Genomic DNA, 57,671 nt, shown 5'->3' on the forward strand with positions numbered 1-57,671 from the left:
GCTGCCGACGGTGCACGCCTCGACCCCGATCCCGAACAGCTTTGATTCCACCGCGTCGCGCATATCTGACAGAGGCTCGGCCAGCATCTGATCCAGCGACGCCTCCAGCCGCGCCCGCGCGGCCATCCGATCAACGGGAATATCCTTGTATCCGTCAGGCACCCAGATGTTGTTGATACATTGCGAACCTAGGGCGGCGCCAATCTGCGCCGCAATCTCACGCGTGCGGCGCCCATGTTCGATCCAGAAGTCGCGAATGCCCTGATCGGGGTGAGACAGGGTGAGATTATCGTCCGCCTTCTCATGCGCAAAAAAGGTCGGGTTGAAGTCTAGCCCGATCCCATGCTCCTTCGCCCAATCGACCCAAGGTGCGAAATGGCGGTATTCAATCTGATCCCGGTCCGGCGCCTCATCCGTGTCCATATACATGGCATGCAGGTTCAACCGGTGTTTGCCCGGGATCATCGCATAGGCAAATTCCAGATCGGCCCGCAACTCATCCGGCGTGCGGGCTCGACCGGGGTAGTTGCCCGTAGCCTGAATGCCGCCGCCAGATGTACCCGTCTTGGGCTCAAAACCGACCACATCATCGCCCTGCCAGCAATGCATCGAAATCGGGATGGTGGTGAGCTGGCTGATCGCCGCTTCGGTATCAACACCCCACTCAGCAAAGGCCTCCTTGGCGCTGTTGTAACCCATCTGCCCCTCCTATCGCGTGAACGCCTGCACGTTTCCGGCATCCACATTCAGAATGTTCCCCGTGGATTTCGACGATGTATCGCTAGCGAAGAAGTAACACGCCTCGGCAATGTCCTCGGGCAGAACCGAGCGTTTGAGCATCGAGCGTTGCCTATACATTTCCTCCAGCCCCTCCTTGTCGGTGCCATATGTATCCGCCCGTTGCTCCAACCACTCGCCTTCCCAAATCTTGGACCCGCGCAACACCGCATCTGGATTGACCACATTGACCCGAATGCCTGCCTCCGCCCCTTCCAGCGCAAGGCAGCGCGCCAGATGGATTTCCGCCGCCTTGGCCGTGCAATAAGCCGAGGCGTTGGGCGACGCAGCCAAACCATTCTTGGATGCGACAAAGACGATCGAGCCCCCCATGTCCTGCACGCGCATCAACTTGAACGCTTCCCGGCTGACCAAAAAGTAACCGGTGCTCAGGATATCCATGTTCCTGTTCCACAGTGCGAGTGCCGTCTCCTCCACCGGGGCCGATGATGCGATACCAGCGTTGGACACCAGAATATCGATGCCGCCGAATTCCACGGCAGCGTCGGCCATGGCGCGGATCACGGCCGCTTCGTCCGTGACATCCATGATCGTTGCTCGGACCACATCCGCACCGTGAGATTGCACCAACCGGTCTTTGACCGCCTCCACCCCGTCGGCATTGATATCGGCCAGCATCACGCACGCGCCCTCGCGCAGATACCGCTCGGCCGTGGCTGCCCCAATGCCACCTGCGCCGCCAGTGACCAGCGCCACACGACCCGCCAGCGATTTTGGCTTTGGCATACGTTGCAATTTGGCCTCTTCTAAAAGCCAGTATTCGATATCGAACGCTTCCTGTTCGAGCAGGCCTTGATAGGTGCTGACCGCCGACGCGCACCGCATCACGTTGATCGCGTTGACATAAAACTCGCCGGAAATGCGAGCCGTCGCTTTGTTGTTGGCAAAGGTGATCATGCCAACCCCCGGGATCAGATACACAACCGCATTGGGGTCGCGCATGGAAGGGCTGTCAGGACGTTTGCACCGCTCGTAATAGGCGGCATAGTCGTCGCGATAGGCCGCGACTTGCGTAGGCAAGCCCGCCAACACCTCGTCGACGTTGCCCTTTGCAGGATCGAAATCGACCACCAAAGGGCGGATCTTCGTTCGCAGAAAATGATCGGGACAGGACGTGCCAAGCGCTGCAAGAGATGGCATGTCACACGCGTTGACGAATTCCAGCACGGCATCGCTGTCGTCGAAATGCCCCACCATATGCTGGTTGCCGCTGACGAAGCCGCGGATCGCAGGCATCAATTGCGCAGCAATAGCACGACGTTCCAACGCGGGCAGACTGTCATGCCCCGCGCCACCAAAGGCTTGCACGCCTTGTGTCTTTTCGTTCAGCCAGGCTGTTGCGACGTTGATAACATCGATGGTCGTGTCATAGCACGCGCGTGCCGTATAGCCCCAAGTGAACAGCCCATGACTTTCCAGCACAACACCGTCTGCATCCGGGTTGTCCTTGCAAAACGCCTCCAACCACAGACCAAGCTCATAACCGGGCCGCTTCCACGGCAGCCAACCGATCCGGTCGCCAAAAATCTCCTGCGTCAGCGCCTTCGAATTCTCGGACGCCGCAATCGCAATGATCGCATCCGCATGTACGTGATCGACATGCGTGCGCGGCACATAGGCATGCAGGGGTGTGTCGATCGACGCGGCGCGCGGGTTCAGTCGAAACGTGCAATGGGGTAAGTAGCCCACCATTTCGTCCTCGTACGCGACACCGCGATATAGCGACTTCAGGGCATGCAGTTTGTCCATGTAGAGGGTCGCGAAACCATCCAGCTTCATGGACTCAATGTCACCCCCAGATCCCTTGACCCAAAGAACCTCAACTTCCTGCCCGGTTAAGGGATCCGTTTCGATGACCTTGGCCGAGGTGTTTCCGCCGCCGTAATTTGTCACGCGCTTGTCCGCGCCAAGGATATTCGACCGATACAGCAACAGCTCGGATTCGCTTAAGCCTTCGGCTGCTGCGTTGTCCCAACGGTTTTCAAGTAGCTGATCTTCGAAGGTTTTCAGCACGACATCCTCCCGGTTCGGCGGCCTGCGGGCAGATCACCACCCACATCGTGTGTGATCAGGTTGCGTCGTTATGTCAATCATTTTCAGTCAATATAAGTCTTTTAATCACCGTTTATGATCATTGGTGATCGTTTATGATTGACAGAACAATCGAATCTGCGCAGGCTTCATCAATCGGGAGGCATCATGCACGAAAAAGAACGGCATAGGATCATTCTGTCCGCAGTGCAGGACAGACCCGTCGCAACGGTTGTCGAACTGTGCAACCTAACCGGCGCGTCCGAGGCGACCATCCGCCGGGACATCGCCACACTTCACATGCAACAAAAGTTGCGGCGCGTGCGCGGCGGCGCCGAGGCGATCAATCCGCCCCCGTTTGTCGGGCTGGCCGGGCGCACCTTTGCCGTCAACGAAACCATGCGGACGTCTGAAAAGCAGGCCATTGCCCGAGCAGCGGTCGACCTGTGCGAAGATGGCGATTCCATCATTATCAATGGCGGCACCACGACCTTTCAGATGGTGCACCCGCTTGCGACACGCCGCTGCCAGATTTTCACCAACTCGTTTCCCATTGCAGAACATCTGCTGAAGCATTCGAAGAACACGATCATGCTGTCCGGTGGAACGATCTACCGCGAGCAAAACATTATTCTGTCTCCCTTCGACAACGACGTGACGCGTAATTTCTATGCCAAACGGATGTTCATGGGGGCGCAGGGGCTTGGCCCGCTTGGTTTGATGGAAGCAGACCCGCTGCTGATCCAAGCGGAACAGAAACTGATTGGGCAAGCGGACGAATTGGTCGTGCTTGCCGACAGCTCGAAATTTGAACGGCGGTCAAGCCTCGTGCTTTGCCCGCTCAATCGCATCACCACGGTCATTACGGATGAAGGCATCTCGGACAAGGCGGCAGCCATGCTCGACGCTGCGGACGTGACGTTGGTCGTTGCCCAACCGGGCAGCGGTCAGGAGGAGGTCTCTTAACCGGCCTCGTGCAAAAGACAATTTGGGAGGATTGAAATGAAACGTAGGACATTTACGTCGCTGGTGGCAGGCCTGAGCCTGGGCGCAAGCCTGTTGGGTACAAGCGCCATGGCACAAGACAACATGCGTATTGCATTGGTGGTCAAGGCACTGGGCATCGGTTTCTTCGAAGCCGCGGCAGAAGGTGCGGAAGAGGCCGCAACTGAACTTGGCAACGTCGAAATCATCTATACCGGCCCCACCGATACGACGGCCGAAGGCCAGATCGAGGTGATCAATTCCCTGATCGCTCAAGGCGTCGATGCCATCGCGATCTCAGCCAACGATCCCGATGCGCTAGTCCCAGCCCTGAAGCGCGCCATGCAGCGCGGGATCACCGTGATCTCTTGGGATTCAGGTGTGGCCGAGGACGGGCGGCAGATGCACCTCAACCCGTCATCGAACGCACTGATCGGCAACATGATCATCAAGCTGGCTGCCGATCACCTGCCCGACGGCGGTGAAGTGGCCGTGCTATCGGCCTCCGCCACCGCTACGAACCAGAACATATGGATCGAAGAGATGAACAAGGTGATGGGCAACTATCCCGGCATCAACGTGGTGAGCACGGTCTATGGCGACGACCTGGCCGACAAATCCTATCGTGAGGCACAAGGCCTGATGCAGTCGCACCCCGATCTGGATGCGATCATTGCGCCCACAAGCGTTGGCATCGTGGCCGCTGCACAGGCCGTGGCGGACGCAGGCAAGGCGGGCGAGATCAACGTGACAGGTCTTGGCCTGCCCTCCGAGATGGCCGGCGCCATCGAGTCGGGCGCCTCCAAGTCGTTCGCAATCTGGAACCCGATCGATCTGGGCTATTCCGCCACGATGATCGCCCACGCGCTTGCCACCGAAGCAGCCACCGCCGAACCGGGTTCAGAAATCCCGATGGGCCGCATGGGATCCGTGACGCTGGACGACACGAATGCCTCCGCCATGGCGGACCCGTTTGTCTACGACGCCTCGAACATCGACCAATTCAAGTCGATCTTCTGATACTCCCCCTGGCCCCGGCACGGTGCGGCACTCATCGCTCCGGGGCATTTTCCGGCGGAACCAAGACCCGATGCTGATGCAATCAGAAACCGATCTTTCCGGTCCGTCTGACGACACCGCCGTTCCGGTCATCGCGCTCAACGGCGTGACCAAGCTGTTTCCGGGAGTCAAAGCGCTGTCCGAGGTATCGCTGCACCTCTACCCGGGTCAGGTGACAGCCCTCGTCGGCGAAAACGGCGCGGGCAAGTCCACAGTGGTCAAGATCCTGACGGGCATCTACCAGCCGGACGGGGGCACGATCACCCTCGATGGTACACCCTTCGCTTTTCCGACGCCGCAAGCCGCCGGGGTCGCAGGCGTCACCGCCATTCACCAAGAAACCGTGCTGTTTGACGAGTTGTCGGTGGCCGAAAACATCTTTCTCGGCCACGCGCCCCGCAGTCGGTTAGGCCTGATCGACACCGCCGCTATGGTGGACCAGGCGGCTGGCATCCTACGCGACATCGGCGCGGCGATTGATCCGGCGCACAAGCTCAAGGACCTCGGCATCGCCAACAAGCACCTTGTGGCCATCGCGCGCGCTTTGTCCATCGACGCACGCGTTGTGATCATGGATGAACCCACCGCTGCCCTCAGTCAGAACGAAATCGAAGAGCTTTACACGCTTGTCGAAACGCTCAAGGCGCAGGGCAAGGCCATCCTCTTCATCAGCCACAAATTTGATGAGATTTTCCGCATCGCAGATCGCTACTCGGTCTTCCGAGATGGCGAGTTGGTTGGGGACGGAGAGATCAGCGCCGTCACCGAAGCCGAACTGGTCAAGATGATGGTGGGTCGGGACGTCAGCCAGATTTTCCCGACACGCACGCCACAAATAGGTGACGAGGTTCTCGCGGTCAAAGGCTACACGCACCCGACCGAATTCGCCGACATCACCTTTGATCTACACCGTGGTGAAATCCTTGGGTTCTATGGCCTTGTGGGGGCCGGACGGTCTGAATTCATGCAGGCGCTGTTCGGGATCACCCGCCGCTCTGGCGGAACGGCCACCATCAATGGGGCATCCGTAAGCATCCGCTCTCCCGCCGATGCGGTTGCCAACGGCATTGTCTATGTTCCCGAGGATCGCGGCAGACAGGGGGCCATCGGCGCGCTGCCCATTTTCCAAAACGTCACCCTGCCCTCTCTGGGACGCACATCCCGCTCAGGATTTTTGCGCCTTGCCGAAGAGTTCAAGCTCGCCCGCGAATACACCGAGCGGCTCGACCTGCGCGCAGCCTCCCTCGACACGCCTGTGGGCAACCTGTCCGGCGGCAACCAGCAAAAGGTCGTGATCGCCAAATGGCTCGCCACGCAGCCCAAGGTCATCATTCTGGACGAACCCACCAAGGGGGTCGACATCGGATCGAAGGCGGCTGTGCATGCCTTCATGGCTGAGCTGGCCGCTCAAGGGCTTGCTGTCATCATGGTCAGTTCCGAAATACCCGAAGTCCTCGGCATGTCGGATCGCGTGATCGTCATGCGCGAGGGACGGATGGCGGCGGAGCTTGGCGCCGATGAGATGACCCCAGAAACGCTGGTGCGCCATGCCGCGGGGATCACGGGGACGCCGCCATGCTGAAACGTCTACTTACCTCGCGCGAGGCCCTGTTGGCGGCGGCGATCATTCTGTTGCTGGCCGTCATCTCCACGCGGTTCCCCGCCTTTGTGTCACCGCAGAACCTTGGCAATGTGTTCAACGACACGTCCCCACTGATACTTTTGGCAATCGGGCAAATGATCGTCATCCTGACCAAGTGCATCGACCTGAGCGTCGCCGCCAACCTCGCCCTAACGGGAATGGTCCTGGCCATGCTCAACGTCGCCATGCCCGGCCTGCCCGTTCCGATCATCATCGCAATCGCCATTTCGCTGGGGGCGGTGCTGGGTATGGTGAACGGCATCCTTGTCTGGAAACTCGCCATACCGCCCATCGTCGTGACACTTGGTACGATGACGATTTTCCGCGGCCTGATCTTCGTGATCTCCGATGGGAAATGGGTGAACAGTCACGAGATTGGCGAAGGATTCAAGGCCTTCACCCGCGCCGCGTTCCTCGGCCTGCCGACCATGAGTTGGATCGCAATCCTCGCCGTCCTTTTGTTTTCCATCGTCATGGCACGCACGACGCTGGGCCGGTCCTTCTATGCCGCAGGCGGCAATCCCCATGCCGCGACCTATGCAGGCATCGATGTCGGCCGCACGCAGTTCTGGGCCTTCACCATCTCCGGCGCACTTGCGGGGCTGACCGGGTATCTTTGGGTGTCACGCTACGCGGTGGCCTATGTCGATCTTGCGGGCGGGTTCGAATTGGATGTTGTCGCCGCCTGCGTGATCGGCGGCGTTGCGATCATGGGCGGGATCGGAACAGTGATGGGGGCCATGCTGGGCGCGCTGTTCCTCGGAGTCATCAAGAACGCGCTGCCAGTCGTAGATATCTCGCCCTTCTGGCAACTCGCCATCTCGGGCGGTGCAATCATCATCGCAGTGGCGCTCAATTCGCAGGCCAACCGGGAAAAGGGGCGGATCATCCTGAAACGCGCCGAGCATGCCACATGACTGACAGAACGCGCGTCATACCGGACCGGCTGCAATCGCCTCTCGAACGGCACCTGAAAAGTTGGGAAAGCTTGCTGATCCTTGTGGCCGTTGCCGTGTTCGTCGCCAACAGCTTTGCGTCCCCCTATTTCCTCAACGCCTGGAACCTCAGCGACGCGACCTTCAACTTCACCGAAAAGGCGATGATCGCCTTTGCCATGGCGCTGCTGATCATCTCTGGCGAGATTGATCTGAGCGTTGCGTCGATCATCGCGCTGGCGTCAACCGCCATGGGGGCCGCCGTTCAGTTCGGAGTCGATACACCGGGGCTTGTTCTGATCGGGCTTGGCGTCGGACTGATCTGCGGGGCCTTCAACGGTTTTCTCGTGACGGTGATGGGCCTCCCCTCGATCGTTGTAACCATCGGCACGATGAGCCTGTTTCGCGGCATCAGCTACATCGTGTTGGGCGATCAAGCCTATCGTGGCTATCCATCCGACTTCGCCTTTTTTGGGCAAGGCTACGTGTTCTGGGTGATCTCGTTTGAATTTGTGCTGTTTGCCATTCTAGCCCTGATCCACGCCATCCTGCTGCACAAGACGAATTTCGGGCGGGCCGTCTACGCAATCGGGAACAACCCGACCGGCGCGCTGTTTTCTGGCATTCGCGTCGCCCGTGTGAAATTTATCCTGTTCCTGCTGACCGGCCTGATGTCCGGCATCGCAGCGATCTGCCTGACCTCCCGCCTCGGCTCGACACGACCCTCCATCGCCTTTGGGTGGGAGCTTGAGATTGTCACCATGGTCGTGCTGGGCGGCGTCAGCATCCTTGGCGGGTCGGGTTCCATTGTCGGCGTGGTGATCGCGGCCTTTGTCATGGGGCTGGTGACCTTTGGACTGGGCCTGCTGAACGTGCCGGGGATCGTGATGTCCATCGTGATTGGTGCACTGCTGATCTCTGTCATCGCGCTGCCACGGCTCTGGCAGAAATGGAGGGGGTGAATGGAAAAGTACGCCTTCAGAATGCATCTGAACCCCGGTTGCCGGGATGAGTACATCAAACGGCACGACGCGATCTGGCCGGAACTGGTCGCCCTGCTGAAAGAGGCAGGTGTCTCGGACTATTCGATCCATCTGGATGAAGAGACGCACTGCCTCTTCGGCGTTCTCTGGCGCACGGAGGATCACGGAATGGATGCCCTGCCCGCCCATGAGATCATGCAGCGATGGTGGGCGCATATGGCGGACATCATGGACACACATGCCGACAGCGCACCGGTCGCAGTGCCTCTGACACCCGTGTTTCATATGCCATGAGCCACGTTGCCGTTATCGACATCGGCAAGACCAACGCCAAGCTGGCCCTTGTCGACCTCGACACCCTGACAGAACGCGCCGTGATGACGCGCCCGAACACCGTGATCCCCAGGCCGCCCTGGCCGCATTTCGACGTGGATGGGCACTGGAGCTTTCTGCTCAATGGCCTTGCAAGGTTCCACGCGACGCACCGCGTTGACGCGATCTCGATAACGACCCACGGCGCAGCTATTGCCCTGATTGGACACGACGGCCTACTCGCCGCGCCCATCCTTGACTACGAACACACCGGACCGGAATTATTGGATGAGGCCTATACAGCAATCCGTCCCTTTTTTGCTGAAACAGGTACCCCCCGATTGGCCGGAGGACTAAACATCGGCGCGCAACTGTTCTGGCAGTTCGAGACTGATCGGGGGCTAAAGGCACGCACGCATCACATCGTGACCTATCCACAGTATTGGGGCTATCGGCTGACGGGCGTTGCGGCGACTGATGTCACGTCTTTGGGGTGCCACACCGATCTTTGGAATCCGTTCAAAGGACAGCCATCATCCTTGGTCGCGCGGCTTGGGATCGAAGGGCAACTCGCCTCCACCCGCAATCCGGACGCGGTGCTTGGATCGCTCGCGCCCGACATCGCGCAACAAACCGGCCTGCCCTTGGACACACCCGTCTATTGCGGCATCCACGATTCAAATGCCTCACTTCTGGCCCATCTGGTGGCACGCAGCCCACCGTTCAGCGTTGTCTCAACCGGCACCTGGGTGATCTGCATGGCCATCGGCGGGCGCGCGATCACACTCGACCCCACCAAGGATACGCTAGTCAACGTGAACGCCTTTGGCGATCCGGTGCCATCGGCTCGCTTTATGGGCGGGCGTGAACACGACCTTCTGGTGCAGGGCCATAGCGTCGAGCCAAACGACACCGATGTCGCAACAGCGTTAAACGATGGCCCGATGCTACAGCCTGCCGCTGTATCCGATACGGGCCCGTTCCAGGGCATGTCAGCCCGCTGGATCGGCACAGAGCCTCCGCCCGGCACAGGCCTCCGCACCGCCTGCGTCAGCTTCTACCTCGCGCTGGTCACTTCACGATGCCTCACACTGATCGGTCACATGGGACCAGTGTTTGTCGAAGGTCCGTTTGCAAGAAACGCCAGCTACCTCAAAATGCTGGCCTCAGCGACCGGCACAACCGTGCACGCCATGACAAGCGCAACAGGCACCAGCGAAGGGGCCGCCCTATTGGCCCGTATGGCCACTGGCCGAACCGGGACCCCACAGACAGAACCCGTCGTATCCTCCTCCGATGATCACGCCGCTTACGCCGGCAGATGGTCAGACCTTGTCGACCAACAGTAAGTCGGTAACTCAAGGCCCCTATCGCAAAGGTCCCGCATCAACTTTTGCTGAGACAACTCTGCTTGCATGTAGCGTTCCTGATCAGGCGGCAGTACGCTGGCCGCAAAACACCGAACGGTTGATGGCACCGCCCACACACCGTTCCACTTGAAGGAACAGACATGCGCCGAAAGGCCACGATTGCGCTTCACTGGCTCACCTTGGTGCTGCTGATCCTGCTGGTCGCAGGCGGGCCAATCCCCGTCATTGCATGGGCCTTTGCCCTGTCCGGCCTCACCATGTGCCTGCTGGCCCTGGCCCAAGGGTTGATGAACGGTCCCGGCCCGAAACTCGAAGGGGCGATGCGCAGCGCACATCCATGGCTCAGCCGCGCCATGTACGCAGCGCTCGGCATCGTGACCGCACTGACCGCGTGGTCGCAGCTGGGCGGCACATGGTCAGGTCCCTCCCTGCCCGACCTCTATTTCTACCTCATGTCAGCCTCTTCCCTGCACGCGATCTTTCACCTCTGGCGACACACGGCGCTTGGCGATGGGGCGTTGCACCGAATGACACCAACATCCACGCACAAACTGCTATGACCGATCTTCACGACCTGAGTGGCCCCGCCGGCCTCGCCGACCACCGCTTTCCTTGTGACAATTGCGGCGCGGACTTCCGCTTTGATCCGGGTGCCGGACAACTTGTCTGCGACCATTGCGGCAACACGGCACAGATGGACAGCGACGCCCCCCGGACAATCGCACCGATCGCCGAACTGGACTACCGTGCCGCTCTCAATGCCGACCTGCCGGCGGCAGAGATCGAGGAAACCCGCGTCTCAACCTGCCCCAACTGCGCGGCACAGGTCGAATTCAACGCCGATATCCACGCCACCGAATGCCCGTTCTGCGCCACGCCCGTTGTAACCGACACCGGCGCGCACCAGCATATCAAACCACGCGGCGTGCTGCCTTTTGCGATGACCGAGGCACAGGCGCGCAAGGCCATGACCGACTGGCTGGGCGGGCTGTGGTTTGCCCCAAACGGGCTGCAGGAATACGCCCGCAAAGGCCGCGCGATGCAAGGCATCTACGTGCCCTACTGGACCTTCGACGCCGACACGCGCAGCGCCTATACCGGCGAACGCGGCACCGTCTATCACGAAACCAAAACCATTATGCGTGATGGCAAGCGCCAACAGGTGCGCGTGGCCAAAGTGCGCTGGCGGCGCACACGGGGCAAGGTTGCACGCTTCTTCGATGACGTGCTCGTGCTGGCCTCCAAATCCCTGCCCAAACGCTTCACGGATGCGCTTGAACCATGGGACCTCAGCGCGCTTGAACCCTATGCACCCGAGTTCCTGGCCGGGTTCCGCGCCGAAGGCTACGCCATCGAGTTGGAAGAAGGGTTTGAAGAGGCGCGCGCGCGCATGGACCGTATCATCGCGCGGGATGTGAAGTTTGACATCGGCGGTGACCGACAGCGCATCCACTCCATCGACACGAAACTGGGCGCAGTCACCTTCAAGCATATCCTTCTGCCGGTCTGGCTGGCCGCCTACAAGTATCGCGGTGAAACCTACCGCTTCGTCGTCAACGGCCGCACGGGTCGGGTGCAGGGCGAACGGCCATGGTCCGCGGGCAAGATCGCTCTTGCCGTGCTTGTGGGTCTGATCGTGGCGGCAGCTGTCGGCGCAGTGGTGGCCCTCCAGCAATGACCCAATACGATACCCTGACCGACATTCTGTCGGCCCGCTTTTCCTGCCGCGCCTTTCTGGCAGACCCGGTGCCGCAAGACACAGTTGCCCGGATCGTCTCTGCCGCGCAGAAGGTGCCAAGCTGGTGCAACGCGCAGCCGTGGCAGTTGATCGTCACGTCGGCGCAAGAAACAGACCGGTTCCGCGATGCGCTCTACGCCGCGGCCAGCACAACCGCCCCGGCCCCCGACATGACCTGGCCCGAAGGATACCCGGATGTCTATGGCGACCGCCGCCGCGCCTGTGGCTTCCAGCTTTATGATGCGGTCGGGATCGAAAAGGGGGACCGCGCCGCCTCTGCCCGTCAGATGATGGAAAACTACCGCCTGTTCGGCGCACCGCACGTCGCCATCGTGACCAGCCCCAACGTGCTGGGCCCGTACGGCGCCATGGACACAGGCGGCTTTGTCACGGCCTTCTGCCTTGCCGCACAGGCCTTGGGCGTGGCTACGATCCCGCAGGCCGCCATCGCCGCCCAGGCCCCCTTTGTGCGCAACCATTTCGACATTCCCGAAGACCGCCAAATCCTCTGCGCCGTCTCCTTCGGCTATGCAGACCCGGACCACCCGGCCAACAGCTTCCGCACCGACCGCGCGGACGTGTCCGATGTCATGAAGTGGAAGGTATGAGGGCGCTTCTTCAGCGCGTGACCGAAGCCTCGGTCACTGTGGAAGGGGAAACGGTTGGCCAATGCGGCCCGGGCCTCCTGATCCTCGTCTGCGCCATGCCCGGCGACACCTATGACACGGCCAAGGCGCTTGCGACCAAAGTGTCTAAACTCCGGCTGTTCAAAGACGACGCGGGCAAAATGAACCTGTCGATCCTGCAAACGGGCGGCAGCGCCCTGGTAGTCAGCCAGTTCACGCTGGCGGCAGACACGTCACGCGGCAACCGCCCCGGATTTTCAGGTGCGGCCAAACCGGAGGAAGCCGAAACGCTCTACCTGCAATTTGCACACGCGCTGCGCGATCTTGGGGTGACGGCGGAGACCGGGCAATTCGGTGCAGAGATGTCTGTGGCACTGACGAACGATGGGCCGTTAACAATTTGGCTGGATACGGAAGCAGGTTAGATTGCAAACGGCTCCGGTGGGGACGGAACGGATACGGATCGCTTGAACCATTACCACTTTCTTGTGGTGTGTCACGGGCATGTTTTTTAGCTGAAGGGGTTTGTCGGATGAAGGTGTTTGGTGATTTCGAACTAAGCAAGTTTTGGTCTGGTGGCGACTATGAACGTGACAATTACATCGGCGCGCCGTTGCAAACCGAGTTACTCGCGTCTGTCGAACGCGAACTAGGGTATCAACTCCCCAAGAGCTATATTGAGCTGATGAGTGTTCAAAATGGTGGAATACCCAACAACACATGCCACAAAACCGCTACAGAAACATCTTGGGCAGACGATCATATCGCAATAACGGGAATTTCCGCGATAGATCGGACACCAGTTTATTCACTGTGTGGAGAATTGGGCAGCCGGTTCATGATAGAGGAATGGGGTTACCCACCGATAGGTGTTTACTTTGCCGACTGCCCTTCGGCTGGTCATGACATGCTTTGCCTCGACTATAGGAATGCTGACGACCGTAAGGAGCCGAATGTTGTTCATGTTGATCAAGACAGCGACTTTAAGATCACCTTCATAGCCCCCAACTTTGAACTTTTTGTAAGAGGCCTAAGTCATAAAGATACGTTTCCGTTCGAGGATTGAAGCGCTCGTCAAGGATGGTGCGATTGGGCTTCAAACGCTCTCAACCCTAAGGCTCCCGAAACGCCTCACGCGACTTGTAAAGCGGCTTCATTAAATACTGCAGCACCGTCTTCGACCCGGTGTGCAACTCCACCTCTGCCTGCATGCCCGGCCGGATAGATACCGATTTTTGCCGCTCCGTGAGCGCCGACATATCAACACGCACCGTCACCTTGTAGTGAGGATCACCATCCGGTTTGCGTTCGTCCTTGAACGTGTCGGCCGAGATCAGTTTCACCTCGCCCTTCAACGCCCCATAGATCGTGTAGTCATAGGCGCTCAGCTTCACACTCGCCTCCTGCCCCGGACGCACGCCCGCGATGTCCTTGGGCGACACCCGCGCCTCGACAAACAGTTCTTCGTCCAACGGAATGATCTGCAGGATTTCCTCTCCCGGACGCACGACGCCACCAATGGTGGTGACGCTCAAGTTGTTCACAATCCCCCGCATCGGGCTGACCAGCACGGTCCGGTTCAACTGGTCCTGCGCCGACTTGTAGGTCTGGCGCAGCGTTCCCAGCTCTTTCAACGTGTCGGAATAGGCCTGCGCCCGTTCCAGCTCGGTCTGGGTGATGATCTCGTCCAGCTTGATCCGGGCATCCGCATGGGCCTTGCGCGCCCGCGTCACCTCGATCAGCGCCACGATCTTGCGCTCCAGCAGGTCTTCCAACAGCGCGCGTTCTTTCGCCGCCTGATCCAGCACCCTCTGCGCGCCGTCACGACGGCTCAGGAAATCGGTCTGACGGGCGTTCAACAGCGACCGTTCCGAGGCGACAAGCCCCGGCATCTGCCGTTCCAGCCCGCCGGGCACGGCAAAGTCAAACTGCCCCGCCAACTCGGCCTCAAGCCGCAACTGGCGTACAGCCAGCGCTGTGATCTGGTCCTGCAAATCGTCGGCCTGTGATTGGAACTGCGTGCCCTGCAAGCGCGCCAACACATCGCCACGCTCGACAATATCGCCCTCGGCCACGGCCAGCTCCGCCAGAATACCGCCTTCAAGGTTTTGAATGATCTGCGGGCGCGAGGATGAAATCATCTCGCCCGAGCCGCGCACGATCTCGTCAACCCACGCAAAAGCCGCCCATAAAACGAACACAAGAACGGCACCTGCGCTCAGCCACACCACCAGCGATGGGCCGCGCATATCGGCCTCAAGCTCTCCGCTCAGGTTGGTCTGCGCGATGCTCATGCGATCTTGCCCTTTAGCGGTACGGTCTTGCCGATATGGCTTAGTACCTCATCCCGCGGGCCATCCACGGCCATACGTCCGTTCTGCAGGATCAGCGTGCGGTTGGTCAGCGACAGGATCGGCACCCGGTGGGTCGCGATGATAGCCGTACGGCCCTGCATCCAGGTCTCCAAGCGGCTGACCAGCGTGCTTTCCAACGTCTGATCCAGCGCCGCCGTCGGTTCATCCAGCAGACAAATGGCCGGGTCCTGCAACCATAGCCGCGCCCAACCGATCGACTGGCGTTGCCCGATGCTCAGGCCCTGCCCGCCATCCAGAATTTCCAGATCCAGCCCCCTGTGATGCCCTTTTACAAACGGCCCCAGTCCGGCAAAATCCAATGCGGCATAAAGGCGGTCATCGTCCCGCTCCAACAGCGTCAGGTTCAGATTGTCCCGCAACGTGCCCGAGAACAGGCGCACATCCTGCCCAAGATAGCCAATCAACCGGCGCAGGTCGCGCGGCTCAATCTGGGCCATATCCGTGCCGTCGATCAGCACCCGCCCCTTGCTGGGCGCATAGACACCCGAGAGCAGCTTCAAGAGCGATGACTTGCCCGCCCCGTTCGCGCCCATGATCGCAACACGCTGGCCGGGCATGATCTGCGCCCCCGGAATGTCCAACGTCGGCGCGCCATCTTCTTCGTATTGAAACTGTACCTCGCGCAGCTCGAAATGCCCTTTCAGGCTGTCGCGGCGCAGATAGGTGCGGCTTTCATCGACATCCTGCGGCGCCTCAGCAATAGCATCCAGACCATCCAAAGCCGCCTTCACATTGCCCCACCGCGCCATGGTCCCCGCCAGTTGCGTCAGCGGCGCCAAGGTGCGCGAGGTCAGAATACCCACGGCGATGATCGACCCAACGGTGAACTGCCCGGCAAAGACCAGATAGGTGCCCGCAATCACCGCAGCGACATAGGTCATCTGCTGCATGCCTTGTGACCAGAACGTCAGCACAGATGCCAACCGCCGCTGCTCGGAGGACTTCATGGCGCTCAGTGTCGTCAGCTCCTGCCACAACCGCATGACTCGATCCTCGGCGCGCTGCGTCTTGACCGTATCGCGTTCAAAGATCGCCTCGTGCAGCAGGCGCGAGGACTTGGCAGACGCGCCCTGTGTCTCTTGCGTGAGCCGCAGCATCCGCTTTTGCAGGAAGAACCCGGGCACCACCATCAAGATACCGCCAAAGATCAACACCCACACAACAGGCCCCGCAATAGAGGCCACCAAAAGCAGGAAGACGAAGATGAACGGAATGTCCGCGATGGTCCCAATCGTGGACGCGGTAAAAAACTCACGCACCGAGCCGAACTCGCGCATCGCCGAAAAGGTCATCGACGGCGACTGGCCACGCAGATCAGAACGCATACCCATCACGCGCCGCATCAACAGGGTCAGCACCGACAATTCGATCTGCCGCCCGGCTCCATCCATCAAACGCGCCCGTGCAATCTTGATGAACGCTTCAAGCAGAAGCGCCAGACAGGCCCCTGCCGCCAGCACCCACAACGTCGCTTCGGACTGGTGCGGGATCACCCGGTCATAAACCTGCAAGGAAAATAGGGCCACTGCGACAGCCAGCAGGTTGGCCACGAAAGACCCAAGCGCCACCTCTGCCAACGCCTTGCGAAAGCGCGGGAACTGGCCCCAGAACCAGTGGTTCGTCACCCTGAATGTCTTGTGCATCTCGGCCACATGTTCAAGCGGCGCCTCGGCCTTGACCAGCAAACCGGCAAAAAAGGGCGAGAACTCTGCCAACGGCACATGGGCGCGATTGTCGGGACATGTCTTGTCAAAGATGACCAGATCATCCCGGTCCTGCCCGACTACCAAAACCACCTGACCGCTTGTCATATAGGCCAGTGCGGGCCAGTGATCAGGCGTCAGCGCGCCGACAGACTGCACCTGCGCCCGCAAGCCCGCCCCCTGCAAACAGGTTGCAATGGCGCTGGCCTCAACCTTGTCGCTGGCCCCCTCCCGTGCCTGCAACATAAGCGTTTCAAACACGTCAGACCGGGCCGAGGACACGCCCAGCAAACCGGCATAGGCAACCGCCATATCCGCCCGCGCGTTTAGCCGATCCGTCAACCGGTTGGTGTTGTCCGCACGCGGGACCTTCTTGACCGGGGCCGCCTTGATCTGGGCGCGGTTTCCATTGGTGATGGTCAGGGTAAAGGGCCGCTTGTCGGTCAAATCTGCTCTCCATCGGCAAGCACACCCTGCACGCGGGCCAATTCGACCTGCAGCCTGATGGCTTCGTATTTCAGCAGCACTTCCGACACCTGGCGTGCGGCAAAGCTTTCATAGACGCCCACCACGTCCATGACCTGCCGCTGCCCGGCCTGATGTTGGTCCTGGAACAGATCCAGGTTCGTCTTGGCCTGCGCGGTCAATCCGCGCGCCTCACTGGCTTGACGGGCGGTCGCAGCAACCTCTCCCTCAAGCCGTCGCAATGTGCGGTTGGCATCTTCATTCGCCTGCGCGACCTGACGGCCAGCAGCTTCTCTGGCGGCCTCAATCGCCCGCAGGCGCGCACCGGTGCCAAGGCCAAGCGACATGCCCCCTGCCGTGATACCCGTCCCACTGTTTTCTCCAACGGTGGCCTGCGCGCTGATGCCCGGCAATTGGCTGGCCCGATCAATCTGGGCCTGCGCGATGCTGCGCTCTTTTTCAGCCTCGGCCCGCGTGACGGCCAAGGGCTGCGCGGCAGTCCCCCCAACGGTCAAAGGCGCCAGCCCCCGCACATCATCCAGTGGCTGGATCGACATGGCGTTCAGTTCGGCAATGGCCGTGGCCGCGGCTTCATCGCTGGCGGCAATGGCGGCCCGGATTTCTGCCAGTTTCTGGTGGATCACGTTCAGGTCGGACATATCCGACACACCACCCCGAACACGCTCGGACATGATGTATTCAAAATGCTCCATCTCGCGCAGGGTCGCGCGGTGGACAGCAGCGCTTTCACGCGCCTCAACAGCGTTCAGATACAGGCCAAGACCCGTCGCGACACGCGCGTTGGTGTCTTCGGCCAGCGCCACAGCAGCCACTTCGACATCGGCCTTGGCAAAGGCGCGTTCACCCTTCTTGCGGCCATTGTCGAAAATCACCTGATCCACAACGATTTGCGTGATGACATCGCCCAGTGAATTCAAAGACACACGCGGTCCGACAGTCGGCAACCAGTTCTTGGATGCGGCAGAGGCGCGCAAACGTGCAGCACGCAATTCGGTTTCAGCGGCGCGCGCGTTGGCGGCCAGTACAGATGTCGCAACGGTGTCATAAGCGCTGCCGTCGGGCAGCACGGACTGGCGGACCAGCAGGCCCTGGATCACGGGGCTTTCCGTGTTCAGCGTCTCATCATGTTTGGTTGGCGTCGCGCGCAACGCCGCGTGCGACACAGGGGCCGCGTTGTCCCCCGCACCCGTGTTCAACCGGGACACAAAGGGCACCTCGCCCAAATCCCTCGTACACCCCGCAGTCAGCGAGACGGCGGCGAAAAGCGCCGCAAACTTGATACCACCTTGCCCCATAGTCCTGTCCCGTTTCGGGTTTTTATCGTTGGGTTGTGTGGGCGCGGTTACGGAACCCGGTCCGCGCCTCATATCATTCTGGAGTGTGCTCGATTGTTTTTGTAGTTGCTCTTGCCCAGTGAAAATCTCGTTTTGTCAGTGCCCTAGACGACGCCCGTGTTGACCGCGATGTCGTCGTCCAGAATGATCGTGCCCTCGGTGCCGAGGCTATAAACATCGTAAGCCTGCCCATCGACGGTGGTCGATCCGGTGCGTGTGGCCCCTGCGATGGTCACGGTATCGTCGCTGCCGCCATGAATGGTCAGCGTATTGGTGCTGTCCGACAGGCCCAGAAGTTGGGCCTCGGTAATGGTCAGGTTGGCCTCTTCCGCGAATTGCAGCTCGACCGCTTCGATCTGGTAGTTGCCCAAAGCCGGGTTCCCCAAATCCACGGAGGAATTGGCGCTTTCATCGTCCAGAACCACGTAGGTGCCAACCGTGTTGCCCGCCGCATCCGCGCTGCTCACCACAAGGTGCGAGCCATCGGGTACATCGGTCTGGAACTGGAAGTTGGTTTCGCCCAGAACATCAATGTCCACCTGCGTTGCCGCAACATCCGTGACCGACCCGTCGGCATTGACTTGTGCGACGGCCAGATCACCATCGCTCTGCTCGGTCGAGATACCACGGATACCATCCGCATCCCGCGTAAAGCTGGCGATGACAGGGCCGTCGGGCGCCTCGGTGTCGATGCGTACCGTGTTGCTCAGGGTTTCGGTGTTGCCCACCGCGTCCGTCGCCATGACGGTGATGGCCGCGTCATATTCGCCGCTGGGAATGGCCGAGGGCGGAATATCCAGCGACCAGTTGCCTGCCGCATCCACGGTTGCGGCCAGAACGGTGCCGTTGAAATCAACCATCACGGTTGATCCCGGCTCGACCTGACCACCGAGGTTGATACCCTCGCGTGCCTCGGCCCCACTGACGACGTTGTCCGCCGTGACATTGTCCTGCATGTCCAGCTGGTTGACCAGCGTGTCGACCCGCAAAGTGTCTGAAACGGTCGCCACGTTGCCCGCGCGGTCCGTCGCGGTGACCGAAACGCTGGTTGTGTATTCACCCTCAGGGATCTGCGTGGCCGCAAATGGTGCCTGCCAGTTTCCGTTTGTATCCACGATGGCCTGCACTGTCTGGCTACCCAGGGTGACCATCACGGTCGATCCGGGTTCAGTCGTGCCGGTGACAACAACACCGTCGGCGCGCTCAGCGCCCGAGATCACGTTGTCGCCCTCAATCAGATCTGCCGCAACCGACAGGTTGTCGACACGCGTATCCACATGCACCGTGTCCGTCACCGTCGCCGTGTTTCCAGCGGCATCTGTTGTGGTTGCGGTGATCTGCGCATCATAGGTGCCCTGCTGCACCTCAGTCGCGCTGAAGAAGGCCTGCCAGACACCGTTTGTACCCGCCACGGCCTGATGTGTCACACCATGCAGGGTGACATTGACCAAAGCGCCGGGATCGGCTGTGCCGGACAGAACGACGCCATCGCTAGCCTCTGCCCCATTGATGATGTCATCGCCTTCAACCGGACCGTTGAGGGTCAGAACGCTGGCCTGCGTATCCACGTTGACCAACTGGGTCACACTGCTCGTGTTGCCCGCCGCATCTGTGGCGGTTGCCACCATGTCGGTGGTGTATGTCCCGCTTGGCACCTGCCCCGGCGCAAAGCTCGCGGTCCATGTGCCGTCAGCAGTCACCACAGCGTTTGTAGAAACACCACCCAAAACCACAACAACAGACGATCCGGGTTCAACAACGCCCGTGACCACTAGGCCCGACGCTGCCTCAACCGCGTTGATTGTGCCATCGCCACCTGCGGTCGACGTATAACCGAGCGCATTGACCAGCGTATCGACAGTGACGGACCCGGTGGCCGTCGCACTGTTGCCGGCTGCATCCGTCGCAACGGCAGTGACAGCAACCTCCGGCTCGCCCGCAGGGACATCGGCGGCGACAAAAACCGCAGACCAATTGCCAGCGGCATCCACCGTGGCACTGCGCGTCACGCTGCCAAAGGTAACCTCAACCGTCGATCCGGGCTGCGCTGTGCCCGTCAGGGTCACTCCATCAGATGCCTCAGCGGCGTTTATCACGCCATCCGTCTCGACTGTAGCAGTCTCCATGGTCACCGAAGCAACGGTGTCGACAACCAACGTATCGCTGACAGTCGTGCTGTTGCCAAAGGCGTCTGTCGCCACAATTGTGACCTCGGTCGAATACTCACCGTCGGCAAGTGTACCGGGCTGCCATGTGGCGGCCCAAGTGCCATCATCGGCGACAGTGACGGTCCGCATCACGCCGGCAATTGTGACGGCAACCGTGGCACCCGCTTCGCCCGTGCCTTCAAGAGTCACACCACCCGACATTTCTGAGCCATTGACGATATGACCAACGGAATCAACGCCTTCGGTCACGTCCACTTCAGGCGGGGTTGTGTCGATGACAAAAACCGGACCGGCAATTGTCGTGGTTCCACCACCCACGTGGGTGAAAAGAGCCGAAGTCTCTACCGTTCCATCCGTTGGGAAGGTGTCCCCAACAAACTCAACCGACCAAGTGCCATCACCCGCAATTGTGACGGTCTGCACCTGTCCCCCTGCTGTGACCTGCACAGTATCCCCTGGCTCTCCGGTCCCGGAGACGGTGAAACGATGGGTCGCAGTATCATCACCGCCGACATTGGTTGATGTGCCTACATTATCCACGGTTGGGTCTGCTGGTGTAACGACCGGGGTGTCACCACCTCCGCCATCGCCGCCGCCTCCACCGCCGATGATGGCCGCGCCACCAACCACAGCAGCAGCCGCTGCAGCACCACCGCCCAGAAGACCACCGCCAAGGAGGGTGGCGCCCAGCATGGACACACTTTCCTCCTCTGCGGCAGCAGCGTGTGCCACTTCCGTGCGACCCAAGTAGATCAGATCGTCCGATGGGCTCCATTTGCCCCACTGCTCAGTTGGCCCGAATTGGGCGAACAGTTCACCATCAGTGGTTTCGACAAACGCAACTTCGTTCAGATACCCATCGGCCGAAATAAACAACCGATTGGCAGCGCCAACCTCGTTGAAATAGTTCTCAAGTGTGATCTGACGCCCGTCCACAAGAGTGATGATCAGGTCATCTCCGCTGCGCTGCTGTCCTGCCAGATCCACTTGTCGCAGGTTAAAGGAAATTTCCTGCCCACTGCTCAGGGAAACTGTCGTCCCGCCATCAACGGGCACGACTCCACGCTGCAATGCGCCCGCACCATCGCGGACGACGAAATCAATCGCCTTCATCTTAGTACCACCACTCTCGCCCCAGACCGCTTTAGTACGGTTCCTTCAGGTAACGCGCCGCCGACTTTTTCTGCCGTGCTGACCACTTGTTCTGATCGCAGTGATAAGCGAATCATGATTCTAGGGCTAGAGTCTTTTTATCAACCGGTCACAATTTCCTGCGTTTCCAGATACATATTGTGTTGATTCGGACTCACTCACTGTCGAAACGAGGTCGCCAATGCCCACATCACCCGATCTTCTCAACCTCTGGTACACGGGTGTGAATGCCGTTGGCGGAGACTCCGCAGTAAGCCGAGCGATTGCCGCTGGGTACGTGGAACGCCCTGACAAGATCATTGCGGTTGGCAAGGCTGCGGTGGCCATGGCCAAAGCGGCCGTCCGGCAATGGCCAGATACACCCTGCCTGATCGTTACGAAATATGATCATGCCAAGACCGCACCGGCCGGAGCCCAAGTGATCGAGGCCGCCCATCCCGTGCCAGATGCTGCGTCCGTTGCAGCGGGGCAGACCCTGTTGGACGCTGTTCGAAACTGCGGGTCGGATAGCACCCTGCTCATGCTTGTCTCGGGAGGAGCCTCTTCCCTTGTCGAAGTGCCCGAAGACGGGATGACACTCGACGATCTTAAGGCTGAAACACAGTCGCTTCTGGCATCCGGCACGCCGATCGGGGAAATGAATGCCCACCGAACATCCCGATCACAGATTAAGGGTGGGAAATTGCTGGCTCACTTTAAAGGAGCACGGGTCACGACCCTGGCGCTTTCGGACGTGGAGGGTGACAGCCTGGCCACCATCGGCTCGGGCATTGGGGACGCCCGAAACGATGCCAGCTTCATCTTTGCGCCGCATATAATCGCCAGCAACGCCATCGCACGCGATGCGGTGGCAACTGCCAGCTCAATCCCGGTGCTGACAAACAGCGAGACCCTCTATGCCGATGTCACCGACCTTGCCCCACACCTTGGTAATGTGCTGCGGGATGCAGAGCCGGGCTTGCATATCTTTGGCGGCGAACCAGTCGTGCAATTGCCCAACAATCCCGGGATGGGTGGCCGCAACATGGCGCTAGGGCTTGCTCTGGCTCGCGAAATCGCCGGAACCCAAGGGCTGCACATCCTGGTCGCAGGTACGGATGGAACGGATGGTCCGACGGATGCTGCCGGTGCGCTAGTCGATGGAAGCACTTGGGAAGACAGCGGCGCGGACGCGTTGGCTGCAGCTGACGCATATCCCTGGCTCAAAGAGCGCGATGCGCTTGTTATCACCGGGCCTACGGGTACGAATGTCATGGACCTGCTCATCGCGTACAAGGCGTGATCCAAGGGCCGCTGCGTGACGACATTTTTAAGGGGGCTCTGCCCCCGGCCTGCGGCCTCCCCGAGGCACTTTCGGCCAGAAGAAGATAAAGGGAAGGTTTGCAACCCTCCCCCCAGGAAGAAAGGTCCCCCCTTCTCCTGGCACGGCCATCGGCGCCTCCGCCTGCACCGTATGTCTTCAATGCCCTCATTAAGGTTAACAGTCTCTTTCTTCTGGCCCGAAATACCTCGGGGGTGAGCGCGTCAGCGCGAGGGGGCTGGCCCCCTTCCCCGCTTGACAGTCTCGCGTGGCGCGGCTCACCGTGCACTCATGAAGAACACACTCCGTGAGATCGAAGAACAGCCCGATCTGGGCATCACCCTTACCGACGGCACCCGCTTGTCCGCCCGGATGTGGCGCCCTGTCGATTCCACAGATGACCCGGTGCCGGTGATCCTCGAATATCTCCCTTACCGCAAACGCGATGGGACTTGCGCCCGCGACGCACTTACACACCCCTATTTCGCCCAACGCGGCTATGCCTGTCTTCGCGTCGACATGCGCGGCAATGGCGACAGTCACGGGCTGATGGAAGATGAGTATACGCAGCAAGAACTCGACGACGCGGTCGAGGTGATCGCATGGGCTGCAGCCCAGCCGTGGTGCAACGGCAATGTCGGCATGATGGGGATCAGCTGGGGTGGCTTCAACAGTCTGCAAGTCGCAGCGATGGCCCCCGAGCCGCTGAAAGCGATCATCACACTCTGTTCAACCGTCGACCGCTTTGCGGATGACATTCACTACAAGGGCGGCTGCCTGCTGAACGAAAACCTGGGCTGGGGCGCCACGATGTGGAGCTATTCGTCCCGCGCGCCCGACCCGGCCCTGCGGCCCGATTGGCGCGAGATGTGGCTGGAGCGGTTGGAAAACGAACCGTTCCTGCCCAGCACATGGCTGCGCCACCAGGCGCGGGACGAGTATTGGAAACATGGCTCCGTTTGCGAAAGCTATGACACGATCAAAGCCAAGGTACTGGCCGTCGGTGGCTGGGGCGATGCCTACAAGAATGCCGTACCCCAGATCGTTAACAAAATTCCCGGCGCCAAAGGCATTATCGGCCCTTGGGTACATAAATATCCGCATTTCGCGGTGCCCGAGCCGCGCATCGGTTTCCTGCAGGAAGCGCTGCGCTGGTGGGATCGGTGGCTGAAAGGCATTGAAACCGGTGTCGAGGACGACCCTGACATGCGCACTTATCTTATGGACGGCGCGCGCCCGGCTACATGGTACACGAACCGACCGGGACGGTGGCTGGCGGACGCGCAAAGCGAAACACTTGTCTGGTATCTGACCAATGCGGGGCTCGATACGACCAAGGATGCATGCCAGCGGGATATTTCATCGCCACAGGATACAGGTGCTGACGCCGGTGAATACTGCGCCATCTGGCTTGGCCCCGAACTGCCCGGTGACCAACGGCGCGATGATGCACTCAGCGCAACCTTTGACAGCAAACCCATCGAATCCGACCTTTCGATCACGGGTGCCCCCGTCATACACCTGAACCTCAGCGCGGATCAGCCGGTCGCACATATCGCGGTGCGGCTGAACCATATCCACCCCGATGGGGCTGCAACGCGGATCACGTACGGCGTTCTCAACCTGGCCAACCACTTGAACCGGTCCCTTGTGCCGGGACAACGCGAAGCCATTCGCATGAATCTGGACCACATCGCTTATACTGTGCCCGCTGGCCACCGCATCCGCGTGTCGATTTCGACCGCCTATTGGCCATTGATCTGGCCCGCCCCACAATCCGCCACAGTGACGCTCCACGCCGGATCACTAGCCGTCGAGGCGCTGACCGAGGCGGGCATCTATTCATTCCAACAGCCAGAGTCAGCCGCACCATGGAAAACGGAAGAGCTCCGTCCCGAAACACATACGCGGCGCCAGGAAACAGATATGGTCACCGGTGTCACGTCGCTCGTCATCGAAGACGACTTCGGTAAGGTTCGCGACCTCGACCATGGGTTGGTCCACGAATCCATTGCTCGGGAACGCTGGGACATCCATCCAGACGATCCGTTGTCTGCAAAAGGAACCTGTCATTGGACGGATGAAATCGAACGTGACAGCATACGCTTGCGCACTGAAGCCAGTTGCTCAATGTGGTCAGACGCCAGCGACTTTCACTTGAGCGCGAAATTGGAAGCGTTTGAAAACGATGTCCGCATCTACGAACGCACGATCACAGACAAGATTCCCCGACGGAACCTGTAGCCCTTGGGCAAGGCCAGCGCTCACAATGCTGAAAACATTCCATTTTTACCCCTTGCGGGGTGTCTTCAAATGGGTACGCTGACTGAGCAATCAATAAACGCGCCATCAAGGCGCAGGGGACCAACCGGGAGAAATCAATGTCACATGAACTTGAACACCTGTCTGCCGAGGTGGCAGCAGGCAAGATGACACGACGTGAGTTTATGGCACGAGCCGCGGCACTTGGCGTTACCGCCGCAATCGCATCATCAATGCTCGCGACAGAAGCCAAGGCAACACCGGTCGCCGGCGGCACATTCAAGATGGGTATTCAGGGTGGCGAGTCCACCAACAGCCAGGACCCAGCCACCTGGGCCTCAGATGTTCCGCTCGCTGGTGGGTTCCTCTGGGGTGAACCGTTGGTCGAGCTGGTCGCGGATGGCAGCCTCAAAGGTCTGGTAGCTGAAAGCTGGGAAGGGTCGGACGACGCAACGGTTTGGCGCTTCAAAATCCGCAGCGGCGTGACATTCTCAAACGGCGCAGCGGTGACAGCCGACGATGTGCTGAAAACAATGGAGCGCCACTCGAACGAAGAATCGAAATCTGGCGCCCTTGGCATCGTGCAAGGCATCGAAAGCATGCGCACCGATGGCGACGTGTTCGAAGTGACACTGGGCGTCGGCAACGCCGACCTGCCCTACCTGATGGCTGACTACCACCTGATCATTCAGCCCGGCGGCGGCTTTGACGACCCGGCAGCCGCCATCGGCACAGGCCCCTACACGCTGGAAACAGACGAACCCGGAGTGCGCATGACCTTTGCGCGCAAGGCAGACTATTGGGGCGGCGACCAGACGCAGGTCGCGCACTACGACGCTGTTGAAATCATCGTGCTGAACGATGCCACGGCACGAACGGCAGCCCTGCAGTCTGGTCAGGTCGACGCGATCAACCGCGTGGAACCCAAGATCGCCAAATTGCTGGACCGCGCGCCCACCGTCAATGTGCTGTCGACCCAAGGCCGTGGCCACTACGTCTTTATCATGCACGTGGATACTGCACCCTTTGACGAAAATGAACTTCGGTTGGCCCTGAAACACGCGCTCAACCGCGAAGAAATGGTCGAGAAAATCCTGCAAGGCTATGGCTCGGTCGGGAATGACATGCCGATCAATGCGGCCTACCCGCTTTTCGACGACACGATCCCGCAGCGCGAGTTCAATCTCGAAAAAGCAGCCGAGCACTACAAGAAGTCCGGCCACGACGGCTCGCCGATCATTCTGCGCACCGCTGACGGTGCATTCCCGGGCGCGGTCGATGCCGCAGCGTTGTTCCAACAATCCTGCCAAGCGGCGGGCATCCCATTGGAAATCAAGCGTGAACCCAATGATGGCTACTGGTCCGAAGTGTGGAACGTACAGCCCTTCTGCTGCTCGTACTGGGGCGGTCGCCCTGTGCAAGACCAGATGTATTCGACGGCCTACCTGTCCACCGCAGATTGGAATGACACTCGCTGGAAGCGCCCGGAATTCGATGAAATGCTGCTCGAAGCCCGCGCAGAAATCGATGAAGCCAAGCGGAAAGAGATCTACTCCAAGATGGGTCGCATGATGAACGAAGAGGGCGGTGTGATGGTGCCCATGTTCAACGACTTCGTGGATGCGGTCTCGGCCAAAGTCCAGGGGTGGGAGGCGAACCCGAACGGTCCGCAGATGTACTGGAAAACGGGTAAGTACACCTGGAAAGCCTAAGCCTGCCTCACACCGCGCCCGCACACAAACGGGCGCGGTTTTTCAATTCACGACCCTGCGCACGTCCCTGACCGGGCGGCATCGGTCCCATCAGGACCCCACCCCATGCACCCCATCCTGAAACTTGTCGCAGAACGCCTCGCCCTTGGTGTGTTGCTGCTGTTCGCGGCCTCTGCCCTGATCTTCGGCCTAACCGAAATCCTGCCGGGCGACGCGGCACAAGCCATTCTCGGCCAATCCGCGACCCCGGAAAGCCTCGCCAACCTGCGGGAAGAAATGGGGTTGAACCGTCCTGCCCTGACCCGCTACTTCGAATGGCTTGGCGGCATCGTGACAGGCGATATGGGTGTCGCGCTGACCAATAAGCTGCCCATCGGCGAACAGATTGCCCGGCGCATGTCATCAACCCTGTTCCTCGCCTTCTGGGCCGCCATCATCTCAGTTCCACTGGCCATCCTTCTGGGTCTCATTGCCGTAAGATACCAGAACCGGTGGCCGGACAAGCTGATCTCCGGCATCACGCTCGCATCGATCTCACTGCCAGAGTTCATGATCGCTTACATTCTTGTCTTCTTCTTTGCAGTCAAACTCTTCTGGGCCCCTTCCTTTGCCTCCATCAGCCCCGGCATGCCGCTTCTGGAACAACTCCACGCCATCTCGCTGCCCGTCGCCGTTCTGACCATGGTGGTCCTTGCACACATGATGCGCATGACGCGGGCCGCCATCCTGAACGTGATGCAATCAGCCTACATTGAAACGGCCGAGCTCAAGGGGCTGACGACGTTCAAAGTGATCTATCGCCATGCCTTCCCCAACGCCATCGCACCTATCGTGAACGTGGTGATGATCAATCTGGCCTACCTCGTCGTTGGTGTCGTGGTGGTCGAAGTGGTCTTCGCCTATCCCGGTATGGGCCAATACCTCGTGGACGCGGTGGTCAAACGAGACGTCCCCGTGGTGCTTGCCTGCGGCGTTATCTTTGCCGCCGTATACATCATTCTGAATATCGTCGCTGACGTGGTGTCCATCCTGGCCAACCCACGCCTCCGCCACCCGAAGTAAGGGAGAGGACCCATGCTCAAAAACATTCCCCTCTCTGCCGCCATCGGACTTCTGATCACCGGCACCTACTTCCTTGCGGCTATCTTCGCTTCATGGATCGCTCCTTATGGCATGGCCGAAACTGTTGGCGACGTATGGGAACCGTCATCGGCTCAGTTCTGGCTTGGGACCGACCAGATTGGGCGCGATCTGCTCACCCGCATGATCTATGGCGGGCAGACAACAATCTTCATCGCCACGGCCGCCACTATCCTCAGCTTCACAACCGGTTCTGTTCTTGGCTTTCTGGCGGCCGTTTCCGGCGGCTGGATCGACCAGGTGATGAGCCGCCTCGTCGATCTTTTCATGTCGATCCCGTCCCTGATCCTCGCGCTCGTAATCCTGTCGAGCATCGAGGCGACAGTCGTCACACTGATCGTCATTATGGGCCTCTTGGACAGCACACGGGTCTACCGCTTGGCGCGCGCTGTGGCCGTCGACATATCCGTCATGGACTATGTCGAAGCAGCGCGCCTGCGCGGTGAAAAACTTGGCTGGATCATCTTCCGGGAAATCCTGCCCAATGCCCTCTCGCCGCTTGTTGCCGAAATGGGCCTCCGTTTCATCTTCATGGTGCTCTTCATCTCAACGCTCAGTTTCCTGGGCATCGGCGTCCAGCCCCCGCTCGCAGACTGGGGTGGAATCGTCAAAGAGAACAAGGAAGGGATCAACTTCGGCATCGGCGCGGCCCTCTACCCCGCCGTCGCGATTGCCACGCTGGCCATCAGCGTGAACCTCATCGCCGACTGGATCCTGAACCGGACAACCTCACTGAAAGGGGGGCGCGGATGACTACACCTTTGCTCAAAGTCCGTGGCCTGAAAATTGGTGCCACCGTTTACCCTCCGGGCGAGAAACCGCATGACATCGAAATCGTGCACGGGGTCGACTTTGATGTCGAACCGGGCAAGGTGCTGGGCCTGATTGGTGAATCCGGTGCTGGGAAGTCTACCATTGGCCTCGCTTCCATGGCCTATGGGCGGGGTGGCGTGAAACTCACCGCCGGCTCGGTCGAGGTCAACGGCCGCGACGTCCTGCAGGCACCCCTCAGGGACATCCGCAAACTCCGCGGGGCCGAGGTGACGTATGTCTCCCAGTCTGCAGCCGCATCTTTCAATCCGGCAAAGCAAATCATGGAACAGGTGATCGAAGCGGCCGTAGGCCAAGGCAAGTTCAGCAAGTCGGAAGCGCAGAAACGCGCTGTCGAGCTTTTCACCAAGCTGGGGCTTCCAAATCCTGATACAATTGGCAACCGCTATCCTCACCAGGTTTCGGGCGGGCAATTGCAGCGCTGTATGACAGCGCTCGCGCTCTGCCCTGAACCGGATCTCGTCGTGTTTGATGAACCCACCACGGCACTTGATGTTACAACGCAAATCGACGTGCTGAAAGCGATCAAGGACGCCATTCGTGACACTGGCGTTGCAGCGCTTTACATCACCCACGACCTTGCAGTCGTCGCACAGGTCAGCGACCACATCATGGTTCTGCGATACGGGGAAAAGGTCGAGTACGGCACGACTGACCAGATCATCAATGCGCCGCAAGAGGCGTACACAAAGGCCCTCGTTTCCGTCCGCTCCATCACTCACGAAGAGAAACAGCCCACAGAGCCGGTCCTGCGTGTCGAAAACATCACCGCGCGCTATAAGGGTACAAACTTCAATGTATTGCACGATGTCAGCGTAGACATCAGCCCGGGTCAAACGCTTGCCGTGGTTGGTGAATCCGGCTCAGGCAAATCCACCCTTGCGCGGGTGATTACAGGTCTATTGCCGCCGTCAGCCGGTAAGATCACTTTTGCAGGGCGCACACTCACGCCCGATCAACCCAGCCGCAGCATGGAAGACCTGCGCGAGTTGCAAATGATCTACCAAATGGCTGACACGGCTATGAATCCACGCCAGACCGTTGGTACTATCATCGGACGCCCGCTGGAATTCTACTTCGGCCTCAAAGGGGCGGAGAAACAGAAACGCATCCAGGAACTCCTCGACGAAATCGAACTCGGCCAAGGATTCCAGGACCGCTACCCGGCAGAGCTTTCAGGCGGACAGAAACAAAGGGTCTGCATCGCCCGCGCCCTCGCTGCCAAACCCACGCTGATCATCTGTGATGAAGTCACCTCCGCCCTCGACCCGCTGGTCGCGGACGGCATCCTCAAACTACTCCTCAACTTGCAAAAGATCGAGGATGTGGCGTATCTTTTTATCACCCACGACCTAGCCACGGTCAAAGCGATCTCGGACAGCATAGCCGTTATGTACCAGGGCAAGGTCCAGCGCTACGGCACCAAGTCCGAAGTGCTGACGCCCCCCTATGACGACTATACCGACCTCCTGCTCAGCTCGGTGCCGGAAATGAAACTCGGCTGGCTCGAAGACGTGATCGCCAACCGCAAGATGGAAAGCGCCGGAAACTAAGGGACGGTGGGCGGGGCGTCTTTGCCAAGGGCAAAGCGCGTCCGACCCGTCCCACCCGCCAATTTCGCAACCTGACCCGCACAAACATGTCTTGGTCCCGACATATCCGTCTGCCTACAGTGCCCCAACACCAAAGGGGCCTGCCATGACCAACAAACTCCTGCTGATCATCCTCGACGGCGTACCGCTGCGCAATTTCCGCCGCCTCTTCGGCAATCTCGAAGGGTGGGTCGACAGCGGCGATGCGCAGACATGGACACATCGCAGCGTGATCCCCTCCATCTCCGCCTCCTGCTACGCCTCTATCCACACCGGGGTGACGCCCGCAGAACACGGCTGCACCGGCAATGGCAACGTCTTCCGGCTCTCCCACCCCGACGTCTTCGGACAGGTCCGCAAGGCAGGCGGCACCACGGGGGCCGTCGCCCATTCCTTCTGGTCCGAATTCTTCAACCGCCACCCCTTCGATTTTGTCCGCGACATCGAATATGACGAACCAGACAGCACCACGATCAACCACGGTCGCTTCCACAGCATGACCGGTTACGGGACGAACAATCAGATGACGCCGTCAGACGTGGACCTCTTCGGCACGCTCACAAACCTCTGCGCCCGGTTCGACCTGACCTACGGCATGCTGCATACCTGCACGCTCGACAGTATGGGGCACCGCTTCTTCCACGATTGCCAGGAAATGGACGCCGCTTGTTTCGTCATGGATGAAATGCTGGCCCCCTTCATCCCACGCTGGCGCGACATGGGGTACGAAGTGATCGTGACCGCCGATCACGGACAGGACGACCGCGGCCACCATGGCGGGCGTGGCGCGCTCCAGCAGGAAACGGCGCTCTACTATTTCGGAGAGGCCAAGGGCCCCGATGCAGACACCGTGATCGACCAGTTGCAACTGGCCCCCACGATCCTGAACCGCCTCGGTGCCGACATCCCCGACACGATGAAGGCCAAACCGTTCCTGCGCTGACCGAAGCCGTGCCAGTGGCGGCCCGTGGGTTGCCGCTCAGCCGTTCCTTCCCCTCGATGTATAGTCAGTATTTGCCCGAAACGCAGCTTCAGCGCACAAACAGATTCAAAGTGACAGCCCGCGCGGACGGGCCGCCACTGGCACGGCGCCTTCGGCTCGATTCCGTGCCCCGGTCCGCAGCTCAGGCCGTCGCCTTGTAGTCCGCAAACACCTCAACCAAAGCCGCGGCCTGCTGCATTCCCTGCACCCTGCGCTGCAACTCCCCCTGCCCGTCAAACAGCAACAACGTCACATGCGGTGAATTGAACCGGCGGGCAAAGGCCGCCCCCTCCGGCGTCTTGATGTCTGCAACCAGATACACCAACCCGCAATCGTCAAAGTCGCGCAGCGCCTTGCGGGCCTGTTTCTGCAAAGCCGTGCAGGTGGGACATTGCGGATCATGGACCTGCACAATCGCCAGATCGCCCTGGCCGACGCGGGTCAGATCATGTTCAGCGGCATAGGTCCGGAACGAACTCACGCCCCAAAACCCACCGCCCAACACCAGGGCGGACGCGGCCGCACCGCCACCCAATACCGTCCGGCGCGACAGCTCGCTTTTCTCCGGTTTGGATGGTGCCGCCTTCACACGTTTTTTCGACTTCGGCATCTTGTCCCCTTTCCGACACGTCTCGGCAGAACGATAAAACAGAATACCCCGACACGCGGTCACGTCTCCGTCAGCTTCAGACCGCCCGGTGAACAGAAGGTTAACGGACGTGGCTAAAGGTCAACGGCAAGGCCCTGGGTAAAACGCAGGTTAACGGGGCCCGAGAGGCAAAATGCGCAGTTTCGCGGCCAAAACGTGCGGAAGGATTCAGCTGGCAAAAAACAGGGGAAATGCAGAGGGCCAAAAAACGCAAAAGGCGCGGCAAACTTCGCAGTTCCGCGCCTTTTCCTCTGTCAAACCGCACCGCACGGTGCGTTAGGATTTACTGGGCCGCCATCGCCTCGGATGCCATTTCCCACGGCCGGACAAAATCACCCAGAACAGTCTGGATCGCCGTCTCGCCCTCACCGTGTGCCGCCACCTGAGCGACCAGCCCACGCTTCTTGTCGTCGGTTACAGCCACGACCTGAGCCTTCAGCCCGGCCTCGGTCAGTGCCGCGTTGTAGACACGGGTGATCGCTTCTTTGCGCAGATCCGGCTTGAAGATCTTGCCCACAGCCGTCTTCGGCAACTCGTCCATGATGGTCATGTGCTTGGGCTGTGCCGCCCGCTCGTGCACATGTTCTTTGCAGAACGCCATCAACTCATCCGGCGTTACGGTTGCCCCTTCGACCAGCTCGACATAAGCGCAGGGCAGCTCGCCCGAATGCTTGTCCGGCTGACCGATTGCGCCGGCAAAAGCCACGGCCTCATGGCCCAGCAGCGCCTCTTCAATCTCGGCCGGATCGATGTTGTGGCCACCGCGAATGATCAGGTCCTTCGCACGGCCCGTGATCCACAAATAGCCGTCCTCATCAAAGCGACCCAGATCACCTGTGCGCAGGTATTTTTCGTTGTAATACAAGTCCTTGTTCTTGTCGGCCTCGGTGTAGGTGTTGCCTGCCCACACGCCCGGATTGCTCACGCAAATCTCGCCGATCTCATCCAAACCCGCCTCGATAGGACCATCCGGCGTGCCCTTGTAGATCTTGACGTCCGTGTACGGGAACGGGATGCCAACCGATCCGATCTTCTTCTCGCCATCGATCGGGTTGCCGGACACAAGGCAGGTCGCCTCGGTCATGCCGTAGCCTTCAACAATCTCCACGCCCGCAGCACTCTCATAGCGCTTGAACAGCTCTTGAGGCAGCGGCGCCGATCCCGAGAAGGTCGATTTCACAGTGCCGATGTCAGCATCAATCGGGCGCTGCATCATGGCCGCGATGGCCGTGGGAACGGACGCGATGAAGGTGATCTTCCACCGCTCGGTCAGCTTCCAGATGTTGTCGAACACACCCTCGCCCCGATAGCCCTGCGGCGTCGGGAAGATGCAATGCGCACCGGACGCAACCGCCCCCAACAACAGAACATGCGCCGCCATGACGTGGAAAAGTGGCAATGGCGCCAAGATGTTATCCTCGGCCGTCAACAGCACCGTCGCCCCGACCCAGCCATTGTAGACCATGCCCGAATACTTGTGCTGCGCAACTTTCGGCATGCCCGTGGTGCCGCCGGTGTGGAAGTAGCAGGCCACGCGATCTTCCTGCACATCCTCGAACTGCAACGTTGTCGAATGCTTGGCACACTCTTCATTGAAGTTCAGATAGGTGACGCCCGAAGCCTTCTCGAACTTAGGACGGATCAGCGGGATGATAAAGGATTTCAGACCGGACACATGGCCCAGCAGATCGACCTCGAATACAGTTTTAACATTGGGGGCCAGCTTCACCGCTTCGGTGGTTTTCTCGGCCACGTCCGTCTTGGGGAAGGCGCGTAGGGTGACCACGGCCTTGGCGTCCGTTTCACGCAAGATGGCACCGATCTGTTCGGCGTCCAGCAGCGGGTTGATCGGGTTCACAATGCCGGCCGTCGCCCCGCCCAAAAGCGTCACAACGGTTTCTGTGGCATTGGGCAGGATGTAGGCGACAACGTCGGTGGGACCGATGCCGTGCTTGCGGAACATGTTGGCGCATTGCGCCGTGCGGCCCTGAAGCTGCGACCATGTCAGCGTTTCGGCCTTCGACTTCGGATCGGAAAAAATCTGGTAGCTGACGGCGTTGTGGTTGGGGTACTTTTCGGCTGTTCTGCTGAGCATACCAAAGAGGGTTTTAGCGACGTCACGCTCTTCCCACGGCATTTCGTTCTGAATGGCGTCGCGGTCCGCGATTCCGGCAAATGGCATGGTCATCCTCCCTGTAGCGCCACTGTATTGTTTGTTGCGGCGCAATTATCCCTCGCAACAAGATGCGGTGGATTGCCGCAATGTTCAAGCATTGCAAGGGGCTGGGAACCGCCGGGACGCCGCGTCAGATACTGTGACCTAAGGTCAAAAGGCCAACACTATTCGGCGGCAACACCGTCCGTGAACTGCAAACGCGCCAGACGGGCATAGAGGCCATCCTCGGCCACCAATTGGTGGTGCGGCCCCTGCGCCACGATGCGTCCCTGATCCAAAACGATAATACGGTCCGCCATTTTGACCGTTGCAAGGCGATGCGCCACGATCAGCGTGGTCCGGCCCTGCGCCAGCGTATCCACCGCCTCTTGAACCGCGCGTTCGCTTTCTGCGTCCAATGCACTGGTGGCCTCGTCCAATAGCAATACAGGGGCATCCCGGAGAATAGCACGCGCAATGGCAATCCTCTGTTTCTGCCCCCCCGACAGCATCACGCCACGCTCGCCCAATGGGCTGTCGTACCCTTGCGGCAAGGCCGAGATGAAGTCATGCGCTGCGGCAGCCTGTGCCGCCGCGACAATTTCGGCCTGCGTCGCACTTGGACGTCCAAAGGCAATGTTTTCAGCGGCAGATGCCGCAAAGATGATCGGATCCTGTGGCACGAGCGCGATGTGCTGACGGAAGGCTTCGCGCTCCATCTGCGCAACGTCGGTTCCATCCAACAGAATGCGCCCGTTCTGAGGGTCGTAAAAACGTAGGAGCATCTGGATAATCGTGGTTTTCCCTGCACCCGATGGGCCAACAAAGGCAACCGTTTCCCCCGGTTGAATGTCAAGTGATACGCCATCCAGTGCGTTGATCCCCGGACGCGCGGGATACGCAAAACGCACATCCTCAAAGGTGATGTGACCAGACACCGGTTGGGGCACCGCCACGGGTTGCGCAATGTCCTGAACAGCATCGTCGGTTTGCAACAGTTCCACCAAACGCTCGGTTGCACCGGCTGCGCGCTGCAACTCACCTATGATCTCTGACAGGGCAGCAACGCCCCCCGCGACCATAACCGCATAGATGACGAACTGGATCAGCGCGCCCATCGTCATCGCGTCCGAACGCACATCATTGGCCCCGATCCAAAGCACGCCCACGATTCCTATGAACACTAGGAAAATGACAATCGCCGTCATGAGGGCACGCGTTGCAATCCGCCTGCGCGCCGATCCAAAGCTTTGCTCGGTGACCTCGGAAAACATGTTCCGGCTGGCTGCTTCGTGGGTAAAGGCCTGTACTGTTTGTACGGCACTCAACTGCTCAGACGCACGACCCGAAGATGCCGCGATCCAGTCCTGGTTTTCTCGGCTCAGCACCCGCAACCGGCGCCCCAGCACCAGGATCGGAATGATGACGGCAGGCACGATCAACAACACGAGCCCGGTCAGCTTGGCCGAGGTCAGCAGCATCAGGGCCAATCCACCGATAAAGATCAGCAGGTTACGCAAGGCAATGGACACCGAGGAGCCAATTACGCTCAGTATCAGCGTGGTATCCGTGGTGATCCGGCTCAGCACCTCACCCGTCATGATGTTTTCATAGAAACTGGGCGACATACCGATGACGCGGTTGAACACCGCCTTGCGGATGTCCGCCACAACACGTTCACCCAAGCGTGTCACAAGCATGTACCGCACCGCCGTCCCCACGGCCAAAAGGCCCGCGATTCCAATTGCGGCCAAAAAATACAGGTCGAGAATTTCGGACTGTTCCGTATTGAAATTGTCCACAACACGACGCACGGCCAAAGGCAGGGTCAGTGACACAATCGCAGTCGACACCAATGCTGCGATCGCGGCCAGCATCAGCTTCCAGTATGGCTGAACAAAGGGCCACAGCGCACGCAACGCGCCTATTTTCTTGGATTTTTCGCGCTCAGGCGTGCCTGTCTGCGGGGGCACTGGGGTGGTCGTCTGGTCGGCCATGCGGTCTCCGGCAACATATGCAATTCGCACATGCCCGCACCCAAGCGGTCAGGTCAAGTGGACAGGGCAGCGCATGGGAAAGGATTGGAGCGGGCGGCGGGAATCGAACCCGCGTCATTAGCTTGGAAGGCTAAGGTCTTACCACTACACAACGCCCGCGGCTCCGGGTGTTCAGATATGCCAAGGACCGGGGCGGGTCAAGCCGCCCCTTCACCCGTTTTTTGTCAGTGATCCAGTTTCACCCAAGCCGCATTGCGGGCCGAGGATTTGACGCAAGCAGAAACAAACTGCACCCCCTTCAACCCGTCATGGATGGTTGGGTAGAGCACATCCTGTGGCACAGCCTCGCCCGCTTTGACCGATGCAATTGCTGTCGCAGCCTCGGTATAGATGTTGGCGAATCCTTCCAGATAGCCTTCGGGATGGCCGGGCGGGATACGGGACACGCGTGCGGCAGCCTCCCCTGCCCCAGCGCCATTCCGGGTGATCAGGCGCTTGGGTTCACCAAACGGAGTGTGCCACAGGCAGTTCGGATCCTCCTGCGCCCATTCAAGGCCGCCCTTGTCTCCGTACACCCGAATGCGCAATGCGTTTTCATTGCCCGGCGCCACCTGGCTGCACCACAGCATCCCCTTGGCACCGCCCTCGAACCGCAGCATCACATGGCCGTTGTCATCGACCTGACGACCGGGGACGAACGCTTCCAGATCGGCTGCCAAGCTATCCACCTCCAGACCAGTTACGAAACAGGCGAGGTTGAACGCATGGGTGCCAATATCACCGGTGGACCCGCCTGCACCAGAGCGTGCAGGATCGGTGCGCCATTCAGCCTGTTTGAAGTCCTGCTCGATTGTCAGCCAATCCTGTGGATACTCGACCTGAACAACACGGATGGTACCGATATCCCCGTTCGCCACCATCTCACGCGCCTGACGCACCATGGGATAGCCCGTGTAGTTGTGGGTCAGGATGAACAGCGCGTCGCTATCTTCAGCGGCCTTAACCAGCTTCTTGGCATCGGCCAAGGTCGATGTCAGCGGCTTGTCACAGATTACGTGAATACCGCGCTTCAGGAACTCGCGCGCCGCCGCGTAGTGAACGTGGTTCGGGGTCACGATGCTGACTGCATCAATGCCGTCCTTCCGCCGCGCCTCGCGCTGCGCCATCTGCTTGTAGTCATCATAGATACGCGGCAGACCCAGCGCAGCGCCACTGGCCTGCGACTTCTCCGGCGTCGAACTCAGCGCGCCCGCCACCAACTCGAAACGATCATCAATCCGACTGGCGATGCGGTGCACCCCACCAATAAAGGCGTCGTTGCCGCCGCCAACCATGCCCAGTTTGATACGGTCTGCCATCAGTCGATCCCCAGCATCTTACGGTTGGCCGCTTCGTCAGTGCCACCATCTGCAAAGTCATCAAAGGCGCGTTCCGTCACCCTGATGATGTGATCGGACACGAACTGTGCACCTTCGCGCGCGCCATCCTCCGGGTGCTTCAGACAGCATTCCCACTCGACCACGGCCCAGCCGTCAAAGTCGTTGGCTGCCATCTTGGAAAACACGGCCGCAAAATCAACTTGGCCGTCGCCGAGTGACCGGAACCGACCCGCGCGGTCAACCCAGCTTTGATATCCAGAGTAGACCCCTTGCCGCCCCGTCGGATTGAACTCGGCATCCTTGACGTGGAACATCCGGATGCGATCCTTGTAGATGTCGATATTGTCCAAATAATCAAGGCATTGTAGCACGTAGTGGCTCGGGTCATACAGCATGTTGCAGCGGGCATGATTGTCGACACGTTCAAGAAACATCTCGAATGTCACGCCATCGTGCAGGTCTTCACCCGGGTGGATTTCGTAGCAGATATCGACACCATTTTCCTCTGCGTGATCGAGGATCGGACGCCACCGCGCTGCCAGTTCGTCAAAGGCCGTTTCCACCAGACCGGCCGGACGCTGCGGCCACGGGTAGATGTACGGCCAGGCCAACGCGCCCGAGAACGTGGCATGTGCCTCGATCCCCATATTGGCCGACGCCGAGATCGCTTGCTTCACCTGCTCCACGGCCCATGCCTGCCGCGCCTTGGGATTGCCACGCACGGATTCGGCGGCAAAACCGTCAAATGCTTCGTCATAAGCCGGATGCACCGCAACCAACTGTCCCTGAAGGTGTGTGGACAGCTCGGTTACTTCGACACCGTTTTCAGCGGCCTGTCCCTTGAATGTGTCGCAATAATCCTTGCTTTTGGCCGCAGTGGCGAGGTCGATCAAACGCCCGTCCCAACTGGGCACCTGAACGCCTTTGTACCCGCAATCGGCAGCCCATTTGGTGATCGCGTCCCACGAGTCAAATGGCGCGTCATCGCCTGCAAATTGCGCCAGAAACAGCGCCGGGCCCTTGATGGTTTTCATTGTGTCTCCTCCCTTCATGCCGCTTAGGGGGTCGGCATGTTTTCCTTCAGATAGATATCGATACGGATGCGTTCCTGCGTGTGGTCGATGGGCTGCCGGTCCGCCGTTGCTTTCATCAATCGCACGGCGGATCGCACAAGGTGACCAGTGTCCTGCGAGATGATGGCATCGAACACGTCATTGTTCAAAGCGATGCGCGATGTTGGCGTGAGTTCGTGCGCGATGACAACCAGATCAGGGTGCGGATTGTCGCTCAGATATTCGATCAGGCCAGGATTGCCGGCAGCGGATGAATAGATTCCACACAGATCAGGGTACGAAGCAAAAACGTCAGGCAGCATCTTGCGGATCAATTCGGGATCGTCCCGCCCCTCAATCGAGGCAACAACGTCCAGCTCCGGAAACTGTTGGGACATGACCGCATCAAAGCCCTTGCGGCGTTCGAGGTGATCCCGCGCCAATCGCGATCCGGTGATGACCAGTACCCGCCCGCCCTGTTTGGCAAAACGGCCCATCAGATGTGCGGCGGTCCTGCCAGCAGCGACATTGTCCACGCCAATAAAGTGATCCCGCTCAGAACTGGGCAAATCCGCGACCAGAGCGACAACAACAATCCCGCGCGCCCGAGCACGTTTGACCGCATCGCGCACCGAAGGCGTTTCGGGTCCGAACACTGCAACGCCGTCCGTGCGGCTTGCGTCCACGTTATCAAGCGTCTGAACTATGGCTTGCGGATCGAAGGGCGGGACCCGCACCGTGTCCAGACTTGTCCTTTGGTGGCGCAGCTTGATGGCCTGTTCTGTCACATGATGATCAAGCGCCACCACAAATTCGTTGGCCGTGTCTGGCAAGATAAACAAGAGGTTATAGACGCGGCCACGCGCCAAATTAGCAGCGGCGGTGTCACGAACATAGCCAAGCTCGGCGATGGCCTTGTTGACCTTTTCGATGGTCACGGATCGGACGCCGGGCCGCGCGTTCAAGACACGGTCCACCGTCGCCAGTGACACCCCCGCCACGCGCGCAATGTCGTTGACGGTCGGTTTGATCCCGGTCTTGGCGTCCTGCTTGTTCAACCGTGCCTACCCTTTCATGGCTTTGGCCAACCCTTCAAAGACCAGCGCCACCGCCTCGGCCCCCGGATCGTTGTGCCCTTTCAAGTTCTCCGAGGGCACATACGCTGCACGCCCGGCCTTTGCACGGTGAATATGTGCCGTGCTGTCAGCCCCTTTGCGCGCCGCGGCGGCAGAGGCAGCCATTCCGCCTGAAAGTGCGTCCAGCGCGGGGGCAAGCGCGTCGATCATCGTACGGTCGCCTACTTGCGCACCGCCCACATCACTCACGCGCTTCAGCCCCTCGGCCAATGCCTTGTGCACGGGCGCCCCACCCGCGCACGCGTCACCCGCGGCATTGAAGTAGATTGCGAGGATGACGCCCGACGATCCGCCCATGGTCTGGCTCAACTCGTTGCCAAGTGCCGGGAAAAGCTGGGTAAGATCAGCCAGCGGCATGGCATCCAGTCGGTCCTTGAGCGCGCGTGCGGCTGTTGCCAGGGTGCTGCCTGTGTCTCCGTCCCCAGACTTCGCATCCAATTCGTTCAATGCGCTTTCGGCAGCGATCAGGACATCTGCCACCTCGGCGATGGTATCGCGCGTTTGCGCATTGGCCGAAGGGATGGGTTCGATCGGGGTCAGACCATCGGGAAGCGCAGTGACAGGCACGTCGACCAGCGCTTGCATCCCCGGCCATGCAGCCATCGGGACTGGCGCGGCCAACGCGTCCAGATCTTCTTGCGTCGTGGGCAGAACCGAAACGGAGAAACCGTGCATATCAAGCGATGTCATCATCAAGGCCGGGCCGATCACATGGCTCGCAATACCAGCCTGTGCCAATCCATGGCACAGAACGGACATCTCAAGTGGTGTTGTCGAGCCGAGATTATTGACCAATGCCACACATGGGCCATCAGGTGCATGATCGCGCAGCTTGGTCAGCACCAGATCCATCGCCTCTGCTGCACCGGAAAAATCGACCTGTTCCACTCCCGGCTCACCATGAATACCAAGGCCTAGCTCCGCCTTGCCGGTGGGGATGCGGTTTTCCTTAGGCGAACCTGGCACCGTGCAGGTATCAAGGCTGGTACCGATGGACGCCACGTTCTTGATGATCCGTCTTGCTGCTGCTGCCACATCCTCAAGCGGTTTGCCCGCCTCGGCCATGGCACCCGCAATCTTGTGGACAAAGAGCGTGCCCGCCACGCCACGGGGTTGCGGAAGGTCGGGCAATGCAATGTCATCATCGACTACCACCATTTCGACCTTGCGACCAAGGGCGCGGGCACGCTCGGCCGCGAGGCCGAAATTCAGCCTGTCACCAGTGTAATTCTTGACGATCAGCAGGCAGCCCGCCTCACCAGTCACGGCAAGGATACCGGCCAACACCGCCTCGACCGATGGCGAGGCAAACACCTCGCCACAGACCGCAGCGGTCAACATACCTTGCCCGACGAAACCTGCATGGGCGGGTTCATGCCCCGAACCGCCGCCCGAAATCAGCGCAACCCGATCACGTGCCCAGTCGGACCGGTAGACCACCTTGATATGCGGATAGCCGTCGAGCCGTGTCAGAGCCCCACCCGAGCAGGCAAGCAGCCCGTCAATGGCCTCCTTAACCAAATCCTCTTTCGCATTGACGAATTGTGTCATGTGCTTGTCCTTTCTCAGGTGATCCGGGCGCCGGAAGCGTCAAAGAAAACCGGGTTTTCGGGGGCAATCTGGATGGTTTCGCCTGCACTCAGCGATGTGTGTGGATCGGTCAGGGTGATAACGTCATGGTCGGCCACTTTCAGGTGCAACCGTGTTTGGTCTCCCAAGTGTTCAACACGCACAACCTGCGCATCGCGGCCCGCCCCGTGACGGATGTTTTCCGGTCGCAACCCCACTTGGTGCGCGCCTGCGGGCGCGTGTTCGCCCAGCAGACCAACGGGCAGAAGGTTGATGCGGGGCTGGCCCAGGCGGGCAGCCACATACGCCGTTCGAGGGTTTTCATAGATGTCGCGCGGTGTGCCGAATTGCACCAAGCGGCCTTCGTCCAGCACCCCCACGTGGGTGGCCATGGTCATGGCTTCGATCTGGTCATGAGTGACGTAAAGCAGTGTAGCGGCAAGCTCTGCGTGAATGCGTTTCAATTCGACCCGCAGGTCGGCGCGCAACTTGGCGTCGAGCGAGCTAAGGGGTTCATCCATCAGGTAAACCTGCGGATCGCGCACGAGCGCGCGACCGATGGACACGCGCTGCATCTCGCCGCCGGACAACTCGGTCGCTTTATTGTCCAGCTTGTGCGGAATGTGCAGGACCTCGGCCACTTCCTGCACCTTGCGCGCAACCTCATCCTCGGGTGTTTTCAGGATTGGGGACCGTAATGGGAAGGCAAGATTATCGCGCACAGACATGTGCGGATAGAGCGAGTATTGCTGGAACACCATCGCCACATCACGCTGCGCGGGCGTCAGGCCTGCCACCGAAGTGCCACCGATGTGGATGTCGCCCGCATCAGGTTTTTCCAAGCCCGCAATCAGACGCAGAGTGGTGGTCTTGCCCGCCCCTGTAGGCCCAAGAAGGACAACAAATGCTCCGTCGGGAATGGCCAGGTCCATCTCGATCACGGCCTGCGTTGCCTTGAAGGACTTGGAGACGTTGCTCAGTTGTACCTCAGCCATGGGCCAGCACTCCTTCGTTCAGTTCCGAGCGCAGAGCACGGCCTGTGGCCTTGTCGAACAGGGTCACGGTCTTGCTGTTGAAGCCGAGGCCCACCGTTTCTCCCACCGTCGCGGGCTGGTCGGAGGCGGTGCGTGCCTTGACCTCGCCGTTAAGGGTGTCGAGCGTGATGATCTGTGTCGTGCCAAGATATTCGGTGGCGAGGATTTTGCCGCGATAGCCGCCGTCATCGGACAGTTGGATATGCTCGGGTCGGACGCCGAAGACGAGGTCTCCGGAGGCACCTTCGCGCAGAGCTGGCACGCTCATCGTTTGGTCCGCAAGCGTGACCAACTCTTCGCCCTTCGCCACTTTTCCCTGGAAATTCAGGAAGTTCATGGACGGTGAGCCGATAAAGTCGGCCACGAACATGGTGGCAGGCATGTCGTAGATGTCCTGCGGTTTACCGAACTGTTCGACGACGGCGTTATTCATCACGACGATCTTGTCACCCATCTGCATGGCTTCGAGCTGATCGTGGGTGACGTAGACCGTCGTTGCGCCCATGCGGTCGTGGAGGGCGCGCAGTTCTTCGGCCATGTGTTCGCGGAATTCGGCGTCGAGCGCACCCAAGGGTTCGTCCATCATGAACGCCTTGGGTTCGCGCACGATGGCGCGGCCCAGGGCCACGCGCTGACGGTCGCCACCGGAGAGGCCGCCAACGGGTTTCTTTAGGATGTCCTTGATCCCGAGGATCGTTGCCACCTCGTCCACTTTGGCCCGGACCTGCGCGCGGGGCATGCCCTGGCTGACCAGCGGATAGCTCAGGTTCTTGTAGACATTCATATGCGGATAGAGCGCGAACATCTGGAAAACAAAGGCAATATCGCGCTCGGAGGGCGGGCGCTGGCCGATCTCTTCGCCGTCGAGATAGATCTCACCGCTGGTGGGCAGTTCCAGCCCCGCGATCATGCGCAGGGTTGTGGTCTTGCCGCAGCCCGATGGGCCGAGCAGCATGAAGAATTCGCCGTCTTCGATGGTGAAAGAGCTTTCGCGCACCGCGACAAAATCACCGAACTCCTTGCGGACGTTTTTGATAACGATTTCAGCCATCTGTGGTCTCCTCGCCAATCCGCAAGAGGGTGCCATCCGGGTCCCACAGCGCGGCTTCGCGCATACCCCAGGGCTTGTCTTCCGCAGGCAGAAACTTGGGAAAGGCACCAGCGCGCGGCAGATCCAGTTTTTCGATCTGATCAGACAAGACATCCACCGATTTGGGACGAATATAGACCTCGTGGTCGCATGTTTCAGGCGTGTGTTTGGGGTGCGAGAAGAAGTGAAGTTCGACCTTGTCACGGTTCATCAGAAGGTAGTCGTTGTCCTTGTACCACGTGTCGAAATCCAGCCGCTTGTAAAACGTTTCGGTCACGGAGAAATCGCGCGAAGGCAGAATCGGACAGGCTTGTTCCCACATTTATTCGTCCTCCGGGAAGTGGCTGACGATGATGAACATGACGGTGCCCACCAGGGTGGTGATGAAGGAATAGGTGAAGGCCCAAAGTACGAAAGGTTGCATCAGCATGAAGACCCCGAGGGCGATGATGATGGTCGCCAGCATCTCCCATGGACCGCGGCGCAGGCGCATGAGGCCGGTCAGAAACGTGCGCATGGCTTGCCCTCCGATTGGCTGAAAACGGGGTGGTGACATCCGTACAGCATCCGTACCCCCCCTGTGCACCCCACCGGCACCCCCCCGGTGCACCAAGATGTTGTGGTTCGACATACAAACGTCATTTGCGCACCGCTCCGAATGTGATGCCCCGCAGCAGGTGTTTGCGCAGCAGGATGGTGAAGATCATGACAGGCAGGAGGAAGATGGTCGCCCCTGCCGCAACCGCGGGCCAGTCCAGTCCACCAACGCCGATGATGGTCGGGATAAAGGGTGGCGCAGTCTGGGCCGTGGCCGAGGTCAGCAGCACCGCGAAAGCGTATTCGTTCCAAGCAAAGATCAGGCAGAAGATGGCGGTCGAAGCGATGCCAGTTGCGGCCTGCGGCAACACCACTTTGTAGAACGCCTGGAACCTCGTGTAGCCGTCGATCAGGGCCGCTTCCTCATACTCGCGGGGGATTTCGTCGATGAACCCTTTGAGCAGCCAGACAGCGAGTGAGATGTTCACCGCTGTGTAGAGCAGGATCATGCCCAGATGTGTGTCCGACAGCCCGAGGTTGCGGTACATTAGGAAGATGGGGATGGCGACGGCGATGGGTGGCATCATCCGCGTACTGAGGATGAAGAACAGCAAATCGTCGGCCAGTGGGATTTTGAAGCGACTGAAGGCGTAGGCCGCGAGTGTGCCGAGGAAGATACTCAGGAAGGTCGAGCCAAAGCCGATGATGACCGAGTTCAGGAACCGCTCACCAAATTTCGACGGTCCGACAATGACCATGTCGTATTCGCGTACGATCTCATCCGCCCAGTTTTGCGGCGGGTTTGCCTCTAGGAACTCTTTCGTTTGCCGTGTGCGGGTAGTGAACAGGTTCACGTACCCTTCAAGCGTGGGTTCGAACACGACCTTAGGTGGGTAGCTGATCGCATCGCTGGGAGATTTGAACCCGGTGAGCATGATCCATGCGAGCGGGATCATTGTGATCAGCGCGTAGAGGATGACCAGCGATCCGGCAAACCATTTGGAGCGCGTGCTGGGTTCGGTGACGGAATAGGCGCTCATCTGACGGCTCCGATTGGTAAGTACGGGGCGAGAAAATTCTGCGAATTTTCTGAGATGGCGAAGGATGTGGTCATACTCAGCGTTCCTTCACCTTGTTGAGGGCTTTGACGTAGATACTTGCGAGTCCGAAGACCGTAACGAAGAGGATGATGGCGTAAGCGGATGCATAGCCAGTGCGCCACTTCTCAAAGGCTTCGCGCTTGAGGTTGATGGAGGTGAGTTCTGTTGTAGACCCTGGGCCGCCGCCCGTCAGTTGGACAACGAGGTCAAACATCTTGAAATTCTCGATCCCCCTGAACAAAACCGCCAGCATCAGGAAGGGCAGCACCATGGGGATTGTAATCGTAAAGAACTGGCGCAGTTTCGAAGCGCGGTCGACCTCGGCCGCTTCGTAGATGTAGTCGGGGATGGACCGCAACCCGGCGAGGCAGATCAGCATCACAAAGGGGGTCCACATCCATGTATCCACGATGACGATGGACCACGGCGCCAACTGAACCGAGCCGAGCATTTCGAAGCTGCTGGGGTCTTTGCCGGTGAAAAAGGCGACGATGTAATTGAAGAGCCCGATTTGCGGTTGGTAGAGGAATTTCCAGAAGTTCCCGACCACCGCTGGCGACAGCATCATGGGCAGCACGATGATCGTGGTCCAGAGGTCGTTGCCCTTGAATTTCTTGTTGATCAGCCAAGCCAACGTGAACCCGATCAGCACCTGCAGCGCGATGGTCCAGAACAGGAAATGCGCCGTGGCCTGCATGTTCAGCCAGATGTCGCTGTCCGTCAGGATGCGCTCGTAATTGCGCAGGCCAATGAACTCCGGCTCTCGGTTCAGGCGGTTGGCCTTGTAGTTGGTAAAGCTGAGCTGGATCGTCCAGATCAGCGGAAAGATGTTGATTGCCAGCAGCAGGAAGATCGTTGGAGCGACGAAGATCCACGCGATGGCGCGGTCGCTGAGGCCCTTGATCTTGCGCGCGACCTTTTGCGGTGTCGCTTTGGCGGCGCGATTGGCGATGGTGTCTGTCATCTGGCAAACCTGTCCTGTGGGGTGGGCCCAAAGGCCCACCCGTCGAAGTGTCAAAGACTACGGGAAGAGAATGGGTGGGCGCGGACGCCCACCCGAGCTTGGCTTAGAGTTTGCCTTCGTCCTCGAACACTTCGGTCCAGTCCTCGATCAGCTTGTCGAGCGCTTCCTGAGCAGTGCCCTGATCAGCAACAACGTAGTCGTGGATGCGTTTCTGCATGGCGAGTAGCAGTTCGGCATAGGCTGGCTCCTGCCAGAAGTCCTGCACCGCGCCCATCGCGTCGAGGAAGTCACCGGCAAAGGGTGCGCTGTCCTTGAAGCCCGGATCGTTCAGGACCGAGTTGTGGGCTGAGTACCCGCCCAGCTCCCACCACTTGGCCTGCACCTCGGGGTTGGCGAACCACTTGATGTATTCAAGTGCGGCGTCCTGCTTGTCGGAATAGGCGACCACGCTGATCCCCTGCCCGCCCAAAGTCGAACCCGCCTGGTTCTGAGGTGGGTTCACGAAGAAGTCGATCTTGTCCCCACCGGTGTTCGGGTCGGCATAGAGACCCGGGAAGAACGCGAACCAGTTCATCGCCATGGCAACCTGACCGGATTTGAACGCGTCGAGCGACTCGCCCATGTAAGAGTTGGTGTAGCCCGGTGGCGTCGCGGTTTCGTAGAATTCCTTATAGAACTCCAACGCTTCGACCGCTTCGGCAGAGTTCACCGCACCTTCCATGTCATATGAGCCGGGGGTGTTTTCGTATTTGAAACCCCAGGGATACAGCGCGGAGGTCACACCCATCGTGATCCCTTCAGATCCACGTTCGGTGAAGATGGAGGCACCGTAGACGGTCTTGCCATCAATCTCGCGGCCCTGGAAGAACTGGGCGATCTGCAGCATTTCGCGCTGGCTTTGTGGCTCGCGCAGGTCTTCGCCTGTGGCTTCCTTGTAAGCGGCCTGGATGTCGGCGTCCGCGAACCAGTCCTTGCGATAAAACCAACCGTTGGCATCGCCCATGGCGGGCAGTGCGTAGTAGTTTGGTGTGCCCTTGGGCCATGTGGAATAGGCGTAGACGGTCGCGGGTGCGAAGTCGTCCATGCTGATGCCTTCGGCGTCAAAGAAGTCGTTCAGTTTGACGTAGTGGCCATTCTCGGCGCCGCCGCCAATCCATTGGCTGTCGCCGATCAGCAGGTCACATAGCTTGCCGCCCGAATTCAGTTCGTTCAGCATCCGGTCAGCGAAATTGGGCCAGGGGATGAATTCGAAGTTCATGGAGTGGCCAGACTGGGCCTCGAATTCCTTACTCAGTTCAACCAATGCATTGGCCGGGTCCCAAGCGGCCCAGCACAGTGTCAAATCCTCTGCCATGGCCATGGTTGGCAAGCTGACAGACGTCATTAGGGCCGCACCAACGGCGGCTGAAGTCATTTTTTTCATATGATCCTCCCTTTGGGTCATCGTTGAGCGGTGACCCTAGGGAAACGCTATTTGAGGAGCGTACATCATGTCAATGGACATTTTGAGGTGCGTTCATCATTTTCAAGAAAAACAGATGTAATCCTCTGTTCTAAAGCCATAATTAAAGAAAACAGCCGACGCACTGCACACAGACACGAGTAAGAGCAATCGTTGAAAAAATCACCGAATGAGTCGCGCTTCAGTCCTGCCCGAATGCACCTGTGCAAAGCCAAAGGCCACAACACTGCAGTTGCCCCTTATGTTTCACCCCCCAACTCTCCGCACAGATCTTCACGGTACAGATCCACCCATCGGACACCCAACCGGCTGTCAATCAAGCGGTTGCTGCGGGTCCATGTCCGAGCACACGGCCGTCGCATTGGAAAACCCCGGTTTCATCACGGATACGCGTGCCAGATCATCAATAGTCTTCCCCGGCATACCGGTTCGGCTTACCTATCGCCGCTGGATCATCGATAAAGGAGGACCAATCGTTTCCTGGTCTCCATATGCTGTCCATGTTGGCAAAGGCATCTGCTTCAGACATTTCGAAACCAAGCTTTGCATAGCGGTAAAAGAATGCGCTGACCCGCGCATTGTAGATGCAATGGACATGCATTTTTTGGTCCGGGTATGCTTCTAGGGCAGATCGAAACTCATCAAAATCCTGATCAGAGGGCGCTTGGAAGTCGACCGGTATGTAAATGTAGACCATGCCAAGTGCCGAGACAGTGGCGCTCTCGTCCTTGAGGGCACCTTTGTTGTGATGCGGCCCCAAATTGACGACATATGTCACGCCACTACGCTGAATGTCAGCCAGTTGATCTTCAGTTGGTTGCCCAGAGGTTGTAAGGCGCGAACTAATTCTGCGCCAATTCAAAATGTGCGTCAGGTCATCCATGGCATCTGGATGCACCGTTTATTCCAATGGCGCAAAATTCAGCAGGTGACGTAAGCGACTTTTCGCCTTAGCAAGTCGCCAGGGCACCATATAAAGAGGCGAAGACCGCACCAACCACAAAATATGACGAAACGCCCTAAGGAAGTTTGACTTGGACAGCTTAATGTCCCCAACGGGCTGTGATACAACTTTTGCGACACAGTTCGTAACCTCAGATTGAATACATTGACCAAAACGACCGCACGACACCCAGCAATCATCGCTCTTTTAATGGCCAGTACAAGCGGACCAGCGCTGGCCAATACCTTCGAAGCGCGCCCCCCTGAATTCACACTCCGCGGTTACATAGGCACCACGGATCGTGTCACCGATCGGGGCAATGACACGGTAGCAACCGAGTTGTTGATTGGCCCGATCCTAGAGATAAACGGACGGTACGAATGGCGAAACGATGCCGGTGACCGCATTATCGTAACACCGTTCCTTACCACGAAACTGTTCCCTGACGATTCCGATGTAGATGAACTCAGGTTGGGCGTGTTTGGGGAGTACCGTTTCAATTCTTCGATGTTTGAACGAACCCAGTATCGTTTGCAGGCAGGGCTTGAGACATCCAACGACTTTTCCAACGAACGGTTTCGCCGCTATTCCCTGCGTGCGTCTGTCAACATCAGGGACGAACAACGGCGGTCCAGTACTTTCAGCTTGCGCTACCGATATCGCGACCAAAATGAAGAAAACACCTTTGATGGTTTTGACCAGCATGAGTATCTGGGCAGCCTGCGCTATTCATGGTCTCCCAACATCGACGGTTTGGAGCTGATAGCGGTCACACCCTATTTCGACATCCGCGATGCCGATGCTGCAAAGTTCAGCTACAATGAATTTGGTGTTCGATTTCAGGCCAGATACCGGCTGGCGGACGATTTGACACTCACCGGTCGGGCGAAAGCATTTGTGCGCGACTACAAGGACAGTTTTTCAAATGCCTTTGATTTTGAGCGTTCGGACGACCGCTGGGCCTTAGAGGTTGAGTTGCGCAAAACGACCAGAAACGGTGGCGCTTTGTTTGGCGCGATCGGCTGGGAGGACAACCAATCCAACGTGCCTGTAAGAGACTTCTCAGGGGTGACCGTAAGGGTGGGTTACGAGATTACTCTGCCCTAGCCACTCGCAGTGGTCACGCGCGGCTTGCGTCGTTTTTTGACGGTGGTCGCCGCGACATTCTGGTCGGCATAAAGGTCTTCTGCCTTCATATCCAAGTTGATCGAAAGGTTGGACTCAAGTGTAAAGTAGGCCCGTAGCAGGCGAAACAGGATGTATTCCGGGATGAATAGGATCTGAAGGATGTACCCGTTTGCGATGAGAGCAAGTATAGAAATTAGGAGCGGTGCACCGAAGACAACGGCAATCACGGCCTGAAGCTCGAGCACATCCAGAGTCTTGAAGCCGGTAAAGTATTCGATAAGGCCAAACAGAATGAGAGGCACCATCATCGCCCGTCGGCCAGAGTTGAGCAGCATGTAAGGCAGGATGACTTTGCCCCGAAAGCTGACTTCGGAGCCAAAAACAACGGCACGGCAGCGCGATGCAACGTGATAGGTCGAGCGGAACCAGCGCATGCGCTGTTCACGCATATGTGCATATGTGCGTGGCACTTCTGAAATGAAGCGCACCTCCGGATCGACAATAAGACGATAGCCAAGCTCTCCGATGCGCAGTGACATGTCGGTGTCTTCACCGTTCATGCCCCCCGCGAAACCACCCAGCTTCCTTGGCAATTCCGTTCGAAAAATAACAAACATCCCCGGAACTCCGACGATGCCGTTGATGGCAGACAGGCCCACCGAATACATTCCGTGTTTTACAACGGCTTCCACCAGACGCGCACGATCAAACGGGCCGCCTCCCGGCGAAAGAGGCAAGCCCCCAACCGCTCCGATTTCATCGCTTCGGAAATAGGTCATACCGCGACGAAAAGCGTTTTTCTTGACAATTGTGTCGGCATCGATGCGAACAAAGAATTCCGTTTCGACGGCGCTAAGCCCCAGATTTAAAGCATTTGCCTTACCGGGGTGGGGTTCCTGCAAGATGCGCACATCGGCGTACACAAGGTCTTTGGCAACTTTTTCTACAACGCCGATCGTATCATCAGAGGAGGCGTTGTCGACGAACACTATGGTGACGCTTCCATCATAGTTCTTGGCTGCGGTTTCTATTCCCCGCAGAGTTTCCTCGATGATGTGCATCTCGTTATGCGCAGGAATGATCACCGAGATGTCCGGTGCAAACTTGTGGAAACGAAAGTGGGCTTCATCCACCAACCCGCCAAGGTAAAGCATACCGAAGAAAGCCGGGAGAAACAGAAAAATACCCGGACCAATCCCCCCCAACAGGGAATAGCCACGCAACAGATCTATGGTCTCATAGTTCCTGTTTGCCAGGTAAATAGAAAGCCAGACACAGAACAGCCCAATGACAAAACCGCGCATAAGGGTCTGACCGTTCCGACTTGTGTCAATTGTCATCGGAACCGAGGGGGGCATGCGCCCACGTTCCAGCAGTTTGATGGCGTATATCCCAAATCCAAGAAGGCCAGACAGAATGGCAACGGCAGTCAATGGCAAGGTGAGGTCGAGCGCCCTATGCAGAACGATGGTGGTGACATCCAGCGTGATGCATAAAAACGCAAAAGACACGCACAGGTCCAAACCCATGGTCAGTTTCTTGAGTGGATTGGCGTGGCAGAACACGGAATAGGAAACGAAGTAACAGATCAGAAATATTCGGACTGAGATACTGTGTGTGCCCTGATAGGGACCGATGATCAGATCCCCACTGGGAAATGTATGTCGCAGCAACGGAATCGAGGTGATTGTGTACAGGGATGCGATACTAAGCACGCAAAACAGCGCGATCAGCGCTGGCCCGTACCAGAGCGGTACCGGATGCGACAGACCCTTGGGCGTTGAATCCACAGAGGCGTACTGAAAGTATGCCGGTTTCTTTGCTTCTGTGGTCCTCATTCCAGCAAGTCTGGTTGCGTTGTGGGGTTTGTCGTATCTTGCTCCTCACCCGGAGCAGGCGCCAATAGTGTGGGCGCGGTACTGTCCACTGGCGAAGGTTCCGCGTCGAGCAGTGTTTCAGCTGGCTTGTCCGCATCCACCGTCGCAGGCGTCGGTTCGGACAGGACGTTTTCTTCAACCGCCTCTGCATCGTCCGCAGCTTCAGATCCCAAGTCGTTCGGGATCGGTTGAGGGGCCGGTTTGATGGCTACAATGGCAGCAATGCGCGGCCCTTCATTCAACTCGAAATCCAGCAACGAGATGTCGGTCAGCTCAGTTTGGCGATAAGGCAACTCTCCCTGATCGAAAAGGCGCGGAGAAATCAGCCAGAACGTGTGATCAGGCCACTCTCGTCTGATCCGTTCAAAGCTGTTTTTTAGTTCAGACCTGGTGTTGAGCAATACATAATCATCGTCTGGGCCCGCATTCTGATCGCTGACCCATTGGACGCGATCACCGAACGCCTCGGCCAAGAAAGGCACCGCCGTCGAGGCCTCAGCCGCGTTCAATTGCTCGGACACTTCAAGGTGTAGGGGGCCATTCAAAGCATTGATGAACTGGCCGATGGTTTTGTCCTCGGCCGCCACGCCGCCGCGCAAAACGGTCGATTGCTTCAATTGGGCTGTAATGGGCGAACCACTGGTGCAGAACTCCTGGTTTTGCCGCTCCGAGCTGATCAGCCTGATCTCAAGAATATTGCTGAAGTCGTGAAGCAGCAAAGGCAGTTCAACCGTTCGATTGAGGTCGAGTGACGCACCTTCGAACTTTTCCGCGAAAACGATGGCGTCATTCAAAGTGACGGTTAAAAGCCACTCGGCATCAGGTTGCAGACCAATCGCACGCAAACCGAACGACAACGCGGTCGGGTATTCGGCATTTGGTGTCGTCCGCAGATCATAGTTGTGGCGCCATGACGTGTCGTATTCGAAATAGCGCGCCTCTGCGATTGTCCCCTCCAACGCGATTGGCAATGGCCAGGACACATCATCCACGTCACGAACGGCATTCTCCATCATCATTGCAGCCGTCGAAAGATCTTCGGATGAAAAACTGACACCAGCCGGCACACTGGTTGCGTCGGCCGGGACAAAAATCGTGCGAATATCACGGAAATTCTGATCGACTGCAAAACTGATCAGGCGCTCGTACTCTTTGACCGCGGGATCGTTCGGCCATGCGATGTGATACGGGTTTCCGGTCGCCCGCAATCGGTCATTCAAGTCCAGAAGCGGGCCTTCGGTCTCAATCTCGATCCGGCTGGTCGGTTCGATCCGTACGATCATTCCCCCATTCCAGTCCCGGCGACAGGACTGATTGGGAAATGTCCCGAACGCACCAAGTGAAACCACCAGCTGGCTTTGGGTCAGATCCGACGGCAACAGGTTGATACGAATAGTGTTGGAGTTCACACCTTGAGACAGAATGATTTCCCCACGCCGCTCGCCATTCACATTTACCCGCATGCGCGCCACGGAATCCGCTTGTAACTCTGCACGGACATCAAGGATCAGCTCACCACTGACGACAGAAACCTCCTTGGGCATATTGAAAGAAGCGGATGCAAACCCGGGTGAACCGGCCAGCGCAGTCCACGTGTCACTTTCCCGGACGATGAACGTGTGCTGGGTGCCTTGAGCGTTCTCAAGCTGAGTACCAGAGGGAAGTTTTGAAACGAGATCGTGATGTATACGGCCATCACCACCGCGCAATCCAACAAACCCTTGCACATCGGGCTGTATCAACACGAACCGCGCAAGCGCCAAAAACAAAATCGCCAGAAGTCCCAAACCAAGTATACGCATCTTACCCCCGTTTGCAGTTGCTATGACTGCGAATGCCCATGAACGCCCTGGGCGACCACTTTCATAAGGCGCTAAAAATCAATGATCGGCCGCAACGCACAGGTTGTGCGGGTCAGAATCCCGAAACGCGAAACTGGCACATCGTGCCCTTGCTTGATGAATACGCCGTCATCAATTGCCCTTACGCGAAGGGAACGATTGCCAAGCTGGTTGGCGCATTCCACCAAGGGGCACAGCGACAGACGCCGATCAATCTGTTCAAACTCAAATCGCTGAAGCTCCAGCGCGTAGCGCGCGCCCGGGGTTATTTTTGTTTTGACGAATGAACTAGACCTGCCGATACGTCCCAAATCGGAAGCTGCTCTGTCCAAGGTCTGGCCAAGAAATCTGTATAGACCTTTGATTGGAAAGCACATCAATGCGGTTTGCAAACGACAGAATCGATTACTGGTTACATCAAAAATCACCGCTGCTGCCATCTTACGCACTTTTGTCTGACCACATAGGGTGATATTCTGTTTCTGCACCGCAAAAATCAACCCCAAGTAGTACCATAAGCTGAACAAAAACAAACAAATTCAGTAATGTGGGGGATGCACCGCCCTTTGCCTGCGCTCAAGCAAAAAAACCGTGCGATCTGCATGCCAAACAGGCGGAAACTGCCACGAGTCAAGGGATCGCGTTGCGTCTTGTGAGGCTCTAAGCGCCAGACATCAAAGCAGCATATCCGGACGACCCAAGCCACATCGGGAAAGGTAAGAAGGTTTGCTCAAACCGCGTTCATGTGAACTTTCGAAACAGCTTGGTCTGGTCGAACATGTCCTCCAGATTTTCAACCCGTTCCTTTGTCGTTTCCCAGTTCAGGGATTGAATGGCTGAGATCATGGTTTCCACCAGCAACATGATGGTGGCCGCCGAATCCCAAGCCGACGGCACAACGATCCTGTTGCTCAGACAGATATGTGCCAATTGATGCACGGGCGACCGCCATTGATCTGTGAAAAGTACGATCTTAGCACCGCGCTTGTCTGCGATTTCTGCTAGCTTGAGCGTGTTGTTTTCGTAGCGCCGCACATCGAAGATGACGAAGACGTCCCCCTCTTGCACGTTAAGCAAGTAGTGCGGCCACGTGTTCGACGTGGTTTGGACATGCGTAAGGTTTGGGCGGATAACCTGCATGTGCATGAACAGGTACTCGGCCAGCGTATGCGTGATGCGCCCCCCCACGATGTAGAGATGCCGGCTTTCGTCACCAATCAAACGGCAGGCTTGATCGAACGCATCAGGATCAATCTGGCTGAGGGTCAGGCGGATATTCTCGATCACCGCGTCGGTAAACCGGTTGAGAATATGCTCGGACGGTGCGGCCTCGGCCCATGTCTCATGCTTCGCAATCGGCGTTTTGACCTGGGCCTTCAGCTCTTCGCGTAGCGCCGCCTGAAACTCGGGATACCCTTTGTATCCAAGCTTTTGCACCATCCGCGCAACGGTTGGAACGGACACCCCGGCATTCTGGGCGAGCGCTGTAAGGGTGCCCAGACCGGACGCCGGATAGTTTTGCAGCACTGACAGCGCCAACTGCCGCTCCGCCCGGGTCAGGTCATCAAGCTTGCTCTGGATCAGATCCGAGATTGTTTGGGTCGCCTCACCCATGTGCCCTCCAATTATTCAATAATTTATCAGAACGCATCGCTTTGTGATAAATTTTTCACAACTGTGTTGACAGACGCGCCTTTTGGCAACCAATTTGTTCGCAGGGGACCAAATGGCACACAGCAACCAGATCGAAAATGTGGTTCAGATCACGCGGGGCGATGCAGCCTCACCCGTGGTCTTGGTGTGTGAACATGCCAGTCACCTCATTCCGGATGAGTTTGATAATCTGGGCCTGCCTGAAGCCGCGAAACGCAGCCACATCGCATGGGACCCCGGCGCGCACGAGGTTGCTTCACACATGTCGCAACACCTGCAGGCCGTGCTGGTCGAGTCAAAAATCTCCAGACTTGTCTACGACTGCAACCGCCCGCCCGAAGCGCCAGATGCCATGCCAGCACGCAGCGAGGCGTTTGCCATCCCCGGCAACGAAGGTCTGACCAAGCAGGACCGCGCCCAGCGCGCACAGGCCTTCTACGATCCATTTCGCAGGTCATTGGCGACACAGATCAACGCGCGCAAGTGCCCTGTCATCATCACGATCCATAGCTTCACGCCTGTCTACAACGGCACTGTCCGCGACGTCGAAATTGGCATCCTCCAAGACGATGACGGCAGACTGGCCGACGCATTTCTGAATGCAGCGCCGCGCCATACGGACTTACGGGTACAGCGCAACGCGCCCTATGGGCCGGAACATGGCGTAACCCACACGCTCAAGACACATGCGGTGCCGCAGAGGCATCTCAACGTGATGATCGAAATTCGCAACGACCTGATCGCAACCGAATCCGCGCAGCTTGAGATGGCAACACTATTCAGCCGCTGGGCGGTCGACGCCCTTGCCACGCTTGGTGTCAGTTTGGAGCACACATCATGCAAGGTTTGATGCGTGGCTATATCAGGGGCGTGGATGCTGTGAACTATCGCGTTGGCCGCGTGATGATGTACGGCATCTTTGTCCTGATGGGCATTTTGCTGTGGTCCTCGATCAGCAAAACCTTTTTCCTGCCGTCGCTCTGGACGCTGGAAATGGCCCAGTTCGTCATGGTGGGCTACTACATCCTTGGCGGCCCATACTCCCTGCAACTGGGATCGAATGTCAGGATGGACCTGCTCTATGGCAGCTGGTCGGTTCGGCGCAAAGCGTGGTTCGATGCGATCACCGTCCTGTTGTTGATCTTTTACCTCTGCGTTCTGCTCTATGGTGCTGTCAGTTCAACGGCCTACTCTTTGGGTCACTGGAAGGATGCACCGTTTTCCTACCTGTTTGGTGTCGTCATCGGCACGGAAGATGTTGGGCGGCTTGAACAATCCTCATCCGCCTGGCGCCCCTACATGTGGCCCATCAAGGCCATGATGATTGTCGGCTTCCTGCTGATGATCCTGCAGTGCCTGTCAGAATTCTTCAAAGACATCCTGCGTCTCAAAGGGGCCGAAATCTGATGCCCTACGAGATGATCGCTACGCTCATGTTCTCGTCCATGATGCTCATGCTGCTGACGGGGCAGCGCGTCTTTGGTGCCATCGGGTTCATCGCGGTTGTGGCGGCCCTCCTGCTGTGGGGTGACCGCGGGGGATATGACATCGGCTTTGCCGCGGCGATGAAATTAATGAAGTGGTACCCGCTGCTCACCCTGCCGATGTTCATCTTCATGGGGTATGTGCTGAGCGAATCCAAAATCGCCGATGACCTCTATCGCATGTTCCATGTCTGGATGGGTGGTCTGCGGGGTGGCCTCGCCATTGGCACCATCGGGTTGATGGTCCTGATCTCGGCCATGAACGGGTTGAGCGTGGCGGGTATGGCCATCGGTGCAACCATCGCCCTGCCCGAGCTTCTGAAACGCGGGTACGACAAGCGGATGGTCACGGGCGTGATCCAGGCCGGGTCATCCCTTGGCATTCTTGTGCCGCCTTCGGTGGTGCTGGTTCTATACGCGATGATTGCGCGGCAACCAGTCGGACAGCTCTGGCTGGCGGGCATCGTGCCAGGGCTGATGATGGCCGCAATGTTCATCGCATACATTGCGATTCGATGCCGTTTGAACCCTGCCCTTGGTCCGGTTCTGAGTGACGCGGATCGCGACATGCCCCGCGCCGAAAAACTGAAGCTGCTGCGCGCCGGGCTGCTGCCACTGATCATCTTCGCCGTGATGATGGTGCCTTTTGTCAACGGATGGACATCGCTGGTCGAAAGTTCGGCCATTGGTGCACTGGCGGCGTTTGCTGCGGCGATTCTGAAGGGTCGGATGACCCGACAGGTTTTTGAGAACTCCGTGCGCAACACGCTGGGCATCACCTGCATGTTCATGTGGATCATCCTTGCCGCACTGGCCTTCGGCGCGGTGTTCGACGGTCTGGGTGCGGTGAAGGCCATCGAAAGCCTGTTTACCGAACGGCTGAACCTGAACCCTTGGATGATCCTGATCCTGATGCAGCTCAGCTTTATCCTGATGGGCACATTCCTAGATGATACTGCGATGCTTGTGATTGTTGCACCGCTCTATGTCCCGCTGGTCGGTGCGCTTGGGTTCGACCTGATCTGGTACGGCATCCTCTACACGATCACGACCCAGATTGCTTATATGACACCACCTTTCGGCTATAACCTGTTCCTGATGCGGGC

General features: G+C 58.8%; 48 protein-coding genes and 1 tRNA gene (2 of these 49 running past the window's edge). 23 read left to right on the plus strand and 26 right to left on the minus strand.

The features are described 5' to 3' along the window. On the minus strand, positions 1-699 hold the 5' portion of the coding sequence (locus tag IE087_RS09595; protein WP_189369083.1) for an L-rhamnose isomerase. It extends 534 nt beyond the left edge of the window; only the first 699 of its 1,233 coding nucleotides appear in the window; its start codon is at positions 697-699; its stop codon lies beyond the left edge, outside the window. Positions 700-708: 9 nt separating this feature from the next. Continuing rightward, entirely contained in the window at positions 709-2,811 is a 2,103-nt protein-coding gene (locus tag IE087_RS09600) for a bifunctional rhamnulose-1-phosphate aldolase/short-chain dehydrogenase (RefSeq protein WP_189369084.1), read from the minus strand. 186 nt (positions 2,812-2,997) lie between these two features. On the opposite strand from IE087_RS09600, the gene IE087_RS09605 reads away from it, so the two are divergent. From IE087_RS09605 to IE087_RS09660, 12 genes are all read left to right on the plus strand, one after another. Next, a complete protein-coding gene (locus IE087_RS09605; RefSeq protein ID WP_189369085.1) occupies positions 2,998-3,795 on the plus strand; it encodes a DeoR/GlpR family DNA-binding transcription regulator in 798 nt (265 codons plus the stop codon). Positions 3,796-3,831: 36 nt separating this feature from the next. Next, on the plus strand, positions 3,832-4,833 hold the full coding sequence (gene rhaS, locus IE087_RS09610) for a rhamnose ABC transporter substrate-binding protein (protein WP_189369086.1): 1,002 nt from the start codon (positions 3,832-3,834) through the stop codon (positions 4,831-4,833). A gap of 70 nt (positions 4,834-4,903) precedes the next feature. Continuing rightward, positions 4,904-6,454, plus strand: a complete 1,551-nt coding sequence (locus IE087_RS09615; RefSeq protein ID WP_189369087.1) for a sugar ABC transporter ATP-binding protein — start codon at positions 4,904-4,906, stop codon at positions 6,452-6,454. Beyond that, positions 6,448-7,431, plus strand: coding sequence for an ABC transporter permease (locus tag IE087_RS09620; protein WP_189369088.1), 984 nt, complete (start codon positions 6,448-6,450; stop codon positions 7,429-7,431). Before IE087_RS09615 ends, IE087_RS09620 begins: the two co-directional genes overlap by 7 nt. Then, positions 7,428-8,411: an ABC transporter permease gene (locus IE087_RS09625; RefSeq protein WP_189369089.1), complete on the plus strand. Its 984-nt coding sequence runs from the start codon at positions 7,428-7,430 to the stop codon at positions 8,409-8,411. Before IE087_RS09620 ends, IE087_RS09625 begins: the two co-directional genes overlap by 4 nt. Then, complete coding sequence (gene rhaM / locus IE087_RS09630; protein WP_189369090.1) at positions 8,412-8,726, plus strand: L-rhamnose mutarotase; 315 nt, start codon at positions 8,412-8,414, stop codon at positions 8,724-8,726. It begins immediately after the preceding gene. Then, complete coding sequence (locus IE087_RS09635) at positions 8,723-10,093, plus strand: FGGY-family carbohydrate kinase (RefSeq protein WP_189369091.1); 1,371 nt, start codon at positions 8,723-8,725, stop codon at positions 10,091-10,093. The genes rhaM and IE087_RS09635 overlap by 4 nt, the downstream gene beginning before the upstream one ends. Positions 10,094-10,254: 161 nt before the next feature. After that, positions 10,255-10,674 (plus strand): hypothetical protein, encoded by a 420-nt coding sequence (locus IE087_RS09640; RefSeq protein ID WP_189369092.1) that lies wholly within the window; start codon positions 10,255-10,257, stop codon positions 10,672-10,674. Beyond that, complete coding sequence (locus IE087_RS09645) at positions 10,671-11,792, plus strand: TFIIB-type zinc ribbon-containing protein (RefSeq protein WP_189369093.1); 1,122 nt, start codon at positions 10,671-10,673, stop codon at positions 11,790-11,792. The genes IE087_RS09640 and IE087_RS09645 overlap by 4 nt, the downstream gene beginning before the upstream one ends. Next, positions 11,789-12,460, plus strand: coding sequence for a nitroreductase (locus IE087_RS09650; protein ID WP_189369094.1), 672 nt, complete (start codon positions 11,789-11,791; stop codon positions 12,458-12,460). Before IE087_RS09645 ends, IE087_RS09650 begins: the two co-directional genes overlap by 4 nt. Next, positions 12,457-12,903 carry a D-aminoacyl-tRNA deacylase gene (gene dtd, locus IE087_RS09655; protein ID WP_189369095.1) on the plus strand — a complete coding sequence of 149 codons (447 nt, stop codon included), beginning with the start codon at positions 12,457-12,459 and terminating at the stop codon, positions 12,901-12,903. The genes IE087_RS09650 and dtd overlap by 4 nt, the downstream gene beginning before the upstream one ends. A 107-nt stretch (positions 12,904-13,010) precedes the next feature. Next, positions 13,011-13,544, plus strand: coding sequence for an SMI1/KNR4 family protein (locus IE087_RS09660; RefSeq protein ID WP_189369096.1), 534 nt, complete (start codon positions 13,011-13,013; stop codon positions 13,542-13,544). A 46-nt stretch (positions 13,545-13,590) separates the two neighbouring features. Here IE087_RS09660 and IE087_RS09665 read toward each other — a convergent pair whose 3' ends face one another. The 4 genes from IE087_RS09665 to IE087_RS09680 all read right to left on the minus strand — a co-directional run bounded on the left by IE087_RS09665 (position 13,591) and on the right by IE087_RS09680 (position 21,657). Further along, complete coding sequence (locus tag IE087_RS09665) at positions 13,591-14,772, minus strand: HlyD family type I secretion periplasmic adaptor subunit (RefSeq protein ID WP_189369097.1); 1,182 nt, start codon at positions 14,770-14,772, stop codon at positions 13,591-13,593. Continuing rightward, positions 14,769-17,003, minus strand: a complete 2,235-nt coding sequence (locus IE087_RS09670; RefSeq protein WP_189369098.1) for an ATP-binding cassette domain-containing protein — start codon at positions 17,001-17,003, stop codon at positions 14,769-14,771. The genes IE087_RS09665 and IE087_RS09670 overlap by 4 nt, the downstream gene beginning before the upstream one ends. After that, positions 17,000-18,337 carry a TolC family protein gene (locus IE087_RS09675; protein ID WP_189369099.1) on the minus strand — a complete coding sequence of 446 codons (1,338 nt, stop codon included), beginning with the start codon at positions 18,335-18,337 and terminating at the stop codon, positions 17,000-17,002. Before IE087_RS09675 ends, IE087_RS09670 begins: the two co-directional genes overlap by 4 nt. Positions 18,338-18,480: 143 nt before the next feature. Then, on the minus strand, positions 18,481-21,657 hold the full coding sequence (locus tag IE087_RS09680) for an Ig-like domain-containing protein (RefSeq protein ID WP_189369100.1): 3,177 nt from the start codon (positions 21,655-21,657) through the stop codon (positions 18,481-18,483). Between the two features lie 220 nt (positions 21,658-21,877). On the opposite strand from IE087_RS09680, the gene IE087_RS09685 reads away from it, so the two are divergent. The 7 genes from IE087_RS09685 (at position 21,878) to IE087_RS09715 (ending at position 31,476) form a co-directional block, all read left to right on the plus strand. Continuing rightward, entirely contained in the window at positions 21,878-22,978 is a 1,101-nt protein-coding gene (locus tag IE087_RS09685; protein WP_189369101.1) for a glycerate kinase type-2 family protein, read from the plus strand. A gap of 309 nt (positions 22,979-23,287) precedes the next feature. Next, entirely contained in the window at positions 23,288-25,240 is a 1,953-nt protein-coding gene (locus IE087_RS09690; RefSeq protein ID WP_189369102.1) for a CocE/NonD family hydrolase, read from the plus strand. A gap of 137 nt (positions 25,241-25,377) precedes the next feature. Continuing rightward, positions 25,378-26,970: an ABC transporter substrate-binding protein gene (locus tag IE087_RS09695; RefSeq protein WP_189369103.1), complete on the plus strand. Its 1,593-nt coding sequence runs from the start codon at positions 25,378-25,380 to the stop codon at positions 26,968-26,970. A 105-nt stretch (positions 26,971-27,075) separates the two neighbouring features. Next, a complete protein-coding gene (locus IE087_RS09700) occupies positions 27,076-28,032 on the plus strand; it encodes an ABC transporter permease (protein ID WP_189369104.1) in 957 nt (318 codons plus the stop codon). A 12-nt stretch (positions 28,033-28,044) separates the two neighbouring features. Beyond that, positions 28,045-28,863, plus strand: a complete 819-nt coding sequence (locus IE087_RS09705; RefSeq protein WP_189369105.1) for an ABC transporter permease — start codon at positions 28,045-28,047, stop codon at positions 28,861-28,863. Beyond that, on the plus strand, positions 28,860-30,494 hold the full coding sequence (locus IE087_RS09710; protein ID WP_189369106.1) for an ABC transporter ATP-binding protein: 1,635 nt from the start codon (positions 28,860-28,862) through the stop codon (positions 30,492-30,494). Before IE087_RS09705 ends, IE087_RS09710 begins: the two co-directional genes overlap by 4 nt. Before the next feature lie 145 nt (positions 30,495-30,639). Continuing rightward, entirely contained in the window at positions 30,640-31,476 is an 837-nt protein-coding gene (locus IE087_RS09715) for an alkaline phosphatase family protein (protein ID WP_189369107.1), read from the plus strand. 181 nt (positions 31,477-31,657) lie between these two features. Here the strand turns inward: IE087_RS09715 and IE087_RS09720 are convergent, their stop codons facing one another. From IE087_RS09720 to IE087_RS09795, 16 genes are all read right to left on the minus strand, one after another. Continuing rightward, positions 31,658-32,125, minus strand: coding sequence for a hypothetical protein (locus IE087_RS09720; RefSeq protein ID WP_189369108.1), 468 nt, complete (start codon positions 32,123-32,125; stop codon positions 31,658-31,660). A 322-nt stretch (positions 32,126-32,447) separates the two neighbouring features. Further along, on the minus strand, positions 32,448-34,346 hold the full coding sequence (locus IE087_RS09725) for an acyl-CoA synthetase (protein ID WP_189369109.1): 1,899 nt from the start codon (positions 34,344-34,346) through the stop codon (positions 32,448-32,450). Positions 34,347-34,504: 158 nt separating this feature from the next. Next, positions 34,505-36,316, minus strand: a complete 1,812-nt coding sequence (locus IE087_RS09730) for an ABC transporter transmembrane domain-containing protein (RefSeq protein ID WP_189369110.1) — start codon at positions 36,314-36,316, stop codon at positions 34,505-34,507. An 85-nt stretch (positions 36,317-36,401) separates the two neighbouring features. Next, positions 36,402-36,475 (minus strand) — tRNA-Gly (locus tag IE087_RS09735). Positions 36,476-36,540: 65 nt separating this feature from the next. Next, complete coding sequence (locus IE087_RS09740) at positions 36,541-37,674, minus strand: Gfo/Idh/MocA family protein (RefSeq protein ID WP_189369111.1); 1,134 nt, start codon at positions 37,672-37,674, stop codon at positions 36,541-36,543. Further along, positions 37,674-38,729 (minus strand): sugar phosphate isomerase/epimerase family protein, encoded by a 1,056-nt coding sequence (locus IE087_RS09745; protein WP_189369112.1) that lies wholly within the window; start codon positions 38,727-38,729, stop codon positions 37,674-37,676. The genes IE087_RS09740 and IE087_RS09745 overlap by 1 nt, the downstream gene beginning before the upstream one ends. Before the next feature lie 23 nt (positions 38,730-38,752). Beyond that, positions 38,753-39,805: a LacI family DNA-binding transcriptional regulator gene (locus IE087_RS09750; protein WP_229801326.1), complete on the minus strand. Its 1,053-nt coding sequence runs from the start codon at positions 39,803-39,805 to the stop codon at positions 38,753-38,755. 6 nt (positions 39,806-39,811) lie between these two features. After that, a complete protein-coding gene (locus IE087_RS09755) occupies positions 39,812-41,434 on the minus strand; it encodes a dihydroxyacetone kinase subunit DhaK (protein WP_189369113.1) in 1,623 nt (540 codons plus the stop codon). 14 nt (positions 41,435-41,448) lie between these two features. Further along, positions 41,449-42,447, minus strand: a complete 999-nt coding sequence (locus IE087_RS09760; RefSeq protein ID WP_189369114.1) for an ABC transporter ATP-binding protein — start codon at positions 42,445-42,447, stop codon at positions 41,449-41,451. Then, positions 42,440-43,537, minus strand: coding sequence for an ABC transporter ATP-binding protein (locus IE087_RS09765; RefSeq protein ID WP_189369115.1), 1,098 nt, complete (start codon positions 43,535-43,537; stop codon positions 42,440-42,442). Before IE087_RS09765 ends, IE087_RS09760 begins: the two co-directional genes overlap by 8 nt. Then, positions 43,530-43,898 carry a bleomycin resistance protein gene (locus tag IE087_RS09770; protein WP_189369116.1) on the minus strand — a complete coding sequence of 123 codons (369 nt, stop codon included), beginning with the start codon at positions 43,896-43,898 and terminating at the stop codon, positions 43,530-43,532. Before IE087_RS09770 ends, IE087_RS09765 begins: the two co-directional genes overlap by 8 nt. Continuing rightward, positions 43,899-44,093 carry a hypothetical protein gene (locus IE087_RS09775; protein WP_189369117.1) on the minus strand — a complete coding sequence of 65 codons (195 nt, stop codon included), beginning with the start codon at positions 44,091-44,093 and terminating at the stop codon, positions 43,899-43,901. A 121-nt stretch (positions 44,094-44,214) separates the two neighbouring features. Next, positions 44,215-45,153, minus strand: a complete 939-nt coding sequence (locus IE087_RS09780; protein ID WP_189369118.1) for a carbohydrate ABC transporter permease — start codon at positions 45,151-45,153, stop codon at positions 44,215-44,217. Positions 45,154-45,229: 76 nt separating this feature from the next. Continuing rightward, entirely contained in the window at positions 45,230-46,177 is a 948-nt protein-coding gene (locus tag IE087_RS09785; RefSeq protein WP_189369119.1) for a carbohydrate ABC transporter permease, read from the minus strand. 103 nt (positions 46,178-46,280) lie between these two features. Beyond that, positions 46,281-47,591 (minus strand): ABC transporter substrate-binding protein, encoded by a 1,311-nt coding sequence (locus tag IE087_RS09790; protein ID WP_373296502.1) that lies wholly within the window; start codon positions 47,589-47,591, stop codon positions 46,281-46,283. A gap of 451 nt (positions 47,592-48,042) precedes the next feature. Continuing rightward, positions 48,043-48,522, minus strand: coding sequence for a protein tyrosine phosphatase family protein (locus IE087_RS09795; RefSeq protein WP_189369121.1), 480 nt, complete (start codon positions 48,520-48,522; stop codon positions 48,043-48,045). A gap of 270 nt (positions 48,523-48,792) precedes the next feature. Between IE087_RS09795 and IE087_RS09800 the strand changes: the two genes are divergently transcribed. Then, positions 48,793-49,689, plus strand: coding sequence for a hypothetical protein (locus IE087_RS09800; protein WP_189369122.1), 897 nt, complete (start codon positions 48,793-48,795; stop codon positions 49,687-49,689). On the opposite strand, the gene IE087_RS09805 is transcribed toward IE087_RS09800, so the two are convergent. The 4 genes from IE087_RS09805 to IE087_RS09820 all read right to left on the minus strand — a co-directional run bounded on the left by IE087_RS09805 (position 49,686) and on the right by IE087_RS09820 (position 55,042). Next, a complete protein-coding gene (locus IE087_RS09805; RefSeq protein ID WP_189369123.1) occupies positions 49,686-51,548 on the minus strand; it encodes a glycosyltransferase family 2 protein in 1,863 nt (620 codons plus the stop codon). The two genes, IE087_RS09800 and IE087_RS09805, sit on opposite strands and share 4 nt — an antisense overlap. Further along, positions 51,545-53,389, minus strand: coding sequence for a hypothetical protein (locus IE087_RS09810; protein WP_189369124.1), 1,845 nt, complete (start codon positions 53,387-53,389; stop codon positions 51,545-51,547). The genes IE087_RS09805 and IE087_RS09810 overlap by 4 nt, the downstream gene beginning before the upstream one ends. A 71-nt stretch (positions 53,390-53,460) precedes the next feature. Then, positions 53,461-53,868, minus strand: a complete 408-nt coding sequence (locus IE087_RS23520) for a hypothetical protein (protein WP_229801327.1) — start codon at positions 53,866-53,868, stop codon at positions 53,461-53,463. Positions 53,869-54,169: 301 nt separating this feature from the next. Then, a complete protein-coding gene (locus tag IE087_RS09820; protein WP_189369126.1) occupies positions 54,170-55,042 on the minus strand; it encodes a MurR/RpiR family transcriptional regulator in 873 nt (290 codons plus the stop codon). 112 nt (positions 55,043-55,154) lie between these two features. On the opposite strand from IE087_RS09820, the gene IE087_RS09825 reads away from it, so the two are divergent. The 3 genes in view from IE087_RS09825 to IE087_RS09835 are tightly spaced (each overlapping or abutting the next) and all read left to right on the plus strand, a layout consistent with a single transcriptional unit that may run on beyond the window. Then, positions 55,155-55,931 carry an N-formylglutamate amidohydrolase gene (locus IE087_RS09825; protein ID WP_189369127.1) on the plus strand — a complete coding sequence of 259 codons (777 nt, stop codon included), beginning with the start codon at positions 55,155-55,157 and terminating at the stop codon, positions 55,929-55,931. Further along, complete coding sequence (locus IE087_RS09830) at positions 55,919-56,488, plus strand: TRAP transporter small permease subunit (RefSeq protein ID WP_189369128.1); 570 nt, start codon at positions 55,919-55,921, stop codon at positions 56,486-56,488. The genes IE087_RS09825 and IE087_RS09830 overlap by 13 nt, the downstream gene beginning before the upstream one ends. Then, on the plus strand, positions 56,488-57,671 hold the 5' portion of the coding sequence (locus IE087_RS09835) for a TRAP transporter large permease (RefSeq protein ID WP_189369129.1). It continues 142 nt past the right edge of the window; 1,184 of the gene's 1,326 nt are visible here — the first part of the coding sequence; its start codon is at positions 56,488-56,490; its stop codon lies off the right edge, out of view. The genes IE087_RS09830 and IE087_RS09835 overlap by 1 nt, the downstream gene beginning before the upstream one ends.

The organism is Tateyamaria omphalii (genome assembly GCF_014651375.1).
Lineage (GTDB): Bacteria > Pseudomonadota > Alphaproteobacteria > Rhodobacterales > Rhodobacteraceae > Tateyamaria > Tateyamaria omphalii.

What these genes read in the sequence shown, in the direction of transcription:
- IE087_RS09605 (WP_189369085.1), top strand. Translation starts at nt 2,998, where the DNA reads ATGCACGAAAAAGAACGGCATAGGATCATTCTGTCCGCAGTGCAGGAC.
- rhaS (WP_189369086.1), top strand. Translation starts at nt 3,832, where the DNA reads ATGAAACGTAGGACATTTACGTCGCTGGTGGCAGGCCTGAGCCTGGGC.
- IE087_RS09615 (WP_189369087.1), top strand. Translation starts at nt 4,904, where the DNA reads ATGCTGATGCAATCAGAAACCGATCTTTCCGGTCCGTCTGACGACACC.
- IE087_RS09620 (WP_189369088.1), top strand. Translation starts at nt 6,448, where the DNA reads ATGCTGAAACGTCTACTTACCTCGCGCGAGGCCCTGTTGGCGGCGGCG.
- IE087_RS09625 (WP_189369089.1), top strand. Translation starts at nt 7,428, where the DNA reads ATGACTGACAGAACGCGCGTCATACCGGACCGGCTGCAATCGCCTCTC.
- rhaM (WP_189369090.1), top strand. Translation starts at nt 8,412, where the DNA reads ATGGAAAAGTACGCCTTCAGAATGCATCTGAACCCCGGTTGCCGGGAT.
- IE087_RS09635 (WP_189369091.1), top strand. Translation starts at nt 8,723, where the DNA reads ATGAGCCACGTTGCCGTTATCGACATCGGCAAGACCAACGCCAAGCTG.
- IE087_RS09640 (WP_189369092.1), top strand. Translation starts at nt 10,255, where the DNA reads ATGCGCCGAAAGGCCACGATTGCGCTTCACTGGCTCACCTTGGTGCTG.
- IE087_RS09645 (WP_189369093.1), top strand. Translation starts at nt 10,671, where the DNA reads ATGACCGATCTTCACGACCTGAGTGGCCCCGCCGGCCTCGCCGACCAC.
- IE087_RS09650 (WP_189369094.1), top strand. Translation starts at nt 11,789, where the DNA reads ATGACCCAATACGATACCCTGACCGACATTCTGTCGGCCCGCTTTTCC.
- dtd (WP_189369095.1), top strand. Translation starts at nt 12,457, where the DNA reads ATGAGGGCGCTTCTTCAGCGCGTGACCGAAGCCTCGGTCACTGTGGAA.
- IE087_RS09660 (WP_189369096.1), top strand. Translation starts at nt 13,011, where the DNA reads ATGAAGGTGTTTGGTGATTTCGAACTAAGCAAGTTTTGGTCTGGTGGC.
- IE087_RS09665 (WP_189369097.1), bottom strand. Translation starts at nt 14,772, where the DNA reads ATGAGCATCGCGCAGACCAACCTGAGCGGAGAGCTTGAGGCCGATATG.
- IE087_RS09675 (WP_189369099.1), bottom strand. Translation starts at nt 18,337, where the DNA reads ATGGGGCAAGGTGGTATCAAGTTTGCGGCGCTTTTCGCCGCCGTCTCG.
- IE087_RS09680 (WP_189369100.1), bottom strand. Translation starts at nt 21,657, where the DNA reads ATGAAGGCGATTGATTTCGTCGTCCGCGATGGTGCGGGCGCATTGCAG.
- IE087_RS09685 (WP_189369101.1), top strand. Translation starts at nt 21,878, where the DNA reads ATGCCCACATCACCCGATCTTCTCAACCTCTGGTACACGGGTGTGAAT.
- IE087_RS09690 (WP_189369102.1), top strand. Translation starts at nt 23,288, where the DNA reads ATGAAGAACACACTCCGTGAGATCGAAGAACAGCCCGATCTGGGCATC.
- IE087_RS09695 (WP_189369103.1), top strand. Translation starts at nt 25,378, where the DNA reads ATGTCACATGAACTTGAACACCTGTCTGCCGAGGTGGCAGCAGGCAAG.
- IE087_RS09700 (WP_189369104.1), top strand. Translation starts at nt 27,076, where the DNA reads ATGCACCCCATCCTGAAACTTGTCGCAGAACGCCTCGCCCTTGGTGTG.
- IE087_RS09705 (WP_189369105.1), top strand. Translation starts at nt 28,045, where the DNA reads ATGCTCAAAAACATTCCCCTCTCTGCCGCCATCGGACTTCTGATCACC.
- IE087_RS09710 (WP_189369106.1), top strand. Translation starts at nt 28,860, where the DNA reads ATGACTACACCTTTGCTCAAAGTCCGTGGCCTGAAAATTGGTGCCACC.
- IE087_RS09715 (WP_189369107.1), top strand. Translation starts at nt 30,640, where the DNA reads ATGACCAACAAACTCCTGCTGATCATCCTCGACGGCGTACCGCTGCGC.
- IE087_RS09720 (WP_189369108.1), bottom strand. Translation starts at nt 32,125, where the DNA reads ATGCCGAAGTCGAAAAAACGTGTGAAGGCGGCACCATCCAAACCGGAG.
- IE087_RS09725 (WP_189369109.1), bottom strand. Translation starts at nt 34,346, where the DNA reads ATGCCATTTGCCGGAATCGCGGACCGCGACGCCATTCAGAACGAAATG.
- IE087_RS09730 (WP_189369110.1), bottom strand. Translation starts at nt 36,316, where the DNA reads ATGGCCGACCAGACGACCACCCCAGTGCCCCCGCAGACAGGCACGCCT.
- IE087_RS09740 (WP_189369111.1), bottom strand. Translation starts at nt 37,674, where the DNA reads ATGGCAGACCGTATCAAACTGGGCATGGTTGGCGGCGGCAACGACGCC.
- IE087_RS09745 (WP_189369112.1), bottom strand. Translation starts at nt 38,729, where the DNA reads ATGAAAACCATCAAGGGCCCGGCGCTGTTTCTGGCGCAATTTGCAGGC.
- IE087_RS09755 (WP_189369113.1), bottom strand. Translation starts at nt 41,434, where the DNA reads ATGACACAATTCGTCAATGCGAAAGAGGATTTGGTTAAGGAGGCCATT.
- IE087_RS09760 (WP_189369114.1), bottom strand. Translation starts at nt 42,447, where the DNA reads ATGGCTGAGGTACAACTGAGCAACGTCTCCAAGTCCTTCAAGGCAACG.
- IE087_RS09765 (WP_189369115.1), bottom strand. Translation starts at nt 43,537, where the DNA reads ATGGCTGAAATCGTTATCAAAAACGTCCGCAAGGAGTTCGGTGATTTT.
- IE087_RS09770 (WP_189369116.1), bottom strand. Translation starts at nt 43,898, where the DNA reads ATGTGGGAACAAGCCTGTCCGATTCTGCCTTCGCGCGATTTCTCCGTG.
- IE087_RS09775 (WP_189369117.1), bottom strand. Translation starts at nt 44,093, where the DNA reads ATGCGCACGTTTCTGACCGGCCTCATGCGCCTGCGCCGCGGTCCATGG.
- IE087_RS09780 (WP_189369118.1), bottom strand. Translation starts at nt 45,153, where the DNA reads ATGAGCGCCTATTCCGTCACCGAACCCAGCACGCGCTCCAAATGGTTT.
- IE087_RS09785 (WP_189369119.1), bottom strand. Translation starts at nt 46,177, where the DNA reads ATGACAGACACCATCGCCAATCGCGCCGCCAAAGCGACACCGCAAAAG.
- IE087_RS09790 (WP_373296502.1), bottom strand. Translation starts at nt 47,591, where the DNA reads ATGACTTCAGCCGCCGTTGGTGCGGCCCTAATGACGTCTGTCAGCTTG.
- IE087_RS09795 (WP_189369121.1), bottom strand. Translation starts at nt 48,522, where the DNA reads ATGGATGACCTGACGCACATTTTGAATTGGCGCAGAATTAGTTCGCGC.
- IE087_RS09800 (WP_189369122.1), top strand. Translation starts at nt 48,793, where the DNA reads ATGGCCAGTACAAGCGGACCAGCGCTGGCCAATACCTTCGAAGCGCGC.
- IE087_RS09805 (WP_189369123.1), bottom strand. Translation starts at nt 51,548, where the DNA reads ATGAGGACCACAGAAGCAAAGAAACCGGCATACTTTCAGTACGCCTCT.
- IE087_RS09810 (WP_189369124.1), bottom strand. Translation starts at nt 53,389, where the DNA reads ATGCGTATACTTGGTTTGGGACTTCTGGCGATTTTGTTTTTGGCGCTT.
- IE087_RS23520 (WP_229801327.1), bottom strand. Translation starts at nt 53,868, where the DNA reads ATGGCAGCAGCGGTGATTTTTGATGTAACCAGTAATCGATTCTGTCGT.
- IE087_RS09820 (WP_189369126.1), bottom strand. Translation starts at nt 55,042, where the DNA reads ATGGGTGAGGCGACCCAAACAATCTCGGATCTGATCCAGAGCAAGCTT.
- IE087_RS09825 (WP_189369127.1), top strand. Translation starts at nt 55,155, where the DNA reads ATGGCACACAGCAACCAGATCGAAAATGTGGTTCAGATCACGCGGGGC.
- IE087_RS09830 (WP_189369128.1), top strand. Translation starts at nt 55,919, where the DNA reads ATGCAAGGTTTGATGCGTGGCTATATCAGGGGCGTGGATGCTGTGAAC.